Source organism: Nocardia sp. NPDC050412 (assembly GCF_044458825.1).
In the GTDB taxonomy this organism is placed as follows: domain Bacteria; phylum Actinomycetota; class Actinomycetes; order Mycobacteriales; family Mycobacteriaceae; genus Nocardia.
This window is the reverse complement of record NZ_JBITIJ010000021.1, coordinates 1-57358: the sequence shown is the minus strand read 5'-3', so window position 1 is coordinate 57358 and position 57358 is coordinate 1. Positions and strand designations below refer to the sequence as shown.

The window sequence follows — 57358 nt, the reverse complement described above, 5'->3', positions numbered from 1 at the left end:
CTTACACGAACGGCAGGGCCTCTGCCGCTGAGCTCAGCCGCGTAGCGGCTGGAATGGAGCCCCCTGTCAGGATTGAACTGACGACCTTTCGCTTACACGAACGGCAGGGCCTCTGCCGCTGAGCTCAGCCGCGTAGCGGCTGGAATGGAGCCCCCTGTCAGGATTGAACTGACGACCTTTCGCTTACAAGGCGAGTGCTCTACCACTGAGCTAAGGAGGCGGACGGTGTCTTACAAAACGGTGCCAATCATAACCGGGCACGCCAGCTGCGTGACACCGGCTATGCGGTGTCACGCAGTGACGGTTCAGCTGTGAGCCCGGCGCAGTATCGGATACCGCGCGTCAGGACTGGGCGCCCTGACGGGCCGCGTCATCGGCGGCCATGGCGTCACGCAGGCTCTTCGGACGCATGTCGGTCCAGTTCTTCTCGACGTACTCCACGCACGCGGCGCGGCTGTCCTCGCCGAAAACGACTCGCCATCCGGCCGGAACCTCCGCAAAGGCCGGCCACAGCGAATGCTGTTCCTCATCGTTGACCAGAACGAAGAAGCGGCCGTCTTCGTCATCGAAGGGGTTGGTGCTCAATTTCACCTCACTGGATACTGGCGCATGTACGGGATCGCCCTTGGCTCGTCCAACGCTGTCGAGCGCCGGAAGGTCCCCGAGCGTTGTGTCGACCCTAGCAAGGTAGACGTTACGCGTAGGCGGTTACCTCAGGCCGCGAAGAAATCGAGCAGGATCTTGTTCACCGCTTCTGGACGCTCTAGATAGCCATAGTGCCCCGCATCAGGAACTTCCAGGTAACGCGCACCAGGAATGACCTCGGCAACCTCCCTGGACAGATACGGCGGAATCATCCGATCGTCGGCGAATCCGATGGCCAGGCACGGCACCTTGATGCCGCGGTAGGCCTGCACCCGGTCGAAATCGTGGTCCATCCGGCGCTGGGCGCGGATCCCGGGCGTCACCGCACCACCGGTGAATTCGAACAGATCGAGCCAGTCGCGGGCGGCGTTCGGATCGGCCATGGTCGCGGGCGACATATTCATCACCGCGGTCACGGCGGCCTCGTACTTCGCGGGCAGGCTGACCCCGCTGGCGTCGAGTTCGTGTTCGCCGAGCGAGAGCGTCTTCTGGAACTGGTCGAGGCGGCCGTGTCCGGCCATGAATACGGCCTTGCGGACCAATTCCGGACGCGCCAGCGCGAGTTCCTGGGCCACCCGCGCGCCCATCGAAGTGCCGACCACCAGTGCCGGACCCTCGTCGAGCAGTTCGATGAGTCCGGCGGTATCCCCGACCAGTTGATCGATGGTCATCCCTTCGGCCGCCTCATAGGACGGTTTGATGCCGCGATTGTCGAAAGTGCAGACCCGATATCCCGCCTTGACCAGCGCCGGGACCTGATGCAACTCCCAGACCCGGCCTGGGCTGCCGGTGCCCATGATCATGACGACCAGCGGACCCGCGCCCTTCCCCTCCGTGCCCTTGGCTCGGTCGCCCTTGACCTGGTAGTTGAGTGAAATTCCGTTCACCGTGGCCAGCGGCATATCGACCCTTTCGTGGAGTTGGTGCTGCGTTCCAACGGTATCGGGCTCCGGTTTTCGACGAACAAGCGAAGGGTATGACGCCGAACGTGTCGGAGGTCACCCATATCCGGGTGCGACACACCTCGATGGTGGCCAGATACCATTGAATATTCGCACGTACGAGCGTACTGAGCCGGGAGGACAACAAGATGGCCGCGAAGAGCAGCGCGAACGACATCGCGGACGACGATCTGGAACCACTCGCCGACGAGACCGCCCGTCAGGCGCAGCGAGTTGTCGCGGCCTACGCGGAGGATGCCGACGAATGCCGGATGCTGCTGTCGATGCTGGGCATCGGGCCTAACTCTCGGGGCGAGTAACCACCTCGACGTCAACGGGGCCGTCGACTATCTCATAACTTCAACGGGAACAGCGACGCGCAAAGGATGCGTGAGTGGACCAGATGACCCAACAGCCGTCCGAGGACTCCGAACACGCCTTTCTAGAGCCCCCATCCGAACCCGACACCACGGTGGTCCCCTCCGCCCTCGCCGACGTGAACGGGGCCGGTTCCGGCTTCGTCGTCGTCGCCAACCGGCTGCCGGTCGACCTGGAGAAGCTGCCCGACGGTTCCACCCGCTGGAAGCGCAGTCCGGGCGGTCTGGTGACCGCGCTGGAGCCGGTACTCCGCAATAACAAGGGGTCCTGGGTCGGCTGGGCCGGCGTTCCGGATGTGGATATCGATCCGATCATCGAAGACGGCCTCGAACTGCATCCGGTGCCGCTGTCCGCGGAGGAAGTCTCCGAGTATTATGAGGGCTTCTCCAATGGCACGCTATGGCCGCTGTACCACGACGTGATCGTGCGCCCGGTCTACGATCGGGCCTGGTGGGCCGCCTATGTCACGGTGAACAGGCGTTTCGCCGAGGCCACCGCGAAGGTCGCCGCCGAAGGCGCGACCGTCTGGGTACAGGACTACCAACTGCAATTGGTGCCGAAGATGCTGCGCATGCTGCGGCCCGATCTCACCATCGGATTCTTCCTGCACATTCCGTTCCCGCCGGTCGAGTTGTTCATGCAGATGCCGTGGCGGACCGAAATCATCGAGGGTCTGCTCGGCGCCGACCTGATCGGCTTCCACCTGCCCGGCGGCGCGCAGAACTTCCTCTACCTGGCCCGCAGACTGGCCGGACAGCCCACCTCGCGCGGCACCGTCGGTGTGCGCTCCAAGCTCGGCGTGGTGCAGGTGGGCTTCCGCACGGTCCGAGTCGGCGCGTTCCCGATTTCGATCGCCTCGGCCGAACTCGACGAGCATTCGCGCCGCCGTTCGGTCCGGGAGCGCGCCGCGAAAATCCGTGCCGAACTCGGCAATCCGAAAAATATCCTGCTCGGCGTCGACCGCTTGGACTACACCAAGGGCATCGATATCCGTCTCGCCGCGCTCGAGGAGTTGCTGCTGGAGGGCAGGCTGGATCCCGCCGATACCGTCATGGTGCAGCTGGCCACCCCGAGCCGTGAGCGGGTCGAGAGCTATATCCAGATGCGCGGCGATATCGAACGCCAGGTCGGCCGGATCAACGGCGAATTCGCCAGGGTCGGATATCCGGTCGTGCACTATCTGCACCGCCCGATTGCGCGCGACGAACTCGTCGCCTTCTTCGTGGCCGCCGATGTCATGCTGGTGACGCCGCTGCGCGACGGGATGAACCTGGTCGCCAAGGAGTACGTCGCCTGTCACAGTGGTCTCAACGGCGCGTTGGTGTTGAGCGAATTCACCGGCGCCGCAGCCGAATTGCGTCAGGCGTATTTGTGCAACCCGCACGATCTGAACAGCGTGAAGGATGCCGTCATCTCCGCGCTGGAGGACGACCGCGATACGCGTCGCCGCCGAATGCGCTCCTTGCGCCGTCAGGTGCTCGCGCATGATGTGGACCGCTGGGCGCGAGCGTTCCTGGAGGCGCTGGCACAGGATCAGGTCGCGGGCAGCGCGCTACTCACCGACGACGATGTGTACCCGGAGTCGCGAGCTCCCCGTCGCTGACGCACCCACGACGGAGTGAGTCATACGAGCGGCAATTGAACACACCATTCACAGGAATCGCCCAGGTAAGGTCCAGACAGTTCCCAGTCGATTGCCGGACTATGAAGCAATGAGTGGTGCGCCTGCGGAGTCCACGCCCGAGGCCCGGGTGCTGGTGGTGGACGACGAACCCATGATCGTGGAGCTCCTGTCGGTGAGCCTGCGCTATCAGGGGTTCGCGGTCGATACTGCTATCGACGGGGCGCAGGCCCTGGACAAGGCGCGCACCTTCCGACCGCAGGCGCTGATCGTCGATGTGATGATGCCCGGCATGGACGGCTTCGGGCTGCTGCGCCGACTGCGCGCCGATGGCATCGACGCACCGGTGCTGTTCCTGACCGCGCGCGACGATGTGCAGGACAAGGTCGCCGGACTCACCCTCGGCGCCGACGACTACATCACCAAGCCGTTCAGCCTCGAGGAAGTGGTTGCCCGGCTGCGAGTTGTCTTGCGCCGCTTCGGTCATACCGCCCCGCAGCGCGAAAGTTCGCGAATTCGGTTCGAGGACATCGAACTCGACGACGATACGCACGAGGTGTGGAAGGCGGGCGTGCCGGTCGCGTTGTCGCCCACCGAATTCACCCTGCTGCGGTATTTCATGGTCAATGCCGGGACGGTGTTGAGTAAGCCCCGCATCCTGGACCATGTGTGGCGCTATGACTTCGGGGGTGAGGTCGGCGTGGTCGAAACCTATGTCTCGTATCTGCGCAAAAAGGTCGACACGGGTGATCAGCGTTTGATTCATACGCTGCGTGGTGTGGGCTATGTGATGCGCGCGCCGAATCGCACGCGCCAGTCCGAGAAATGATCACTTCCCGAATCGAACAGACCCGTCGCAGACTGGCACGTGCCTCTTCGGCGATTCCGCTGCGGGTGACGCTCGTGCTCGCGCTGGTGCTGCTTTCCGCGCTCGGCCTGTTCGCCTCCGGCACGGTCGTCACCTCGGCGCTGGAGAATTCGCTGCTGCACCGCACCGATCAGCAGCTTCGCGATGCGGTGATGGCGTGGTCGCGGCCGCGGCCGCCGACTCCGTCGAATCCGCCGCATCCGTCCAGCACCTTCTATGTGCACATCGAGCCGACCCCCGGCGGCAACGGCACCGTTTATCTCGAGACCAGGCCGTTCAATGAGGAGGCCGAGCCCGAGCTGCCGCGGTTGACCGATGCGCGGCCGAACACGGATCCGCCGGGTAGCAAGGTACTCACTAAACCGGTGACCGTCGGTTCCAAGAGCGGCTCGACGGTCAAATGGCGGACCATGACGGCGGTTTCACCCGATACGACGACGACGGTCGCGATACCGCTCACCGAGAACATCGACACCGTCAATCGGCTGATCATGTTGCAGCTCATGGTCGGCGCCGCGGTGCTCGCTGCGCTGGCGGTGCTCGCCTACTTCGTGATCCGACGCAGTCTGCGGCCGCTGCGCGCGGTCGAGAAGACCGCCGCCGCCATTGCCGCCGGTGATCTGCATCGCCGAGTTCCGGTGCGCGGCACCAACACCGAGGTCGACCGGCTGTCCCAATCGCTCAACGGCATGCTGGCCCAGATCCAGCGAGCCTTCGCCGCGACGGAAGCGTCCGAGGCGGCGGCCCGGCGCTCCGAGGCGAAGATGCGCCGCTTCGTCGCCGACGCGAGTCATGAACTGCGCACCCCACTCACCACCATCAGCGGCTTCGCTGAACTGTATCGGCAAGGTGCGACCGCGGATCCGGCCATGTTCATGGACCGCATCGAACACGAGGCCCAGCGCATGGGGCTGTTGGTCGAGGATCTGTTGATGCTGGCCCGATTGGACGCGCAGCGTCCACTGGAACTGGGTCCGGTGGACCTGCTCGCCCTCGCCAGCGATGCCGTGCACAATGCCCGCGCAGTCGCCGCGGCCAATGACGACGACGGTTCGCAACGCTCGGTCGAACTGGAAATCTGTTCGGGCACAGGAACATTGGAAGTAGTCGGCGATGAAGCGCGGCTGCGTCAGATACTGGCCAACCTGCTCAACAACGCACTCACGCACACACCTCCGGACGCCGACGTCACGGTCCGGCTGACCCCCACCGACGACGAGGTCCTGCTCGAAGTCGCCGACACCGGCCAGGGCCTACCGTCCGAGGAAGCCGAGCGCATCTTCGAACGCTTCTACCGCACCGACACCTCCCGCACGCGCGCCAGCGGCGGCACCGGCCTGGGCCTGTCCATCGTGCAAGCCCTCGTCGACGCCCACAACGGCACAGTGAGTGTCGAAAGTGCCGAGGATGAAGGCACCACCTTCACCGTCCGCCTCCCCCGCGAAAATCGCTGAGCGACGGCACTGCTATGGGGCACCCGGGTCCGGTTGTGAGCACTTGCCTTGTAGACGAAGGGTCGTCAGTTCATCGATGAGGCCACGGCATCTCCCCGGCGGTGGGGCTGAAAAACACGCTAGGCGTGCGGCTTTCGGGAACGGACCAGTTCGGTGTCCACACGCGTCTACAGCGTCTACCAGCGGACTGTGCGCGTTAGGCTGGTCTTATGGAACCCGGTGCGCTGATGCGCGCCGCTCGCGAGGCGGCGGGTATCTCGCTGCGCGCGATGGCCGAGCGGAGCTACTACAGCAGGGCATACCTGTCGCTGATCGAGACCGGCCAGCGCCCGGTACCTGCCGGTGTCGTCGCTGCCTACGAAAGGGTGCTCGACGCGGACTTGGAGCGGCTGACGGCGGTGGCGCGAGCACCAGCCAGCGTGGACATCACCGCCTTGTCCGACGTGGCGGTGATGTTGGCGGCTACGCGCCGATTCGAGGACGCGGCAGGGGCTTTGACAGTTCTGCCCGCCGTCCGGGGCATGGCCGAGATGACCGAGACATTTGCCGGTGAGGCGCGTGTGGGACGGAGTAATGCGGCGTCCCTCGCGTCGGAGATCACGCAGTATCGCGGGTGGCTGGAGCACGCGATCGGAGCTGATGCCGCTGCCCGGCGTAGCCTCGGCACCGCTGTGAGCCTGGCGGAGGAGTCTCGCGACCCGGACCGGCTTGCCCACAGCCTGGGCTTCCTCGGCTACGTGACCATGAGCGCGGGGAAATATGACGAAGTCCTCGCACTGTCGGACGCCGCGCTGGCGGTACGGGACGCGCACCCTGTCATTACGGCCTATGGGCGAATGCGGCGAGCCGAGCTATTGGCCGCGCACGGAGAGAAGGTCGAAGCACAACGCGCGCTGGCCGTGGCCGATGCGGCGGCGGAAGCGGCGGAGGGTGCTGAGCCCCCCGCGTCGATGTATTGGTGGAGCACCGGATTCGGGGCTGTGCAGCGTGGCGGTGTGCTGGCGCTGCTGGGGCATACGGCCGAAGCGATAGGCGAGGCGACAAACGGGCTGGCAGTGATGCCAGCCGAACACCGCCGGTCCGAATGGTTGGCATCAGCGCTGCGTCGCGTCGATCCAGACATGAGCGCGGGCGATTAGGTGTGACCGCGCCGACGCGCCGAATCGCTACGGCGAATATGAACCTGGGCTTAGCGGCCGACGAGCTGGATGAGGCGGCAGACGGCACGCTCACGGCCGTGGCTTCTGGCCGACTGGTCCCGTCCAACTATTGGCGCGTCGCCGAGGTGGTCTTCGGAATCGAAGGCCGACACGCGCCGGATGCGGCGACCGTCCGCGTTCCGCGACACTCATACGGCCTGGATCGACCCATCCGGCACACCGAAGCGACGCCTGATCAATCGGGAACGTTGGATCCGTAGCCCAAGTCGCGGAGGGCGGTTTTGATTTTGGTTTGGGCTTCGTCGAGGGATTCGGGGGTGGGGTGGGGGTTGGCGCCGGAGATGTCGAAGTTGCCCATGGTGAAGGCTGGGAAAACGTGGACGTGCAGGTGGGGGACTTCCAGGCCGGCGATGAGTAGGCCGGCGCGGGGTGCGTCCCAGGCGTGGCGGACCGCTCGGCCGATTTTCTGCGCGACGCCGTTGAGCCGCGCGAAGGTGTCGGCGTCGACGTCCTGCCACTGATCGATCTCCTTGCGGGGGACAACCAGTGTGTGCCCTTGCGTTACCGGGGCGATGGTGAGGAATGCGACGAATTCGTCGTCCTCCCAGACGAAACGGCCCGGCAGCTGGCCTTCGATGATCGCGCTGAAAACAGAAGCCATGTACCGCAGGCTACGCCGAGCGGTCCCGAGCGGCCGTTCCGGTGTTGACGTCGCCCCGGAATTGTGTCTATCGTACACATATCAGTTTCCGACGGACACAGTTTAGGAACGACATGATCACCATTGCCCTTGCCGCCGCAGCAGCCGCCGCCCCCGCAGGTCTGCTCACCCACCGTCAGATGCGTCGCCGCGGCAATGCTCGGGCGCTCCGGATCGACACCCCGAACGGAATCTCGGAGGCGGGCTTCGTCACCATCGGTGGCATCGAGCAGTGGGTCGAAATCCGCGGCGAGGACCGGTCCAACCCGGTGCTGCTGGAATTGCACGGCGGCCCCGGCGCCTCGAACACCTACTTCGCCCATCGAACTCGGGCTTGGGAAAAGCACTTCACGATCGTCCGGTGGGATATGCGTGGCGCGGGAAAGACTTTCGGTCGCGGCGCGCAAGGGGAGATGACCTTCGGCCAGCTCTACGCCGACGCACTCGAGGTCACCCACTACGTGCGCGACCGGCTGCACGCCGACAAGGTGGTGTTGCTGGCCGCCTCCTTCGGTTCGGTCCTGGGACTTCGCCTGGCCCGCAACCATCCCGAGCTGTACTCGGCCTATGTCGGCACTGACCAGAACATCACCGGCGGCGAGCCCGACGAGAGCGCATTCTTCGCGGTTGTGCGACGGCTGCGCGAATCCGGAAAGCGCGCCGCCGCAGCGAAATTGGAGGAAATGGGACCGGATGCCACGCGATGGACCGCCGAGCAATGGGGTCTGCACGCGAAATTGGCGACGAGCTCGGATCCCATGCTCACCGAGGTCCTGAAGAAGCTGATCATGCCCTCGATGTGGTTCTCGCCACTGCATCGGCTGCGTGATCTGAAGGTGGGTGCGGACGGTATGAAGTTCTCCGCTCAGGTCGGCGTCGAATCCGTGCACTTCGATGCCTGGCGCGACGGCACGCGATTCGAGTTGCCGTTCTTCATCTTTCAGGGCGAACACGACAGCTTGATGCCAGCGGCCAGGGCACGCCGCTACTTCGACGATGTCGAGGCGCCGTACAAGGAGTTCGCGGTGATCGCGGACGCCAACCACTTCGCGGCATTCTGGCAGCCCGAACAGTTTCTCGAACTGCTGCTGACCCGGGTCCGTCCGGTGATAACCAGCGGGCTCAGTGGTCAGGCGATGTAGTGCGACAGAATGCTCTGCACTTCGTAGATGTCGACCTGACGGTTGAATCGCTTCTGCACGGGTTCATGGGTGCCGGAGATCCAGATGCAGAGTTCGGCATCGAGGTCGAAGGTGCCCGCGGTTTCCACCGAGAAGTGGGTGATGGCGCGGTAGGGGATGCTGTGATAGCTCACCTTGCGGCCGGTGACCCCCTGCTTGTCGACCAGGATGAGACGCTTGTTGGTGAACAGAATCGCATCGCGGACAAGCAGATACGCGGCGTAAACCTGCTCACCGCCGCCCATTAGTCTCGCGTATTCCTCTTGCGCCTTACCGGGATCGATCCGTCCGGCATTGCCCATCAGTCCGTCGATCAGACCCATAGACTCCCCCGCCTCTCCGCGTATTTTGCCGGTCGTCCGGTGCCTCGATATCCACAATACGGGCCGGCGGTAACCGGGCGGTCGGCTTTTGGGCGTGCCCGACGAGTTACCCATGTGCTTACGAAATCAGTCATCGCTCGCTCGCCCACCAGTGGTTATCGGGATGGGCGGCGGCAGAAATCGGTACCGCCTGCCAGGATCGGCGGGTGCGGGGTGCACGGCCGATGAACCCCGAGTATCGGGTGCGCGGACTACTGGTCGGGGCGAGTTCGGCACACCCTAAGCTGTTGCCCGTGCGCGTACTCGTCATCGGTTCCGGAGCCCGTGAACATGCCCTCGTCCTGGCCCTGCGCCGGGACCCCGCGGTGACCGCGTTGTTCGCGGCGCCGGGCAATGCCGGTATCGCCCAGTACGCGCAGGTCAGAGCGGTTGATCCGTCCTCGGCAGAGGCGGTTGTCGCGCTGGCTACCGAGCTGGACGCGGACCTGGTGGTGATCGGACCCGAGGTGCCGCTGGTGCTCGGCGTCGCCGATGCGGTCCGGGCCGCGGGTATCGCATGCTTCGGTCCGTCGGCCGCGGCCGCGCGCATCGAAGGTTCGAAGGCGTTCGCCAAGGATGTCATGACCGCCGCCGGGGTTCGCACCGCGCACAGCGAGATTGTGGACAATCCTGCTGAACTCGATGCCGCGCTGGACCGGTTCGGCCCCACCTGGGTGGTCAAGGACGACGGCCTGGCCGCGGGCAAGGGTGTGGTGGTGACCGCCGACCGGCTTGCGGCCCGCGACCACGGTGCCGAACTGCTCGAGCAGGGCCATCCGGTGCTGTTGGAATCCTTCCTGGACGGGCCCGAGGTTTCGCTGTTCTGCCTGGTCGACGGCGAAACTGTGGTGCCGCTGCTGCCCGCGCAGGATCACAAGCGCGTCGGCGACGGCGATACCGGGCCGAATACCGGCGGTATGGGTGCGTACACGCCGCTGCCGTGGTTGCCGGAGGAGACGGTCACCGCGATCGTCGAGGATGTCGTGAAGCCCGTCGCGGCGGAGTTGGTGCGGCGTGGCTGCGGCTTCTCCGGTCTGCTGTACGCGGGGCTGGCGATCGGTGCCGCCGGACCCGCCGTCGTCGAATTCAATTGTCGCTTCGGCGATCCGGAGACCCAGGCCGTGCTCGCGCTGCTGGAGAGTCCGCTCGGCGAATTGCTGAACGCCACCGCGACCGGCACGCTCGCCGAGGTCGCCGCACCGCGTTGGCGCGTCGGTTCGGCCGTCACAGTCGTGATCGCCGCCGAGAACTACCCGGGTCATCCCCGCGTCGGTGATGTGATCACCGGAGCGGGCGAGGGCACTACCGACGACACGTCCGCCGTGCTACATGCGGGAACCGCATCGCGCGAGGACGGAGCACTGGTCTCCGCGGGCGGTCGCGTGCTGAGCGTCGTCGGCGTCGGCGCGGATCTGGCCGAGGCTCGCGCGCACGCCTACGACCGCATTGCCTCGATCAAGTTGCCGGGCAGCCACTTTCGCACCGACATCGGCCTCGCCGCGGTCGAGGATCGCATTTCGGTCTGACGGGACAAACCGGCACTAACGACCATCAGCGAGCGAGTCTTACGAGCGAGGAGTTCGCGGCCCGTCTCGCGTCTGAGCCGTTCAAACGCGTGTGACACAGTCGCAGGACTCGACCGTCCAGCACGCGCGCATCAGGTGCCGATCGCTCCCCGCCTCCGTAACCACAACGGAGCGAGTCTTACGAGCGAGGTTCGCGGCCCGTCTCGCGTCCGAGTCGTCGAAGCGCATGCGACGTAGTCGCGAGTCTCGACGGCTCGGACGCGAGACACCAGGGGGCCGCGAACACGCCGCGCCGAAGGCGCGGCCAACAACTCAGGCGAACGTGAGCCCGTGCACCGCCAACCACTGCTGCGGATCGACGTGCTGTCCGTTGACTATGACCTCGAAGTGCAGATGCGGTCCCGTGGAGTCACCACGGTTACCCATGCGGGCGATCTGCATACCCGCCGGAACACGTTCGCCGACCGAGACGAAGAAGTCGTACATATGGCCGTAGACGGTGATGCTGCCGTCATCGTGCCGGATGCGCACCCATAGCCCGAAGCCCTGCGCCGGTCCCGCATCGATGACGGTGCCGCTGGCAACGGCATAGATCGGTGTGCCGATCGGCCCCGCGATATCGATTCCGTTGTGGAAAGTGCCCCAGCGCGAACCGAATCCGGAGGTGAATGTGCCGCGCGTCGGCAAAACCATACTGGTGATGCCGGGCAGCACCGAGCCAGCGGTGACCGGCGCGCTGCCCGCCAGCCACGGCTGGTACTCGCCGGACACGGCCGCGGCCGCCTCGGCCTTGGCACGTTCCAACGTCGCGCGTGCCGCGGACGCCACGACCTCCTGCTCACGGATGCGCTCACCGTTGGCGATGGCATTCAGATAGCGCTTCACCGACGGCGGTGTCGACTGCATCTGCTGTGGATAGGCGAAGGCGACGCGTTGGGACTCGTCCGGGCCGGGCGTGCGATCGGTGATGCCCCAGTCGAACGCGGAATCCGCGGCCGCGAATACGGCGGTGACACAGACCCCGGCGATCAGGATTCGGTGCTTGCGCGATAACGCGCGGTAGTCGGGTTTGGGTCGGTCCTGCCACAGCGCGCGCAGGTCGGGCGGTGGTTGCCGACGCAGCCAGACCAGGCCTTCCCTGCACTCGCCGAACACCTCGTGCGCTCGCCGACGCAGCTCGGACTCGCGCCGCTCCCGCAACTTGGCACGCCAATCGGGGGGAATGACACCGATGCCACCCACCCCGGGTACTCGGTCCAGCCGCGCCCGGCGAGCCTTGTCAAGCATTAACGCCGACCATAACCCGTACCGCATGCCGCACACATGCCGAAACACGCGGTGGGTCGCATTTCGCTACCTGTCGACAAAAGCCGAGTATCGGCGCCCACTCGACCTGCGGGACCGTCTACCGTACGTCGGGTGTCCAGAGAATCTCGCCGGTCGACCATTCCACCTTTCTACGTGATGGATGTTTGGAAAGCCGCCGCGGAACGTGCCAGGACGCACGGCGATGTGCTGGTGCTGGCGGCCGGGCAGCCCTCGACGCCCGCACCAGCCCCGGTGCTGCGTGCGACGAAGGCGGCGATCGATGCCGAATTGCTCGGTTACACAGAGACATTCGGCATTCTGCCGCTGCGCGAGGCGATCGCCGAACACCACCGCGATACCTACGGATACGCCGTCGAACCCGATGACGTCGTGGTGACGACCGGATCCTCCGGCGCATTCACCCTAATCTTCCTGGCCGCGTTCGATGTCGGGGATACCGTCGTGGTGGCCAGGCCCGGATATCCGGCCTACCGCAACACCCTCACCGCGCTTGGTTGTCGCGTGGTCGAACTCGATTGCGGTGCGCAAACCCGATTCCAGCCGACGGTCGCCATGCTGGAAGCGCTGCCGGAACCTCCCGCCGGCCTGATCGTGGCCAGTCCGGCCAACCCGACCGGCACCATGATCGATCCCGATGAGCTCTCCGCACTGGCCCGCTGGTGCGATGCGCACGGCACTCTGCTGATCTCCGACGAGATCTACCACGGCATCACCTACCAGGGCCTCAGCGTTGGCCGAACGTCGTCGGCCTGGGAGACCTCGCGCGAATCCGTGGTCATCGGTTCGGTCTCGAAGTACTTCTCGATGACCGGCTGGCGGCTCGGCTGGATGCTGGTGCCGAGCGGTTTGCGGCCCGCGCTGCAACGGCTCGCGTCCAATATGACCGTGTGTCCGCCCGCGGTCTCGCAGTTCGCGGCGCTGCACGCGTTCGGCGCCGAGGCCAAGGAGGAGCTCGACGGTCACGTCCGCCGCTACGCGGTGAATCGGCAACTGCTGCTGGAGGGGTTGCCGAAGCTCGGCATTACCGAGCTGGCCCCGGCCGACGGCGCCTTCTACGCCTACGCCGATATCGGCCATCTCACCGATGATTCGAGGAAGTGGTGCGCCTCGGTGCTCGACCACACCGGAGTCGCGTTGGCCCCCGGAGTCGACTTCGATACCGCGGCGGGGAACCGGACGGTACGGATCTCCTTCGCCGGCGCTACCGCGGACATCGAGGCGGCACTCGTTCGGCTGGGTCACTATCTGCGTGGTTGATCATGCTGTCGGACAATGAGTTTGCACAGTTCGGCACCCTGAACGAGCAGATGCGGTAAAACAACGATGGCTGGGTTTTCACTCTCTGGGTTTCCTCTCTGATTTCGCACGGATGAACTGATGATGACTGGCACGATGGCACGGTGATAACCGCGACGACCCCGAAAGGCGAACGGCGTCGCCAGGCTTTGGTAGCGGCCGCCGCCGAGTTGTTACTCGAAGGCGGATTCGATGCGGTGCGGCATCGCTCGGTCGCGACGCGCGCCGACCTTCCGCTGGCGTCGACGACGTACTACTTCGAGTCGCTCGATGATCTGATCGCGCGAGCGGTCGAATTCAGCGGCAATGCGGAACTGGACGCGATGCGGCGTCGGGTCGGCGAGGTGAGCCACCGCAGACGCGGCTCGGAGGCGACCGTCGATCTGGTGTTGGACCTGTTGGTGGGGTCGGACGGCAGCGACGAGGGCGCACGCGGACAGCTCATCGCACGCTATGAACGTTCGGTGGCCTCGGCGCGGCATCCGGAACTGCGCGAAGTGCAGCTCCGACTAAGGGCACAGCTGGACGAGTTACTCGCCGACGTACTGCGCCGCTCCGATCGGGCGGTTCGACCGGAGCAGTTGCGCAGGATGGTCGCGGTGGTCGACGGTGCCGTGGTCGCGGCGCTGAGCGAAATGGACCCGGAGCCAAGGCGAATGGCGCGCGGTGCGTTGCTCGAGGTCATCGATATCGTCGCGCCCCCGGTGCGAGCGTCCGGCCCGGAGGTGGTAGCTCGGGTAACCACAGAGGGTCCGCTCGCGCCACATCAGATACAGACGCCGCAGCAGGTCGACAGGTTCCGGACACTAGACTGACAACACGTGAGAGAGCGCAGCGAGCGAACCAAAGACACAGCGCCCAGGCGTACGACGGAGCCGAGCGCTAGCGAGGTGCAGTCGTGAGGGAGCGCAGCGAGCGAACCGAAAACTCAGCGCCCAGGCGTACGACGGAGCCGAGCGCTAGCGAGGTGCAGTCGTGAGCCTCGTCCCGAATGTCCTTGCCACTCGATACGCCAGCCCGGAGTTGGTGCATCTCTGGTCGCCCGAGAACAAGATCGTGCTCGAGCGGCGGCTGTGGCTGGAGGTGTTGCGGGCGCAGTCCGAACTCGGCATCGGACTGCCCGCGGGCGTCATCGACGATTACGAGCGGGTCATCGATCAGGTGGATCTGGCCTCGATCGCCGAGCGTGAGCGGGTCACTCGCCATGACGTGAAGGCGCGCATCGAGGAATTCAACGCGCTGGCCGGGCACGAGCATGTGCACAAGGGCATGACCAGCCGTGATCTCACCGAGAATGTCGAGCAGTTGCAGATTCGGCTCTCGCTCGAGCATGTGCATGCGCACGGTGTCGCGGTGGCGGCGCGGCTGGCCGAGCGGGCCGCCGAGTACCACACGCTGGTGATGGCGGGTCGTTCGCACAATGTCGCAGCCCAGGCCACCACGCTGGGCAAGCGGTTCGCATCCGCCGCCGATGAGCTGCTCATCGCGCTGACCCGGCTGCGCGAGCTCATCGACCGCTACCCGCTGCGCGGTATCAAGGGCCCGATGGGCACCGCGCAGGACATGCTCGATCTGCTCGGCGGCGATTCGGCCAAGCTGGCGACGCTGGAGCAGCAGGTCGCGCGGCATCTCGGTTTCGCGAATGTGCTCACCAGTGTCGGTCAGGTGTATCCGCGCTCGCTCGATCACGATGTGCTCTCGGCGCTCGTTCAGGTCGGTGCGGGCCCGTCGTCGTTCGCCCACACCATTCGGCTGATGGCGGGCCATGAGCTGGTCACCGAGGGCTTCCAGCCCGGGCAGGTGGGCAGCTCCGCCATGCCGCACAAGATGAACACCCGCTCCTGCGAGCGCGTCAACGGTCTGCAGGTGGTGCTGCGCGGTTATGCCTCGATGGCCGCCGAACTCGCTGGTGCGCAATGGAACGAGGGCGATGTGTTCTGCTCGGTGGTGCGCCGTGTCGCGCTGCCGGATGCCTTCTTCGCCATCGACGGCATGATCGAAACCTTCCTAACCGTGCTCAGCGAATTCGGCGCCTACCCCGCCGTCATCTCCCGCGAACTCGACCGCTATCTCCCCTTCCTCGCCACCACCCGCATGCTTATCGCCGCCGTGCGCGCCGGTGTGGGCCGTGAAACCGCCCATGAGGTAATCAAGGAACACGCCGTAGCCGTCGCCCTCGCCATGCGTGAACAGGGCCGCGAACCCGACCTGCTGGACCGCTTGGCCGCCGACTCCCGCTTCCCCTTGGACCGTGCCGAATTGGAAGCCGCCCTGGCCGACAAGTCGGCCTTCATCGGCGCGGCAGAAGCTCAGGTTTCGGATGTGGTGGCCGGCGTCGAAAAGCTCGTGGACCAGTATCCGGACGCCGCTCGCTACACTCCGTCCCCGATCCTCTAGCCGACCGGCCATAGTGATCGGGTGAATCCGTACACGATCTTCGGGGACATTGTGGCCGGGCGGGCCGAGGCCAGCTGGGTGTATGAGGACGATGATGTGGTGGCGTTCATGGACATTCGGCCCATGACGCCCGGGCATTTGCTGGTGGTGCCTAAGGTTGCGGCGCGCAGTCTGGCGGAGTTGGATCCGGTGGTCGGGGGGAAGTTGTTCCAGGTGGCGCAGAAGCTGGCCGAAGCGCTGCGGGCCAGCGAGGTGGGGTGTGATGGAGTCAACTTCTTCTTGGCCGACGGGGTGACCGCGGGTCAGGAAGTGTTCCATGTGCATCTGCATGTCATTCCGCGGACGCCCGGTGACGGGTTCGGATTACGTGGGCGGCCGACCAGTCTGCGCCGCGCTGACCTGGACTATCTGGCGAGTTCGATCCGCGGCGCGCTCGATCGCTGAGCCGTCGCCGGGTTGGGCGGTGCCGGCGTGAAAGTCGGCGGGAGCTACCGCTGATCATCGACGCCGATACGACAATGGCGTCAATGCCATCGGCGGCCTGTCCATGGGCGGTAATGCGGCCTCTATCCTCGCCGCCGCATCCATTCGAACAGGCGGCTGCGCGCCCTCGGCATCCCGGCCGAGATCGAATACAGCCCAACCGGAACCCACTCCTGGCCCTACTGGCAGGACACCCTGCACGCCTCCTGGTCGACCATCGGTCCGGGCATCGGAGCCTGAGGTCAGGTCCGCAGCACCCGGACGATGGCGAAGACCACGACGATCGCGGCCAGGGATGCCGTGCCGAGGATGACGATGCCCGCGGGCACGCCGAATAGTTCAACATCCTCGGTTCGGTGGATCGTCTGGTAGACCTCCGCGTCGCTGGCATCGGCCTCGAAGGCGAAGTCGGAGCGGATATCCGCGGGGGTGTCGATCGAAACCCGCAGTTCGGTCAGGTAGTTGCGGCCATTCGTGGTCACCGCCGCGAGTTCTGGATCCGATGTGGCAACCCGGCCTGCGAAGTCGACATGCACACTTTGGGCGGCGGCATCGGGATCGCTGCGGCGCACACGATGCTCGCTCAGCGCGTAAAGGTGCACGTACTGGGCCTGTTTGGCGGCGCTCGACATGCGCATCGGATAGACGAAACGATCCGAATCGAAGCTCAGGCGCACCGGATCTATTGCGCCATCGAGTGGTTGGGCGCTGGTGAGGCGCATCGCGACGAAGGACCAGCCCTCGCGCAGATATGGTTCGACAGTGGTGACCACCTCGGGACGTATCTCGTAGCCGTTGTCGCTCAGCCACTTTCGAATGCCGTCCAGGTTGCCGCCGGACAGGGTGGTTGCTTCGAGCGGGCCGAGTTGCACGCGATCGAGGACGGTCGGGCCGCCACCGGCAGCGGTCATAGCGCCCTCGCCCGCGGCGTCGCTGGAACCGGAGCCGAACCATCGACGCTGGGTAACAACCTTGGGCGCGGTCAAGTTCGCCAGGTCGGTAAAGGTCGCCGCCGAGCCACCCGCGACGGTCGCCGGTTTCGGTGTCGGCACGATGAGCGCCGCCTGATCGGTACCGGATTTCAGCGTGAGCCGCATGAGCATCGTCTCGCGCTGTCCGTCCCAGCTGACCAGCGCCGTCTCCTCGCGCACCGACGCCGGATGCCCGGGTGGATTGGCGACTGCGCCGCACGCGCATGCGGACGCCGGTGCGAGCGTGCCGATTCCGGCGGTGGCGAATAGCATCCCCGTGACGGCCAGCAGGCGAATTGCGATTGTGGCGCGCATGGCCGCGAGCCTAGTGGGCTGCGCGGCCGTGCATCCGGACCTCAGGCGCACCGCGTTTCGCGCAACCCCCAGCGTGGATAGTCGCTGTAACCCGCCGCATCGCGCCCGTACAGCAGTTCCTCGCGGATCGAACCGAGCGGCAAATTGTAGGTAATCCGTGTCACCAGATCGGGATTGGCGATGAAGGCGCGTCCGAACGACACCAGATCGGCGAGCCCCTGCTGCAGCACCGTCTCGGCCTCGACCGCGGTGGTGGGTTCGCGGTTCTCACCGATATTCGCGATGAGCGTGCCGTGCCAACGCGGCCGCAGGTCGGCGAGAGCCGGGTAGTCGTCGTTATCGGTCAGATGCAGATAGGCAAGGTCACGGCGATCCAACTCGGCCACCAATGTGCGGTACAGCGGTGCCGGATCCGCCTCGTACATATTGAACTGCGGGTTGCCCGGCGATAGCCGAATTGCGGTCCGGTGCGGCCCGACGGCACCGACGACCGCGTCGACGATGGCCAGCGGCGCCCGCATGCGGTTCTCGATCGAACCGCCGAATTCATCGGTGCGCAGATTGGTGTTGTCGGCCAGGAACTGGTGCAGCAGATAGCTATTGGCCCCGTGGATCTCGACACCGTCGAAGCCCGCCGCGATCGCATTGGCGGCAGCGGCCGCGAAATGCTCGATCACGGCGGCGATTTCGGCACGGCTGAACGCTCCCGGCGTGATCGGATCGGCCTTGGTGCCGTCGAGCAGGTGCGGCCGATCGTCATCCACTACGGCCGACGGTCCGGTCGGCCACGAGCCGTCGACGCGCGCCAACGGATGTCCCTTCCGGCCACCGTGCATCAGCTGTGCGACGATCCGCCCGCCCGCCGCGTGCACCGCCTCGGTGACCTGCCGCCAGGCATCGACATGGCGGCCGGTCTGCAGGCCCGGCACCCAGGCCTCGCTCTGGCCGGTCGAATGCGGCCAGATGCCCTCGGTCACGATCAGTCCGGCCGTGGCCCGCTGCGCGTAGTAGTCGACCACATCGGCGGTCGGCGAACCGTCCGGATGCGAACGCAACCGGGTCATCGGTGACATGACGATGTGATTGGGCAGGGCCAGAACGTTGTTGCGATATTCGCTCAATAGCTGCATGACGGCACCATAAAACCTGACATCGATGTGAGGTCAAGTAAGCTCGACACCGCAACGGCTGATCTCGGGAGCGCATGGGTAACTCGTCGGGAACGTCCAGCAGCTCTTCGTGCGTGGCCGCCGACCCGCAGCGCGCCTTCCGTTGCACTCACTTGTCGGCAAAGGTCCGGGAAGGCGGAACAGATATGCGCATCGGTGAGCTGGCCGAGCGGACCGGGGTGAGCGTCCGGTCGCTGCGGTACTACGAGGCCAAGGGCATGCTCGGATCCGAGCGCAGCTCCGGTGGTCAGCGCGAATATCCGGAGTCGGCGGTCGCGCGGGTGCTGCGCATTCGTGAAATGTTCGCCGCGGGCATCGGCAGCGATACTGTCAGCCAGCTGCTGCCGTGTATCCACGACGAAGATGGCACGCCGAACGAACTGGCGACACCGTTCCTGGTGGACAAGCTGGCCGAGGAGCGCCGCCGCATCGACCAGGCCATGACCGATCTGCACCGGGCGGGCGCGGTACTCGACGAGATCATCCGAGCGGCGGGCGGTGTGCAGCCCGAACAGTAGGGTGGGCCCATGGCTCTCGACAGTGGAACCGGAACGCTCGCCGGTCCGGGTGATGAATCGGCCGTGGTGACGGCCCCGGTCGCCAAGCAGGTGCGCACCGAGCGGGTGCACCATGGCGACGTCTTCATCGACGAGTACGAATGGCTCCGCGATAAGGAAAATCCCGAGGTCATCGCCTATCTGGAGGCTGAGAACGCCTACACCGAGGCGCAGACGGCGCATCTGGGCGGGCTGCGGGACAAGCTCTACGACGAGATCAAGGCGCGCACCCAGGAGACCGATCTGTCGGTGCCGACCCGGATCGGCGAGTACTGGTACTACTCGCGCAGCTTCGAGGGCAAACAGTACGGCGTGCACTGCCGCTGTCCCATCGTTGCCCCGGCGGGAGCCGAGGGGATCGACGCCTGGACCCCGCCGCAACTCGAGGCCGATACCGAGATTCCCGGCGAGCAGGTGCTGCTGGACAGCAACCAGGCCGCCGAGGGCCACGACTTCTTCACGCTCGGCGCGTTCTCGGTCAGCCATGACGGCAACCTGCTCGCGTACTCGGTCGACACCAGCGGTGACGAGCGCTACCTGCTGCGCTTCAAGGATCTGCGCACCGGGGAGGAGCTCGCCGACGAGATCGCGGGCACCGCACCCGGCGCGACCTGGTCGCTGGACGGCACGCACGTCTTCTATCAGACGGTCGACGAATCCTGGCGGCCCGACACCGTGTGGCGGCACCGGCTCGGCACGGCCAAGGATGACGATGTCAAGGTCTTCCACGAGCCCGATGAGCGCTACTGGGTGAGCATCGGCTCGACGCGCTCGGAGAAGTACCTGATGATCTGGCTCGGCTCCAAGATCACCAGCGAGGCCTGGGTACTCGAATCCGATAATCCGGAAGGGGATTTCCGGGTCGTTATTCCGCGTCGCGAAGGTGTCGAGTACTCGGTGGACCATGCCGTGGTCGGCGGTGAGGACCGTTTCCTGATCCTGCACAACGACGTCGTGGACGGGGTGAAAGCGCAGAACTTCGTACTCGCCGAGGCCCCGGTATCGGATCCGTCGAATATGACGCTGCTGATCGGCCACCGCGACGACGTGCGGCTCGAGGACATCGATCCGTTCGCCGATCATCTGGTGCTGAGCTATCGGCGCGAAGCCCTTCCCCGCATTGCCATTTGGCCGCTGACCGAATCCGGCTACGGCGAGCGGCGCGAACTCGAGTTCGATCTGGAACTCTTCGCGGTCGGTTCCGGCCGCAATCCGGAGTGGGAGCAGCCGACGCTGCGGATCGGGTTGACCTCGTTCATCACACCGATGCAGGTCTTCGACTATGTCCCGGCCACCGGTGAGCTGTTGCTGCGCAAGGAGCAGCCGGTACTCGGCGGTTATGACGCGAACGACTATGAGCAGGAACGCGATTGGGCGATCGCTGCGGACGGCACCCGGATTCCGATCTCGCTGGTGCGCAAGAAGGGGCTGCCCGCGGGGCCGAAACCGCTGCTGCTGTACGGATATGGCTCCTACGAGACCCCTATTGATCCGTCCTTCTCGTTATCGCGGCTTTCGCTGCTCGACCGCGGCATGGTGTTCGCGGTGGCGCATGTGCGCGGCGGCGGTGAAATGGGGCGGCTCTGGTACGAGAACGGCAAGACGCGCACCAAGAAGAACACCTTCACCGACTTCATCTCCTGCGCAAGGCATCTCATCGATACCCGTGTCACCTCGGCGGACCGGCTGGTCGCCGATGGCGGCAGCGCGGGCGGTCTGCTGATGGGCGCGGTGGCGAATATGGCGCCCGAGCTGTTCAGGGGCATTCTGACCAACGTGCCGTTCGTCGACCCGCTCACCTCGATCCTGGACCCGTCGCTGCCGCTTACCGTCATCGAATGGGACGAGTGGGGGAATCCATTGGCGGACAAGGACGTCTACGACTACATGAAGTCCTACGCGCCCTATGAGAACATCGAAGCCAAGGACTACCCGGCCATCCTGGCGGTCACCGGCATCAACGACACCCGCGTGCTCTATGTCGAACCCGCCAAGTGGGTCGCCAAACTGCGCGCGACCAAGACCGGTGACACCCCGCTACTGCTCAAGACCGAAATGAGTGCGGGCCATGGCGGTGTCAGCGGCCGCTACGAGCAGTGGAAGGAAGTCGCCTTCGAATACGCCTGGCTGCTGAGCACTCTCGGCCTGGCCGACGCGTAGGTCGGGTGAGCGGTCGGTGCACCCCGGCCGCTCACCCGGTGGGGCCAATAGTTTGCCGAGCAGCGCCGTGAGCTGGCGGCGCCGCGGTGTGGAGCTTCATGCTCGCCGCGCGCGCTCGCGGACTCGGCACCACCTGGACCAGTGCGCAGGGGCCGCTGGAACGCGAACTAGCTGCGGCACTGGGGATTCCGTACGACACGGTGATGCTCGCGGCATTCATCCCGCTGGCCTACACCCTCGGCACCGACTTCAAACCCGCGGTCCGGGTGCCGAGGGAGCAGGTACTGCACTGGGAGCGGTGGTAAATCAGAGGCCGCAGGTGCGCATGTTGTCCAGGAACGTCGCACGATCGCTGTCGCGGTATTGCTCGATTCCCTGATATGCGCCGTTCGCATCCATGATCGCGATATAGGCGTCGGCGATCTGATCCGGCGTCGCGTCCGGCGTGCGGCTGCGCACCTGGTTGACGAACCCCTGTGTCGCAGTGCATGTTTCGTCTTGGCTGAAGATCTGGGGGGCGTCCGGATCGGCTAGGGCGGTCGCCGGTGCGATGAGCAGGAGTGGAACTGACAGAGCGCTGAGCAGGGCTGTCTTCACGCCGGAGATCTTAGGTCAGATGTGCCGCGGGTGTGACGCAGTGTTCGTCGGCGGGTCATCCGCCCTGCACGCCGAGTACATCTGCGGCTGGCACCGTGAGGTCATGAACGCTGAGCTGATCGTGTCGATTTCCGGGATCCGGGACACCACGCGGGACGCGGCTATCGAATTCGCGGCCGAAATGGATCGCCGCGATGTGCGGCTTTCGCTGCTGATCGCGCCTCGGTTGAAGGGCGGCTACCGGCTGGTGGAAGATCCGGCGACGCAGGCATGGCTGCGTGGCCGGCGGGCCCGCGGTGATGCGATCGTGCTGCACGGCTACGACCAGGCGGCGACCAAGCGGCGCCGAGCCGAATTCGCCACCCTGCCCCGGCACGAGGCGCGCCTGCGGCTGACCGCGGCGGATCGCGTGCTCGAGCAGGTGGAATTGCGCACCCGGTTGTTCGCGGCTCCGCGCTGGGATGCCTCGGCGGGCGCCATCGAGGCGCTGCCCGAGGCCGGTTTCCGGCTCGCGCTCGGGCTGACCTCGATTCTCGATCTCGAGCGCAATATCGCCCAGAAGGCGCGCGTCTACGGCATGGGCGAGGGTTTCCGCGCCGAACCGTGGTGGTGCCGCGCGCTGGTGCTCGGTGCGGCCAGGACCGCACGTCGCGGCGGTGTGCTGCGCTTGGCCGTTTCCGCTGCTCAGCTCGGCCGTTCCGGTCCGCGGCAGGCGATGCTCGATGCGGTCGATCTCGCGCTGTTCCACGGCGCGTCCAGCGAGGTGTACCGCTGGGAGCCGTTCGCCGCCGTCAAGGCGGCCTGATCAGGTCTGCCCGAAGCCGTGTGGGGGTGTGGTCGGCACCGCCTACACGAGGCGCCGCCGCCCGTAATGGCGTGATCGGGCGGCGGCGCGCGGCGAAATCGATTCTGCGCCAGCGCTATTCGGTGGCGGAGCGCTGGGGGGGTCAAGATCGGGGCCGGACGGCTTTCGCCTTCTCGCTCGGTACGGCCGCGGTCGCGTTATGCGTGAATCCGCCCGCTTCCTCTCGAGTGAGCGGTTTGGATTGTGGATGCTTCTCCAGTTGCTCCATGCCGCGCGCGATATCGGCGAGCAGTAGGTCGGCCATATCGATGCTGAACCCGTGCCGGACCAGTGCGCGCATGATCGTCTCGTGCTCGCGGTCGGCGGGCAACGGATACGCGGCGATCAGCCAACCCCTGGTCCGCAGCCGATCCGACAGTTCATAGAGATTGAACCCGACATCCTCGGTCAGCCGCCACGACACCGCCGCGATGCCACGATGCGGATCGCCGCCGTGGATCATCTCGAACGGCCCGAGTTTCAGCAGGCCATCGGCCACATGCTGGGCGACGTGGTAGAGCTGGGACTGTAGACGGGTGTATCCGGTGTGGCCGAGCCGGATGAATTCGTAGTAAGAGGTGATCACCTGCCCGCCGGGGCGGGAGAAGTTGAGATTGAAGGTGGCCATGCTGCCGCCGAGGTAATCCACATTGAAGATCAGCTCCTCGGGCAGATCGGCGGCCTCGCGCCAGATCGCCCAGCCCGAGCCGAGCGGTGCCAGCCCGGTCTTGTGGCCGGAGGCATTGATCGATTTGACCCGCGACAGCCGGAAATCCCAGATCAGATCGGGTGCGGTGAACGGCGCGAGGAATCCGCCGCTGGCGGCGTCGACATGGATCGGGATATCCAGGCCGCTGACCTCCTGCAGCCGGTCCAGTGCCCGGCTTATCCCGGCGACATCCTCGAACAAGCCGGTATAGGTCTGCCCGAAGGTCGGAACCACCATGATGGTGTTCGCGTCGCAGTAGGCGGCCACATCTTCGGGATGCATGGTCAGCCGGTCCCCGCGCAGCGGAATCTGGCGGATCTCCACATCGAAATAGCGCGCGAACTTTTCCCAGCACACCTGCACCGGGCCGCAGACGAAGTTCGGGGTTCCGGTGCCGCCGCGTTTGCGCCAGCGGAATTTGGCGGCCAGACCGCCGAGCATCGCGGCCTCACTCGAGCCGGTGGTGGAGGTGCCGTGCGTGCCCGCCGGATCCGGCGCATGCCAAAGATCGGCGACCATCCGCACGCACCGGCGCTCCAATTCGGCGGTCTGCGGGTATTCGTCCTTGTCGACGATGTTCTTGTCCAGGGCTTCGTTCATCAGTCTGCGCGCCTGGTCGTCGACCCAGGTGGTGCAGAAGGTCGCCAGATTCATCCGGGAGACGCCGTCGAGCATCAGCTCGTCGTGCACGATCTCGTAGGCGACCTGCGGGATCAACTCGTTTGTCGGGAATCCGGCCTTCGGTGCCGACCGGCGCAGGCCCGGCAGGGCGAATAGGTCGTCGGGCTCCAGTTCTTCTGTCATCGAACCGCCTCCGAACATGGCTTGCGTGATGTTTGCGAAAACAGGTGGCAACCAGCGTCGACGTTTCAGCATGTCACAGCGGCGACCGGATTTTCGGTGTTCCGATCCGGACGACACAGACCGATCGGTCGGGTGATTTCTCCGTATGCACCGAGCGGTTCATGCCAGAGTGGGCGGGCGGCGCGCGGTCGGCCGCTTCTGTGCTGGATCGGATCGGAAATGAGGTTCGCAGATGATCGACGACTCCCGCATCGCGGCGCTGCGCCAGCGGGTGGCCGCGCTGATGCCGCAGGCGAAAACCGATCTCACCCAACTGGTTTCGTTCAAGTCGGTGGCCGATCCCCGGCAGTTCCCACCGGAGGACTGCAACCGGACCGCGCAGTGGGTGGCCGACGCATTCGCCGGGGCGGGTCTGACCAAGGTGGGGCTGCACGAAACTCCCGATGGCAGCAAGGCCGTCATCGCCTCGCGTCCCGCGCTGGACGGTGCGCCCACGGTATTGCTGTACTGCCACTACGACGTGCAGCCGCCGCTCGACGACGATGCCTGGCGCACGCCGGTCTGGGAGCTGACCGAGAAGGACGGCCGCTGGTACGGGCGTGGCAGTGCGGACTGCAAGGGCAATATCGTGATGCACCTGACCGCGCTGCGGGCACTCGGCGCGGATCTGCCGCTCGGGGTGACGCTGGTCGCGGAGGGTTCCGAGGAGCAGGGCACCGGCGGACTCGAACAATTCGTCGAGGCCAATCCGGATCTTTTGCGCGCGGATGCGATTCTGATCGGCGACTGCGGCAATTTCGCGATCGGGATGCCGACCTTGACCGAGTCCTTACGCGGCAATGTCAACGTGGTCGTCACCATCGAAACCCTCGCCGGGCCAATGCATTCCGGCATGTTCGGCGGTCCCGCCCCCGATGCGCTGGCCGCGCTCATCCACCTGCTCGCCTCCTTACGCGACGAATACGGCAACACCACCGTGGCCGGTCTGCCCAATGATCAGCGTTGGACCGGTGTGCAGTACTTGGCGGACCAATTCCGCGCTGACGCAGGCGTACTCGGCGGTGTCGAACTCACCGGTAACGGCACCGTCGCCGATATGCTCTGGGCGCGACCGGCTTTGACTGTGCTCGGGATCGACGCACCGAAGGTCGTGGGCTCAGCGGCGGCAATCCAGCCCGCCGCGCGAGCCCGGCTGAACCTACGCATTCCGCCGGGCACCGATCCAGATCAGGCGCTGGAACTGCTGACCGCACACCTGCTGTCGCATACGCCGTGGAGCGCGAAAATCAGCGTGGAAACCGAGGGGACCGGCGCGCCGTTCCGCTCGGCCAGCGGCGGTCCCGCGCGCACCGCCATGGAAGCCGCACTCACCGCCTCATACGGTCGCGCGACCACTACCCAGGGTCAGGGCGGTTCGATCCCACTGTGCAATGTCTTCGCCGACACCTACCCGCACGCCGAGATCATGCTGCTGGGCGTCGAAGAGCCCAAATGCCTCATCCACGCCCCCAACGAGAGCGTCGACCCCTCTGAAATCGAACACATGGCCCTCGCCGAGGCCCTCTTCCTCGCCACCTACGCCGAACACGCCCCCTGAGGTGTTGGACGCCCGATCACCACGCATCCGTGGCGGATCCGCTCGACGTTTGCCGCCAGGGATACATGGTGATCAACAGTCCAGGTATCAGAGGTCGCGCTGGGACTCGGGGGCGATGACCGTGAATTCTGTATTGGTGGGGCCCATTTCGGCTAGGCGGCCGAAGTAGATGCCTTGGGCTTCGGGCTGGATGATGCCGAAGTGGATGGGGAAGGCGGTGCGAGGGGAGACGGCGCGCAGGTAGTCGATGGCCTCGCTGATTCGCATCCACGGGGCGGATGCGGGGATGGCGAGGACGCCGACCGGCACCGGTGGCACCCAGAGCGAGTCGCCGGGGTGCACGAGTTGGGCCGGGTCGTCCGGGGTGCCGAGTTGGAAGACCGTGTTATCGATCACCGGGATCTCCGGGTGGATCACGGCGTGTCGGCCGCCGCCTCCGGTGATCCGGAGATCGCCGAGGGTGATCACATTGCCCGCGTGCACTGCCTCCCATGGTTCGCCGCGCTGCTGTGCGGTCTGTGGATCGCTGAACAGGCGTGCGTTCGGGTTGTTGTCGAGCAGCGCCTCGATCCGGCTCGGATCGATATGGTCGGGATGCTGGTGGGTGACGGCGATGGCGTCCAGGCCGGTAATGCCCTCGAAGCCGTGCGAGAAGGTGCCCGGATCGAACAGCACCTTCTTGCCGTGCAATTCGACGAGGATGCAGGAGTGGCCGAAGTGGGCTATGCGCATGGGGCCATGCTATTTGACTCGACCCCGACCGTAGCTCGGACAAGCTGGACAACTACGCTGCTCAGGTAACCCCAACACCACCTGAGGAGCAACGCGTGGCACGAGTCGTGGTCGAGGTGATGCCGAAGGCCGAGATCCTGGATCCGCAGGGTCAGGCCATCGCCGGCGCGCTCCCGCGCCTGGGATTCGCCGGAGTGTCGGATGTACGGCAGGGCAAGCGATTCGAACTCGATGTCGACGACAGTGTCAGCGACGCGGAGCTCGAACAGATCGCCGAGGCGCTGCTCGCCAACACCGTGATCGAGGACTGGAAGGTCGTGCGGGTTTCGGCATGAGCGAGCGAATCACAAGCACGACGGCGCGGATCGGGGTCATTACTTTTCCCGGCACGCTCGACGATGTCGATGCCGCACGGGCAGTGAAGTTGGCGGGTGCCGAGGCGGTCAGCCTGTGGCATGCCGATGCCGATCTGAAGCAGGTCGACGCGGTGATCGTGCCCGGCGGCTTCTCCTATGGTGACTACCTGCGCGCCGGTGCCATCGCCCGGTTCGCCCCGGTGATGGGTGAGGTCGTCAAGGCCGCGGGTCGGGGCCTGCCGATCCTGGGCATCTGCAACGGTTTCCAGGTTTTGTGCGAGGCCGGTCTGCTGCCCGGCGCGCTGACCCGCAACGAGGGTCTGCACTTCGTCTGCCGTGACGAATGGCTGCGCGTCGAAACCGCGAATACCGCATGGACCTCGCGTTTCGAGCCCGGTGCCCAGATTCTCATCCCGGTCAAGAACGCCGAGGGCCGCTACCAGGCCTCCGATCGTGTGCTCGACGAACTCGAGGGCGAGGGTCGGGTGGTCTTCCGCTACGCCGGTGACAATCCGAACGGCTCCCAACGCGATATCGCGGGTGTCTCTTCGGCCGATGGCCGGATCGTCGGCCTGATGCCGCATCCCGAACACGCCACCGAGCCGCTGACCGGCCCGAGCGATGACGGCCTCGGCCTGTTCCTCTCGGTACTCGACACCTTGGTTTCGGCCTAGCCACCACGCCGTCGGCAAGCGCACGGCTAGGTGATCTGGGCGATGACGTCGAAATCGACGCCATTGGCCAGCGCGATGTAGCCGGGCTGCTGGGCTTGGTTTCCGAGGAAGCCCCGTGTGCCTCCGGGGGTTTCGAGTAGTACGCCCTGATCGAGTGCCGCGTGTACGTCGGGTACGTGTAGTGATCCGGCCGTCTCGCCGATCGCGCGCAGGGTGTGGATCGCCTCGTAGCTCATATTGCTGAAGCTGGTCAGTGCGGGTGCGAAGGTGCCGTGTAGTCGGCGGTAGCGGGCCAGCCGGTCACGGCCGTCGTCGGTGTGCGGGTCGACGAAGAAGCTCGATGCCACGTAGAAGTTGTGGTTGGCCTCGGCACCGGCGGTCAGCAGTACGTTCTCGTCGGCGGCCGGGCTGACGCGCGGCAGCGTGTCGGCGCGGCCGGTGGCGGCGAACTGCCGGTTGAAGCGGGAGACATCCGCGCCGACCATGAGGATCATGACGGCGTCGGCCTGGTCCAATGCGGGATGGTCGAGGAATTCCGTGAAGTCCGGTGCGCCGAGCGGTACGAATCGCTCCAGCACGATGGCGCTCGGATCGGCCAGGCTACGGCGCACCGCCTTGGCCGATTCGCGCGGCCAGATGTAGTCGTTGCCGATGATCGCCCAGCGGCGCACACCGTGTTCGCGCTGCAGCCAGTGCACCGCGGGCAAGGTCTGGTCCGCCGGATGCTCCCCGAGCATCAGCACCCCGGGTAGCTCATTGGTGAGACCCTCGTGTCCGGTGGCGAAAAGATAGGGCACCCGACTGGCATTGGCCCGCGCGACGGCCAGTCGCACCGCCGAGGTGTGCCAGCCGGTGATCGCGTGCACCATTCCGGTGGCGAGCAGCGCGGAAACCTCATCGGCGACCTCGCGCGGATTCCGGCCGCCATCGATATTCGTAGTACGAATTTCGCGGCCCAGAAAACCCGTCCCAGCATTGATTTCGTTGACCGCGAGGGAAATCGCCGCATCGCATGACGCCGCAACGATACCGCCCGGTCCCTGCATCGGGACTATGTTCAGTATCTCGATCGTGCCGTCTGGGCCCTCGCCGAACGCTGACATTCGGTACTCTTCTTCTCGTTCGAGCGAAATTCATGGCAGGCAGGAAATAATGACGACCATTGTAAGCGGATATTCCACGCTGCATGGTGCGCTGCGTGCCGCACAACGGCGTTGGCTGGATCACCTCGACGCCGCCCTGTGCGCCAGGCAACTGACGGCCGATCAATGGTCGATGCTGTCGAATCTGTCCACCGGGTTCGGGGTCACCATGAGTGAGCTCGCGGCCAGGTCGCAGCTAGCGCCGTCCTCGGCGACCAGGCATGCCGACGCACTCGCCGAACGTGGCCTCATCTTCCGGATTGCCGCGGAGGACGACCGCCGCCGCATCCTGATCGGGCTGAGCCGGCTCGGTTCGGATCTGGTCGACGCGGTGCGCGCCGAGGAGGAGCACGCGGAGCAGGAGTTGCGTTCGCGTATCGGTGTGCGGCGTTATGCCGAGCTGATGCGTTTGCTCGAGCTCGTTTCCGCAGAGTAGTTCAAATTGGTAAGACTTTCATCGGATGAATTAGTCCGATGAATGTCCGGTTGCGCTGATCGCGCGGAATTTACCATTACTCGGGTTATGTTCCGAGGCCTCATTGTGCTGCCCGAATATTTGACCATCGGCGTACGACGAGACCGAGTTGTACTGCACCGCGACGGTGATTTTCGGCGATGAGACCGCGTATTCGCCGAGGCCTGCCGCCGCAACACGGTCGGTGGCGTGTTCTCGGTGGTGCAGCGGCACTTCGACGGCGCCTGCTTCGGTCCCTGCGGGCTGTTGAACCGCAGCGGCGGCCGAGCGCTGGGTGCGCGGGTCAGGCGGACTGCCCGGTCTGCATAGGATCGCAGGCATGCCCGTTTCCACTACCGCTGCCACGGCCGCCGGGTTGTGCGCCTTCATCGACGCTTCACCGTCGCCGTTCCACGTGTGCCGGACGGTCGCGCGGGAGCTGGACTCCCACGGCTTCACCCCGCTCGCGGAATCGCAGCCGTGGCCCTCGGATGGGCCGAGTCGCCATTACGTTGTGCGCGGCGGTTCGCTGGTCGCGTGGGCGACGGCCGATTCCGCCGGTGTGACGCCGTTTCGGGTGGTCGGTGCGCACACCGACAGTCCGAACCTGCGGGTGAAGCAGTATCCGGATCTGGCCGCGGTGGGCTGGCAGCTGGTCGGTTTGGAGCCCTATGGCGGAGCCTGGCTGAATTCGTGGCTGGACCGGGAACTCGGCATCTCCGGGCGGCTCAGCGTGCGCGACGGAAATGCGGTGCGAGACCAGCTGGTTCGCATCGATGAACCGATTCTGCGGGTGCCGCAGTTGGCCATCCACCTATCGGAGGATCGCCGCGGTGTCACGCTGGATCCGCAGCGGCATGTCAATGCGATCTGGGGTCTGGGTGCGCAGCCGCGCTCATTCCTCGAATTCGTCGCCGAATATGCCGAGGTCGATCCGCGGTCTGTGCTCGGCTGGGAGCTGATGACCCATGATCTGGCACCGAGCCGGTTGGTCGGCCGGGACCGCGATCTGGTGAGCGCGCCGCGCCTGGACAATCAGGGCACCTGCTATGCCGGATTGAATGCCTTCCTCGCGGCGATCGAGGAGCCCGGTGCGAACATTCCGGTGCTGGCGATGTTCGATCACGAGGAGGTCGGCAGTCAGTCCGATCGCGGCGCGCAGTCGGATCTGCTGCCGACGGTGCTCGAGCGCATCGTGCTCGCACGTGGCGGCGGCCGCGCCGAATACTTGGCCGCGCTGGCCGGATCCGTCTGCGCCTCCGGCGATATGGCACACGCGACGCACCCCAACTACCCGGACCGCCATGAGCCCGCCCATCGCATCGAGGTCAACGGCGGCCCGGTACTCAAGGTCAACCAGAACCTGCGCTACGCAACCGACGCGGCGGGTGCGGGTGCCTTCGCCCTGGCCTGCGCCCAAGCCGAGGTCCCCCTGCAGCGCTACGTGCACCGCGCCGATCTCCCCTGCGGCTCCACCATCGGCCCGATGACCGCGGCCCGCACCGGCATGCCCACCGTCGATGTAGGCGCAGCCCAGCTGGCTATGCACTCGGCCCGTGAAATCATGGGCGCAGAAGATGTTTCGGCCTACGCCGCCGCACTAGCCGCCTTCCTGACCCCCGCACCGTAGCTTCGCCGACGCGTGGCGCTACGCAGTTGCGGATTTTTCCCGAGTTGCCGGGTGGTAGGTGATGACGGCGACAACGAATACCGCCAGCGTGACGAGAACGTAACTGCTGCCGATGAGCTGTTGCCACCAGGCCCAGCCGAGTTCCAGGTCCTTCGAGTGCGGCAGGAGCCATTGGGGGCCGATCATGAACAGGACGGTGCAGGCGGCGACGGAGCCGATGAACCAGCGGTTGCGGGTGCCGCGGGCGATGGCGTCGGCGGCGACCAGGATGGCGGGGGCGATCCAAACCCAGTGGTGCGACCAGGAAACCGGGGACACCAGCAGTACCGCGGCAGCGTTCACCATCAGTGCGGCGACCTGCTGCCCCGCTGCGAGCAGCCGGTGCATCCACACCGCGGCCAGGGCAATCGCGATGAGCGACAGTGTGATCCAGATCATGGTGGCCAGCGAGTCGGAGACGCCGATGCGAAAGGCCATGCCCTTGATCGACTGATTGCCCGCGAAGTACGGCGGGCCGATGCGGCCGGTATCGGCAAGGGTGTGGAACCAGTATTCGGCCGAATCACTCGGGAACAGCAGGAATCCGAGTCCGACCGCGACGATCGCGGAGACGATCAGCGTGCCCGCCGCCTTCCAATCCCGGCGTAGCAGGAAGTACAGCAGATATCCGGCCGGAATCAATTTCACCGAAACCGCGATGCCGATCAGCATGCCGCGCGGCCAGACGGGTTTGCGGACAAGGCAATCCATGGTGACCGCGGCCATCAGCACCAGATTGATCTGACCGAAGCCGAAGGTCTGCCGGATCGGTTCGGACATCTGTGCCACTGCGACCACACCGATGACCAGCGCGAGCATGGTCCGCCGCTCGAGGCTCGGGCGCAGTCGCGCGAGCACCAACCACAGTGTGATGCCAAGACTGAGCACCGAGGTGGCGGTCACCAGCACCTCGGCCAGCGGCAGCGGCATCAGCGCGAGCGGTGCGAAGAACAGGGCGGCCAGCGGGGGATAGGTGAAGGGCAGCCCGATCCCCTCGACCGGGGGCATCGGTCCGTACAACTCGCCGTCGTCGAGCCAGACGCGCGCACCGTTGCGATAGACCTGGAGATCGATGTATCCGTTCCACCAGTGCACCACCAGCGAGACGATGGCCGATACGGCGAACATCGCGACGGCGATCAACAGCCAGCGCACCTGCGGGTTCGACAATGAGAATCGCGGCGAGACAGCCGAGTCGAGTTCGAGCCGAGTGTTCTGCGTGGTGACGGGCTGCTCGGCCGGATCCGCAACCCCCGATCGATCGTTCACGGCCAAAGCGTAGCGGTTGCGAGCTCGCGCGATGTGTGCCGACCCGAGGCATCCGCGGCCGAAAAACCGGCGATCCGGACGACCGGTCGATGCGACCGGCCGCCCATCGAGGGCCAGGGCTAAACTTCATGGCGAATCCCCAGCTTCGCGCTCCGGCCCGAAAGGACCCTGGTACTCCGTGACTCCGCAGGTCGACACCGTCAGCGCAGCCGCAGCAACTCCCGACGCCCCGCAGCCCTACAAGGAGCTCGGTCTCAAGGACGACGAGTACGCGCGGATCAAGGAAATCCTCGGCCGTCGGCCGACCGACGCCGAATTGGCGATGTATTCGGTGATGTGGAGCGAGCACTGCTCCTACAAGTCCTCGAAGGTGCATCTGCGCTACTTCGGCGAGACCACCACCGACGAAATGAAGTCAGCGATGCTCGCGGGCATAGGTGAGAACGCGGGCGTCGTCGATATCGGCGAGGGCTGGGCGGTCACCTTCAAGGTGGAAAGCCACAACCACCCGTCCTACGTGGAGCCGTATCAGGGTGCGGCCACCGGCGTCGGCGGCATTGTGCGCGACATCATGGCCATGGGCGCACGGCCCATCGCGGTGATGGATCAACTGCGCTTCGGTGCGGCGGAGGCACCCGATACCCGGCGCGTGGTCGACGGTGTGGTGCGCGGTGTCGGCGGCTACGGCAACTCGCTCGGCCTGCCGAATGTCGGCGGCGAGACCGTTTTCGATGCCTCCTACCAGGGCAACCCGTTGGTTAACGCGCTGTGCGCCGGTGTCATGCGGGTCGAGGATCTGCATCTGGCCTTCGCCTCCGGCGCAGGCAACAAGATCATTCTGTTCGGCGCGCGCACCGGTCTCGACGGCATCGGCGGCGTTTCGGTGTTGGCCTCGGACACCTTCTCCGGTGATGAATCCGGTACCGGCCGCAAGAAGCTGCCGAGCGTCCAGGTCGGCGACCCGTTCGCCGAGAAGGTGCTCATCGAATGCTGTCTCGAGCTGTACGCGGCCAAGCTGGTGGTCGGCATCCAGGACCTCGGTGGCGCCGGATTGTCCTGCGCCACTTCCGAACTCGCGGCCGCGGGCGACGGCGGCATGCATATCGACCTGACCAAGGTGCCGCTGCGCGCCAAGGGCATGACCCCGGCCGAGGTGCTCTCCAGCGAATCGCAGGAGCGCATGTGCGCGGTGGTCACGCCGGAGAACGTGGACGCGTTCATGGCCGTCTGCCACAAGTGGGATGTGCTGGCCACGGTCATCGGTGAGGTCACCGAGGGCGACCGGCTGGTGATCAGCTGGCACGGCGAGACCGTTGTCGATGTGCCGCCGCGCACCGTCGCGCATCAGGGCCCGGTGTACGAGCGCCCGGTGCAGCGACCGGATTTCCAGGACGCGCTCATCGCCGACACCCCGGACACGCTGCCCCGCCCGAAGACTCCGGACGAATTGCGCGCCACCGTACTGCAGATGGTCGCCAGCCCGCAGCTGTGCAGCCGCCGGTGGATCACCGAGCAGTACGACCGTTACGTCCGCGGCAATACCGTGCTCGCCGAACATGCCGACGCGGGTGTGATTCGGATCGATGAAGAGACCGGCCGCGGCATCGCCCTGGCCACCGACGCATCGGGCCGATACACCAAGCTCGACCCCTACACCGGCGCGCAGCTCGCGTTGGCCGAGGCCTACCGCAATGTGGCCACCACCGGCGCGACGCCGAAGGCGGTCACCAACTGCCTCAACTTCGGCTCGCCGGAGGATCCGGGCGTCATGTGGCAGTTCCAGCAGGCGGTGCGTGGTCTCGCGGACGGCTGTGTGGCCCTGGGCATTCCGGTCACCGGCGGCAACGTCAGCTTCTACAACCAGACCGGTCAGGACGCCATCCTGCCCACCCCGGTGGTCGGTGTGCTCGGCGTCATCGACGATGTGCACCGACGCATCCCGACCGGTCTCGGCCTGGAGCCGGGCGAGACACTGATCCTGCTCGGCGAGACCGCCGACGAATTCGGCGGCTCGATCTGGTCGCAGGTCGCGCACGACCATCTCGGCGGTGTGCCGCCCAAGGTCGACTTCGCCCGCGAGCAGCTGCTCGCCGAGGTGCTGACCTCGGGTTCACGCGACGGCATGATCAGTGCGGCGCACGACCTTTCCGAGGGCGGTCTGATCCAGACCGTGGTCGAGGCCGCGCTGGCCGGCGAAACCGGTTGCCGCATCCTGCTGCCCGAAGGTTCGGATCCGTTCGTGCAGTTGTTCGCCGAATCGGCGGGCCGGGTGCTCGTCGCGGTGCCGCGCTCAGAGGAGACCCGCTTCACCAAGATGTGCACCGCGCGCGAATTGCCGTGGGTGCGTATCGGTGTGGTCGATCAGGGTTCGGATTCCGTTGAGGTGCAGGGCCAGTTCTCGATCACCCTGGACGATCTGCGCGAGGCGCACGAGGGCACGCTGCCGAAGCTGTTCGGGGCCAGTGCCGTTTGAGCGCGCCGGAGGCTGATGAAGTCTCGGCAGTCCTACGCGGAGGTGGACTAGCGGCGTTCGCGGTCCCCTCCGTGGTCACGCTCCGCTACCGCCTCCGGGGCCTGAGCTCACGCTGCGGGGGCGTCGGCAAAATCGTCGGCGCCGTCGAGCGTTTCTTCCACCCGAATTACGTCGGCCTCATCGTCGCCACGGTGTTCTTCGGCTGGTCGCTGACCCCCTCACTGCTGCCACGGGATTGGCTGTTCGAGGGACTGGTCAGCGGGATCAATGCGGCCATCGGCTACGGCGTCGGCTGTCTGTTCGAATGGGTGTACCGCAAGTGGTTGCGGAAACCGATACGCCGCAAGGTCGCACAATTGCCAACCGCGGTCACGCGGGTATGGGCGAAACGACCCGCGTGGCTTTCCGGCGCGGTCAAGACCGCGATTGTGTTCGCCTGTCTCGCTGTCGCCGTATTCCTACTGGTCGAATCGTCCTGCTGGCAGCGGGAAATCACCGCGCTCATGGGCATGGAACCCACGACTACCTCTGGATTCATGCGCACCGGCGCACTGAGCGCACTGGTCGGTGCGATCGTCATCGCGGTATTCCGGATACTGCGGCGGCTCGTCCGTTCGGTCGCGTTCGAGCTGATCAAGCGCGCCCACTTTCCGCGCCAATTGGCCGTCCCGACCGGCGTGCTCGTGGTGGTGGTCGCGGCGATGCTGCTGTTCAACGGCGTGCTCACCAAAGTCTTTTTCGACGTGGCGAACTCGGCGTTCAGCGCGCGCAACGGCAACACCTCGCCGAATGCCGTACAGCCGCAGCTGCCGGAGCGCTCCGGCAGTCCGAATTCATTGGCAGCCTGGGACACTCTGGGGTCCGAGGGCCGCTGGTTCGTCTCGTTCGTGCCGCGCGCGGCCGATATCAGCCAGGTCACCGGAAGCCCCGCGCGCGAACCGATTCGGGTCTACGCCGGATTGGAATCGGCCGACGGACCCGAGGCACAGGCCGAATTGGTCGCGGCGGAGTTGGAGCGCACCAAGGCTTTCGAGCGCAAGGTGCTGGTGGTCGTCACGACGACGGGCACCGGCTGGGTCGACTCGTCCAGCGCCGAATCCATCGAGCTGATGTACAACGGCGACACCGCGATCGCCGCGACCCAGTATTCCTATCTGCCGAGTGTGCTGTCGTTCCTGTCCGATAAGGACAAGGCCACCCAGATGGGAAAGCTGGTCTTCGACAAGGTTTATGAGCACTGGTCGGCCCGGCCGGAGCAGGAGCGGCCCAAGCTGCTCGTCTACGGCGAGAGCCTGGGATCCCAAGGCGCCGAAGGTGCTTTCACCGGCCTGGCCGATATCCGGTCGAAGACCGACGGCGTGCTGTGGGTCGGACCGCCGAATTCCAACCGGCTATGGAGTGAATTCACCGCCCGCCGTGATCCCGGCACGCCGGAAATCTTGCCGACCTATGCCGACGGACTGGTGGTGCGCTTCTCCGACAGCCGCGCCGACCTGTGGAAGCCTGGGGACAACTGGCTGTCGCCGCGCATTGCCTATCTGCAGCACGCCTCCGATCCGGTGGTCTGGTGGTCGGCGGATCTGCTGTTCAGCGAACCGGATTGGCTGCGCGAATCGCGCGGCCCCGATGTTTCCTCGCGCATGGCGTGGTATCCGATTGTCACGTTCTGGCAGGTCGCCGCGGATCTGCCCAGGGCGCAGAGCGTCAGCGACGGACACGGACACAACTACGGCAACCTGGTATTGGATGCGTGGGCCGCGATCGCGCAGCCGCCGGATTGGTCGGCTGATCTGGCGGATCGGATCCGGGATTATCTGGCGGTCTCCGCCGCCCGTGAGCACCAGCTGAAATAGCGCACACATACTGAGCGGGCTCGAACCCCTCGTTCGCCGGACCCGTCCAGGTGCGCACCATCAGGTGACGGATTTGAACGGATCGTGCTCCGCGATCAGTTTTTCCATCCGCGCCTCGTCCAAGCGGCGGCTGATGCTCGCCGATTCCTGTTGGTCGCGAACCACCTTTGCCAGCGTGAACGCGCTCGACACCAGGAACAGCACGGACATGCCGAGAAAGCCCCGCTGTGCGATATCCAGTGGCAGGTAGAAGATGCCGACGCCGGTCCCGAAGAAGCTGACGCCGAATGCGATCGCGGCTTGCGCGAGGAAGGCCGAAGAGGTTTTCGGCCGGGCGTTGGGATTGCTCATGCCTGCCCCTCGCTGACGCTCGACTCCGGCATGCGCAAAGCGCGCTGGCACATTATTCGTTCGCTTCGCTCACTCATAGGTACCGAGTCTGCTGATTCAGGGCGCTGCGCAACCGCGTACAACTACTCGAGCGCGTTGGGTAGTTGCCGGAAGTCGCGGTAAGTGACACTGCCGCTGGATGATTCGCGAATCGAGTCGGTTGTGGCGGGCCGAGTGGCGGTGTGATCTGCGTCGGCAATACCGCGCGCCGCTGCGGGCGACACACCCGTTGACCCGAGCGCACCCGCATACTGTTCGGGTGATGATCGCTACGGACCTGTCGACGCCCGTGCCCGATCCGAACCGCCACGATCCGGGCATCGCGCCGTCGCGCTGACCGATGCTCGAAACCACGACCACCCTGACGAAGCTGCGTGCGCGCGGCGTCGTGGTCGTGCGGCGTGCCGAGGACATCATCGACCTGAACTATGTCGGTCTGGTCTTCGCGACGATCTTCTTCGCACTTTCGGTGACGCCGTCGCTGGTGCCGCGCGACTGGCTGTTCCAGGGCCTGATCAGCGGCATCAATGCCGCGCTCGGCTACGGCCTCGGCTGCCTGTTGGAGTGGCTGTTCCGGCTCTGGGGACGGCCGCGGCTGGCCAAGCTACTGCGCGACCGGATTTCGCCGCCGCCGACCTGGGTGCGCTATGCGGTGAAGTCCGCGATCCTGCTCAGCGCCGCTGTCACCGCGGCCTTCATGCTGGTGCAGTCGGCCCGCTGGCAGCGCGAGATCACCGCGCTGATGGGTATGGAGGGCACCACCACCCCCGCATATCTGCGCACGGGATTGCTCAGTATCGCGGTGGGGACCGGGGTGGTCGCGGTGTATCGAACGCTGCGCGAGATCATCCGATTCCTGGCCCGCCAGCTCAACCGCTGGGTGCGGGTGCCGCGCGAGCTGGCGCCATCGGCCGGATTCCTGGTTCTGGTGGTGCTGACCGTCACGTTGTTCAACGGCGTCGCCTCACGTGCCTTCTTCGCGGTAGCCAACTCGGCGTTCAGCGTGCAGAACGATCACACCTCGCCGAATGCGGTTCAGCCGCTGCAGCCGGAGCGCTCGGGCAGTCCGGCCTCGCTGGCGAAATGGGATTCGCTCGGATTCGAGGGCCGCTGGTTCGTCTCGCACGGTCCCTCTGCGGCCCGGATCACCTCGATCACCGGGAAGCCCGCGCGCGAGCCGATACGCGCCTATGTGGGTCTGGAGTCTGCGCAGAGCGGTGAGGCGCGGGCTGAGCTCGCGGTCTCCGAACTGGAGCGCACCGGCGCCTTCGACCGGAAGGTGCTGGTGGTGATAACCACGACCGGGACCGGATGGGTGAATTCCATGGCGGCCAGCGCAATCGAGTACATGTACGGCGGCGATTCCGCCATGGTGGCCTCGCAGTATTCGTATTTGCCCAGTGTGCTGTCCTTCCTCGCGGACCGCGGCAAGGCATCGGATGCGGGTAAGCAGCTGTTCGATGCGGTCTACCAGCATTGGTCGGCGCGCCCCGAGGGGGCGCGGCCGAAGCTGCTCGTGTACGGCGAGAGTCTGGGGTCGCAGGGCTCGGAGGCGGCCTTCGACGGACTCGCCGATCTGCGCTCCAAGGTCGACGGTGCGCTGTGGGTCGGGCCGCCGAATTCGAATCGACTGTGGGAGCAGTTCGTTTCGCGGCGCGATCCCGGATCGCGCGAGGTCGAACCGGTGTACGCCGATGGTCTGGTGGTCCGGTTCGCCTCCGACAGTGCCGATCTCGTGCGTCCGACGACCGAATGGCGTGCGCCACGCATCGCCTATCTGCAGCACGCCTCCGACCCGATCGTCTGGTGGTCCTCGGACCTGATCTTCTCCCAACCGGATTGGTTGTCCGAACCACGCGGCTCCGATGTGTCATCGCAGATGCGCTGGTGGCCGTTCGTCACGTTCTGGCAGGTCTCGTGTGACCTGTCCAATGCACAGGGCGTCACCGACGGGCACGGGCACCGGTACGGCAGTCTGGTATTGGACGGCTGGATCGCCGTCGCGGCGCCGCCGGATTGGACCGTGGAACAGTCCGACAAGATCCGGGCCCAGATCGAGGCCGCCGAGGACTACGAGCGCGAGATCAAATGACGTTTATCGGGCGCGTTGCGAAAACTGCTGTCGCCGTTGGCATTCCATTGGCATGGAGCAATTGGCTGTTGCCGCGCTCGAGGCTGGATCTGCGCGGCCGCACCGCAGCCAATGCCGGATTCGCGACTGGCTACGCACTGGCATTTCGGGGCCGACCGAACTGGTTGTCTGTGCGGGGGCTCGGTTACGGACTCGCCTCGGCGAGCGTGGTCGCCGCCGGTTATGGTGCGGCCGTCGCTATTCCGGCGCTGCGTGATCGTCTCGGTGGGTTCGCCGACCGGGCTCCGGACGGCCCGCTCGTTGAGTGGGTCGCGGTACATATCCCGATCGGCACCGTCTACAGCGAGGAACTCATCTTCCGTGCGACCCTGAACCCATTGCTGGACAAAGAGTTCGGGCCAAGCGGCGGTGCGTTGATCGGAGCAGCTACCTTCGGCCTCTGGCACATCTATCCCGCACGCGCTGCGGGCGACAGCGTTCCGGCATCGATTGCCGCGACCGCTGCCAGTGGCCTCCTATTCGACCTGCTGCGCCGCCGCACCGACAGTGCCACAGCCCCCGCTCTGCTGCACTTCGCCGTGAACGCCGGAGGTGCGCTTGCGCCGCGCCTCGCCGCGGCTGGTTCGCCGAGCAGTTGACCGGCTTCAGCCGCTGTCACGTTGCGGCTCCGAGCTTGTGGCCGAGCCATCCATCCCGGCGCGAACGAGCCTGAACGTGCATACCTGACCGTGACGACCGAACTCTTTGCCGCCATTGACAATTGAACGGTGTTCTATAAGCATGGCTGCGATACTCAGTGCTCGGGACACACTCACACAGACGCGAGGTTTTCGTCAGCCACGGCAAAGGAGACGAGGCAAATCATGGGGGACGACCAGCACGACGAGGACTCTCGGAACTCGAGCCGACCCCAGCAGGAAGTCCCTCCCGGGCGGCGCAGCTGGGCCAGTCGCCACCCCGTTCTCGCCGCGATACTCTTGCCGGTCATTCCCGGTTTGATCGTCGGCTTGATCATCCTCGTACCGGACAAGTTCTTCGATGCCAAGCAGGACGGAAACTCCTCCTCCCAGTCCCCTCCACCGACCCAGCAGGCTTCCCGGACCGAGCCGGCCGACCGACCGCCCACTGTCTCCGCGCCCGCTACTTCCTCGACATCGATCTCGTCGGAGGACGTTCGGTGGTCCGGCACGGTCAACCTGACCTACCTCGACCTGGACTCCGTCCCGCCCAGGGTGGTATCCGGCAACAAGGGCGCCAGCACGTGGGCCAGCTACAACTACTCTTCGTCCAAAAAATTCTCCGAAGCCACGCTCTACGGCCAGCCAGGCGACTTCTTTACCGTGCAGCCCACCATCGCGTCCTGGAGCAATCCGGCCAAGCCGACCCGGCAACAGTGCGCAGACCTCATCGTTACCCAGGGCGTCGAATCCCTACCTCTCAGCAAGAACAGCAGCTACTGCGTCAAGACCGCGGCCAATCGCGTCGCCTTCATTACCGAACTTTCGCTCAGCGACGCCATCCACGCCTACACGGCCGTGGTGACCGTCTGGTCCGCCACCAGCTGATGGGCCTCGCCCACACCACCCCACATTCTCGCCTGGTTGTCATCAGCGACACCCCGTTGATGATCAACGAGGTGCCACACGTGATAGCCGACACCAGCGTCATCCTCGATGGCGCACAACCACTCTCGTATCGAGGGCAGCGCACCAGCGTGCCGCCGGTCGTCTGATGGCTTCTCGGGTATGCAGCTGGTCCGGCTCTGGTCTTCACCCCCGGCTGCCTTCACGACGAGCGTGCAAAACGGCGACTTCAACCGGCCCGAAGCGTCGACGCCATCCGCAGAGCGACCGACGCGCACTCGTCTGGCCGTAGCGCCCATTCTCGCTCGATCCGGCGGGAATCCCCGGATACGGGGCAAGAGCACGGCCGCTGCGGCCAGTCGCCTCCCAGTATTCTCGGCATCGTGGCAGGACGAGCAAAGGTGGATCCAACGGAACTACGAGCGGCCGTCGCGGCGGTCAGCGCGTGGCTGCGCGACGATTCGACGCCCGCACCCGCCCGGCCCGAACTCGCCGCCGCGGTCCGCGCCACCGTTCGCACCCTCGCCGCCGCCGCACCCGGCCACTCCGTCGAGGTCCGCGTCCCACCTTTCGTGGCCGTGCAGTGCATCGAGGGCCCGCGGCATACCAGGGGCACACCGCCGAATGTCGTCGAAACCGACCCGCGCACTTGGCTTTTGCTTGCCACCGGCCTCCTCGAATTCGACGTTGCGGTGGTATCGGGCGCGGTCAGCGCTTCCGGCAGCCGAGCTGGCGAAGTGGCCCACTGGCTGCCCATCACGCGTGCCACCGCAGACTGACGATCGTCCTGGCCAGTGCCCGCGAGAACTCCATTGGCTGAATGTGTCTGCTCGACGCGCCCCTGCTGGACTCCATCCTGGACGGCGACGAGGACGAGGGAACCAATGTCTTCGATCGAATCCTGGAAGTCATCATCACCAGTTGAAAGACTTCCCGCCCGAGAGGTCTTCCGCAGGGTAAGGGGATGCCCGGGATAGCCGTTCTCACAACAGGTTCCGGGATCCAGCCATCCCCACTGTGCCCACATTTTGCTCAGAGGAGGCGTGAATCCCGGTGAGGGATGCGAGGATTCGCAGGCTAAGGGTAGACGGTGTCGGCGGCCTGGGTCAGGCGGTCCAGCAGCGCGGTCCTGATGGCCGGGCGGGAGCCGAAGACCAGCGTGAAGGTCGCCTCACGCAGTGAGCGCTCGGCGAGGTTGCCGCGCGTGACGGCCGCGCTGCCGACTGCGGTCACCAGAGCCGACGCCGCGCGGACCGCGAGTTCGGAGGCGCGGGCGCGAGCCAGGTAGACATCCGACTGGCCGGTGAGCGCATCGTCGAGTTCGGTTCGGATGCGGGCGGCTTCGGCAGCCGAAGCGGTGGTGTCGATGCCGAGCCGCGTGAGTTCGCCGAGACAGCGCCGCACGATGCCGAGGGCCAGCGCGCCGTTGCGCCAGGCGGCCAGGATGAAGGAGGCGTTGAAACTGCGCAGCGAAATCCGGTTGTCCACAGCGGAATCGGGCACCTGGACGCCGTCGAAAGTGAGTGTCACGGTCTTGCTCGCGTCGGCGGCGATGAGCGGGAGCGGGGTGGCATGTACCGCGGGGCTCGGTTCGGCGGGCACCAGCACGCTGATCAGCGATCCCTCGTCGTCCGCATCGCGCGCCATCACGCCGAGGATGTCCACCAGACCCCACCCGGTGACGAACGGGGCGGTGCCGTCGAGGACATACCCACCGTCGACGCGACGCGCGATCAAGCCGGGTTGGTCGTTCGCGCCCGCGTAGCTCACACCCGCGCGTACCCGTCCGTGCCGCAGGTCCTCGGTAAGTCGTTCGCGCAGTTCGAGATTCGGTGAGGTGGCGACCCGGCGCGCGACCCCGAGATGCTGCGCCCAGACGAAGGTGGTCGTCAGGCATCCGGCGACCAGGATCTCACCGGCCTGGGTGAAGGTGGCGATATCCATATCGGCCCGCCTCGTCACCCGGCCACCATCCCTCATCGAATCGCTGCGGGATGCTGGATCCATGGTCGCGCCGTAGAACCCGTATTCGGCGAGCAGGTCGAAATGGGTGCCGGGAATTTCGCCGGTGCGGTCGACCGCGTCGGCCTGTGGTGCGAATATCTCATCGGCCAGATAGCGCGCGTGTTCGATCCACGAATTCACACCACCCATCTTGGTGCATGCCGCGAATCCGGTCGCAGTCGCCATGAGGCTCGCCTCAGCCGCGGGACAGATCGCGCCGATGCAGGCCCTTGTAGTCGTAGTACCGGGTGATGAAGGTGCCGAGCACCAGCCCGATCACGAGCCCGAGCACCGCCATCCACACCCCGCGTGCCAACCCCGCCGGGAAGTTCGCATCGAAGTAGAGAATGGCGCGCACACCGACGAACACCTGGTGCATCGGCTCGAATTTCGCCAGCCAGCCCAGATATTTCGGCGTCGCCTCGATCGGCACGGTGCCGCCCGAGGAGGGCAGCCCGAGAATGATGAACAGGATCAGGTTGATCAGCAAACCCGCCGAACCGACCGCTGCGAGGATGGACAACCCGGTGATCCCGACCGCCATGATGGCCAACGCGCTATAGAGAAACAGCGTGAGCGGATGATCGATCGGCATATCGAGCAGGCCGGCCACAGCGAGGAATACGCCCGCGACGATATTCGCGGTGATCACCATCACGCCCCATTTGATCAGCAGCGTATTGAACCGCGAGATCGGTGTGTACGGAAAATGCACGTACCACGGCCCGTATTCGGTGGGCACGAATCCGAGTGCGGCATCGATCATGGTGTGGATGGTCATCGAGCCGACCAGCCCGGCGAGCAGGAGTAGCAGCGCGTAGAAAAACGCCGTCAAACCCTGTCCGGTGCCGGATGGCAGCGGGCGGAACGGTGCGATGACGATGTGCAGCGGATCCGCGAGCGCCACCCGAGTCGCACCCGTCAACTCCGGCGCCGCCCCGCCACCAGGCGGCCTCAACTGCGCGTTCACCTGATCGGTCAGCTGCTTACCGACCTGCTCGTTCACTTGGGTCAGCGCCTGGGTGCCGATGGTCGTGACGATATTTGTGACGAACGCCCCACTGCGCGGATTCGTCTGCAACGTCAGCGTCGGGCGCTGGATATCACCGGGCACTACACTGCCCGCCCCGAGAATGCCGAGGCGCTTACTGAAATCGCTGGGAATCAGGATCGTGCCGTACACCGCACCGGACTGCATCTTCAGCTCGGCCTCGTTGATGCCGAACACCTGCAGATCGACCTTGTCCGCCGGAATGCCATGGCGCAGCGCATCGGTGATCTGTGTGCCGAAATTCACCTGCTGCCCGCCGACCGTATCGCCGACATCCTGATTGACCAAGGCGATCGGGAAGTCGTGCAGGTTCTTCTCCGGGTCGACGACGTAATCCAGATACATTGTGCCCAGCAGCGCCATGAACAGGGTCAATACGGCGATCGGGGCCAACCACATACGCGCGGTCAACCGTGTATCCGACCCACGGGTGCGTGCACGGTCCGAAGTCGTCACGGCTGGCACGGTAGCACCGTGCCGCACGGAAAAACGGCAGCGTCGCTCGGCGATTGCTGCGCCTCCCCGGTGGCGGTGATCGCGGCGCGTCATTCACCCGTAGAATGGCGATTGCCCCCAGCCCGCCCGAACAGGGAGCAAACGGTGACCAACGCCGAAATGCCGGTCGAAACTACCTCCGATCAGGTCGAGAACGAACCACGCGAAGAGTGTGGTGTGTTCGGAGTCTGGGCGCCGAGCGAGGACGTGGCCAAGCTCACGTACTACGGCTTGTATGCGCTGCAACACCGTGGCCAGGAAGCCGCGGGCATCGCCGTCTCCGACGGCTCACAAATTCTGGTCTTCAAGGATCTGGGACTGGTCAGCCAGGTATTCGACGAGCAGACGCTGGCTGCGATGCCGGGTCATATCGCCATCGGCCACTGTCGCTACTCCACCACCGGCTCCACCACCTGGGAGAATGCGCAGCCGATCTTCCGCACCACCTCGGTCGGTTCCGGACTTGCGTTGGGCCACAACGGAAATCTGGTCAACACCGCCGAATTGAGCGCGCGCGCACGCGAACTCGGGCTGATCGGTATGCCGCCGGTCTCCGGTGGTCGCCCCGCGCAGATCACCGCCACCTCCGACTCGGATGTGATGACCGCACTGCTCGCGCACGCCGCCGCGGATTCGAGCATCGAACAGGCCGCGATGAAACTGCTGCCGACGCTGAAGGGCGCGTTCTGCCTGACCTTCATGGACGAGCACACTCTCTACGCCGCGCGCGATCCGCACGGTGTTCGTCCGCTGTGCCTCGGTCGGCTCGAGCGTGGCTGGGTCGTAGCCAGTGAGACCGCCGCATTGGATATCGTCGGCGCCGCCTTCGTCCGGGAGATCGAGCCGGGCGAACTGCTGGCGATTGACGCCGATGGCGTGCGGTCCATGCGCTTCGCCAATCCCGAACCCAAGGGCTGTGTGTTCGAATACGTCTACCTGGCCCGGCCCGACAGCACCATTGCCGGTCGCTCGGTGCACGCTACCCGGGTGGAGATCGGCCGTCGCCTGGCCAAGGAACATCCGGTCGAGGCCGATCTGGTGATTCCGGTGCCGGAGTCCGGCACCCCCGCCGCGGTCGGTTACGCACAAGGTTCGGGTGTGCCCTACGGGCAGGGCCTGATGAAGAACGCCTACGTCGGGCGCACCTTCATCCAGCCGAGTCAGACCATCCGTCAGCTCGGTATCCGACTCAAGCTGAATCCGCTGCGCGAGGTGATCCGCGGTAAGCGGCTCATTGTGGTGGACGACTCCATCGTGCGCGGCAATACTCAGCGCGCGTTGATCCGGATGCTGCGCGAGGCGGGGGCGCTGGAGATCCACGTGCGGATCGCTTCGCCGCCGGTGAAGTGGCCGTGCTTCTATGGCATCGATTTCGCCTCGCGCGCGGAGTTGATCGCCAATGGCGCGGGCGCCGATGACAGTTACGACGACATGGTGGAAGCGGTGCGCCGCTCGATCGGCGCCGACACCCTCGGCTATATCTCGACCGAGGGCATGATCGCCGCCACCGAGCAGCCGCGCTCGCGGCTGTGTTGTGCCTGCTTCGACGGCGATTACCCGATTCCGCTGCCCACCGAGGCGGCCATCGGCAAGAACGTGCTCGAGGGCATGCTCACCGGCCAGTCCGAGGCAATGTTGTTGAGCGAGAACGCGAATGCGAGCGCGTTGAGCCGTCCCTGACGAAAGACGATCGACGAACCCCTCGGCAGCAGCCGAGGGGTTCGATCGTGTTCGGACCTAGTCCCGAGTCTATGTCCGCCGGTGTGCTGTGGCCTACTCGAGACGCCTTCGGGCCGATTTCGGAGTGAACCTGGTCATTCGTCCGGTGATCCGGCCTTACCCGTGCACCATGCGCAACGTCGGCTAACACCCTCGTGATTTTTTCTTTGAAAACGCAACATCCCAGAAATGGATCGTGGGTACGGTGCCCGACATATCGGAAGTTCACCGTGCCCGCCGCGGTCCTGTGATCCAGCACATGCGGTGTGGCGCGCTCGAGAAGTGGGGCCTGATGATGAGGGTTTCGAAGAAGCCTGGGCGAGGGAACCGGACGCGACGAATCGCGGCGGTCGGGATGGCGGCGCTGGCCGTGTCCGCGATCGCGGGATGCGGTTCGGGGCGTACCGGTGGGGGTGGTGACGGGGCAGGTTTGGTGGCGGGCACCACAGACAAGATCTTCTCGCTCGACCCGGCGGCCGCCTACGACAACGGTTCGCTGCTGGTCGAAACCCAGATCTATTCGTATCTGCTGAATTTCGCGCCCGGCGATGCCACCCCTAAGCCGGACGCCGCGGACAAGTGTGACTTCAGCTCTCCGACGGTATACACCTGCAAGCTGAAGTCGGGGCTGAAGTTCGCCAACGGCAACCCGTTGACCGCCAAGAGCGTCAAGTTCTCCTTCGATCGGATGCAGGGCATCAACGACCCGAACGGTCCCGCCTCGCTGCTCGGCAATCTCGAGAAAACCGAGGCCGTCGACGACCTGACGGTGAACTTCACATTGAAGGTCGCCAACGATCAGACCTTCCCCGCGATCCTGCCGACCCAGGCCGGTCCGATCGTGGACGAGAAGGTCTTCCCGGCCGACAAGGTGCTGCCGGATGAGGACGTAGTGAAGAACAAGGGCTACTCGGGCCCGTATACGATCGCCAGCTACGACAAGAACAAGCTGGTCGAGTACCAGGCGTACCCGGACTACAAGGGCATCCTCGGCACACCGAAAACCGCGCAGGTCTCCACCAAGTACTACGCGACCTCCGACAATATGAAGCTCGATCTGCAGAGCGGTGCGCTCGATGTCGCGTACCGATCCTTCACGCCGACCGATATCGAATCGCTGCGCAAGGACAGCAAGGTCACGGTGGCGGACGGGCCCGGCGGCGAGCTGCGCTACATCGTCTTCAATTTGAACACCATGCCGGGTGGTACCCCGGAGCAGAAGCTGGCGGTGCGCAAGGCCATCGCCTCGTCGATCGACCGGCCCGCGCTGGCCGAAGGTGTCTACAAGAACACCTATCAGCCCGCGTACGGCTATGTGCCGCAAGGCATGCCGGGTGCGGCCGAGCCGCTGAAAGATCTCTATGGTGCCAAGCCCAATAAGGACGCGGCGGCGAAATTCCTCTCCGGCGCCGGCGTCGCGGCACCGGTGGAACTGAACCTGCAGTACAACCCCGATCACTACGGTTCGAGCAGCTCCGAGGAGTATGCGGCGATCAAATCGCAACTGGAGTCGACCGGGCTGTTCAAGGTGAATCTGCAATCCACCGAATGGGTTACCTACCAGAAGGAACGGGCCCGCGACGGTTACCCGCTCTATCACTTCGGCTGGTTCCCGGACTACCCGGACGCCGATGACTACCTGACCCCGTTCTTCGCGCCCAACAACTTCCTGCAGTCGCACTTCGAGGATCCGAAGATCACCGCGCAGCTCACCGCGGAGACGACCGAGCAGGACAAGACCAAGCGCATCAAGCTGATCGAGGACGTGCAGAAGGATCTCGCGCAGAACTACCTGCCGACCCTGCCGCTGCTGTCCGGTAAGCAGATCGCGGTGTCGAATCCGAGCGTCAAGGGTGTTTCGGACACACTCGACGCGTCGTTCAAGTTCCGATACACGGTGCTGAGCAAGTGACATCCGGCGAAGCCGGGCCCGAAGCTGTTGCCACCGCTGACAAGCGGGGACCGGTTCGGGCCCGGCGCTTCGGGCTGCCTAGGGTTGGGAAGTCGAGTGGGGATTCCCGACAGCTGGCGTTGTTGCGGTACTTGGTGATTCGACTGTTGTTGATTCTGCCGACGGCGTGGATCCTGGTCACCGTCGTGTTCTTCCTGATGCGGGTGATCGGCGATCCGATCAGCGCCGCGATGGGCGGACGGATGACCCAGGAACAGATCGAAGTGCGCAAGGAGGCGGCCGGTTTGAACCGGCCGATCCTGACCCAGTATTGGGAGTACATCTCCGGGCTGATGCACGGGGATTTCGGTCACTCCCAGGACAATCGGCAGATCAGCGAGGTGGTGACCACCTACGGCGCGGCCACCCTGGAACTGGTGTTCTGGGCGCTGCTCGTCGCCTTCGCGGTCGGCGTGCCGCTCGGCAGATACGCTGCGACACATCGTGATTCGACGGCCGACGCCGGGCTGCGGTTATTCGCCATCCTGGCCTACGCGGCGCCGGTCTTCTTCGTCGGTCTGCTGCTGAAGCTGATCTTCGCGGTGAAACTGGAGTGGCTACCGGTCGCCGGCCGGGCGAGCACTCCCGTCGAACTGCAACTGCAGCATGTCTCACCGAAGACCAACATCATGGTGGTCGACGCAATCCTGTACGGGGACAACAGTTATCTGATCGATGTGCTGAAGCACGCGATATTGCCCGCGGTGGCGCTCGGTCTGTTGACGGCGGGCATCTTCTTGCGCCTGGTGCGCGTCAATCTGATCCAGACACTGCGCAGCGAGTTCGTGGACGCCGCACGGGCCCGCGGACTTTCGGCACGGGTGGTGACGGGACGACATGCCGTGCGCAACGCGATGATTCCGATCATCACGGTGATGGGCATGTATATCGCGACGATGCTCGGCGGCGCGGTGCTCACCGAGACCACCTTCGAATGGAAGGGGTTGGGTTATCAACTCGCGGAATACCTGCATCAGCGCGATTTCATCGCGGTGCAGGGGATTGTCGCGTTCCTGGCGCTGGCCGTCGCGGTCATCAGCTTCCTGGTGGATGTTGTTGTCGCGCTGATCGATCCGAGGGTGAGGTTCTGATGACCGCTCCGGAATTGGCGAACGAACCACTGGTGATGCCGCCGGTGCCGCCGACCAGGCGCAGGCGGATTCCCGGATTGCGGCTGTTCACCATGACCGCTGGATTGCAGCGGGTGACGTTGATCGTCGGACTCGGCCTCGTCGCGGTATTCGTATTCGTGGCGATCTTCGCTCCGCTGATCGCACCGTACGGGCTGGCCCAGAACTCTTCGGACGGTGTCGGCTTCGTCGCACAGCAACCGCCATCGGGTCAGCATTGGTTCGGCACATCGGTGCGCAGCGAGGATGTACTGTCCCGGGTGATCTTCGGTGCCCGTACCGCGCTGCTGGTGATCGCGATCTCGCTGGTGATGTCGCTGGTCGTCGGGGTACCGCTGGGTTTGGTGTCCGGGTACATCGGACGCGCCCTGGACCGGGTGCTCGTACTGTTCATGGACGCCATCTACGCGTTCCCGACTCTGCTGCTCGCGATCGTCGTCTCCATCGTGGTCGCGGGTGGGCAGTCGAGCAGTTTCGGCGGCGTGCTGTCGGCCGCCGTCGCGATCACGGCGATCTATGTGCCGCAATACTTTCGGGTGGTTCGCAATGCGACCGTCGCGGTGAAGAACGAACCGTATGTGGACGCGGCCAGGGTCACCGGTGCCTCCACCACGCGAATCATGTTCCGGCACATCCTCGCCAACGTCACCCAGTCGCTGCCGGTGATCGTCACCCTCAATGCCGGCGATGCGATCCTGACGCTGGCCGCGCTCGGCTTCCTCGGTTTCGGTATCGAACCGACCCAGGCCGCCGAATGGGGTTACGACCTCAATAAGGCGCTTTCCGATGTGTCCAATGGCATTTGGTGGACGGGCATCTTCCCCGGTACGGCCATTGTGCTGGTGGTGCTCGGACTGACGCTGGTCGGCGAGAGCCTGAACGAGGTGCTCAATCCATTGCTGCGCACGCGCCGTGCCCTGAGCCCGGCCACCGTCACCGGCGACACGCTGAGCGCCGCAGGTGCCGACCTCGAAAATGGCCCTCCCGCAGCGGAACTCACCGCAGCGGAACTCGACCTCGTCATTGGGGCCGAAGAGGAGAGCAACGAAAAGGGCAGCGCCGAAAAGGGCAGCGTCGAAAAGGGCAGCGTCGAAAAGGGCAGCGTCGAAATGGACGGCATCCCAGAGGACAGCGCCGAACAGGACGTCACTCCAGAAAGTTGCGCCGGAAAGGGCAGTGCCGCAGAGGGCGGCGCCGAAAAGGGCAGCGCCGAAAAGGGCAGCGGCCCAGTCGAAAACACGGAGGGACCAGCGCGATGACGCAAACGTCAACCGAGACCAAGCGCCCGGCACTGTCCATCGAGTCGCTGTCGGTCACCTTCGCCACCGACGCCGGTCCCGTATACGCGGTCAGCAATGTCTCCTACGAGGTATTCCCCGGCGAGGTGCTGGCCATCGTCGGGGAATCCGGCTCGGGCAAATCGGTGAGTTCGCGCACCGCGATCGGGCTGCTGCCGAATACCGCGCGGGTCGAGGGACTGGTCACCCTCGGTGCGGACAAAGTCACCTCGATGAGCGAGCGGCAGCTCACCGCACTGCGCGGCGGCGCGATCTCGATGATCTTCCAGGAGCCGGGACGAGCACTCGACCCGCTGTTCACGGTGGGCTATCAGATCGCCGAGGCACTGCGGGCGCATAGCGATATGAGCCGCAAGGCCGCCAAGACCAGAGCGATCGAATTGCTGCGCATGGTCGGCCTGCCCGATCCGGAGCATCGGGTGGACTACTACCCGCATCAGCTCTCCGGTGGTCAGAAGCAGCGCGTGATGATCGCGATCGCGATTTCCTGTGAGCCGAAGGTGATCATCGCCGACGAACCGACCACCGCACTCGATGTCACCGTGCAGGCCGAAATCCTGGAGCTGCTGCGCGATCTGCGCGATCGCATCGGTAGCGCCATCGTGCTGATCACACACAACATGGGCGTGGTCGCCGATATCGCCGACCGGGTGGTGGTCATGCGCGACGGCAAGGTGGTCGAGCAGGCGCCGGTGGACGAGCTGTTCACGGCTCCGAAGCAGGAGTACACCCGCAAACTCCTCGCCGCCGTACCACATTTGGGCACCGAGCAGTTGGAACACGGTGCCGTCGAGGATGTCGCCGCCGCCGAGCCGGTGCTCGAGGTAACCGATCTGGTGGTGCAATTTCCCGGACCGTTCGGCCGACCGCCGTTCCGCGCGGTGGACAACGTGAGTCTGTCCATTCGGCCCGGCGAAACGCTTGGCTTGGTCGGCGAATCCGGTTCCGGGAAGTCGACCATCGGCCGCTGCGTCGCCGCCTTGCAGCGCCCGACCTCGGGACTGGTCAAAGTGCGTGGACAAAACATCGCGGATCTGTCCCAGCGGCAGCTGCGGCCGATTCGCCGCCGCTTCGGATTCGTCTTCCAGGATCCGGCAAGTTCGCTGAATCCGCGGCTCACCGTCGGCGACTGCGTGGCGGAACCGCTGATCGTGCACAAGGCGGGCAGTTCCGCGGAGATCCGGGCGCGGGTCCGCAAACTCCTCGATGACGTGCAGCTGCCCGCGGGCACCGAACGCCGCTATCCGCACGAACTGTCCGGTGGTCAACGTCAGCGCGCCAGCCTGGCCAGAGCGCTGGTCCTCGACCCGGACCTGCTGGTCGCCGACGAGCCGACCAGCGCACTGGACGTCTCGGTGCAGGCGGCGGTGCTGGAGCTGTTCGGACAGCTGCAGCAGGAGTGCGGCTGGGCCTGCCTGTTCATCAGCCACGATCTGGCGGTCGTCGACCAGCTGGCCGATCGGATCGTGGTCCTGCGCAATGGCGCGGTGGTCGAGCAGGGTGATCGTGATCGCATTCTGCGCCGACCGGAGCAGGAGTACACCCAGCGGCTGGTCGCCGCGGTCCCGGTGCCCGATCCGGTAGAGCAGCGACGGCGTCGCGCGCAATCCGCTGCTCTGTTCGCCACCGGACACGCCGAGTAATCGGCATCGGGGGAGCCGTTCGGCGCTATGTCCGCTGCAAGCTTGTTATCCGACTCCGGTAGCGTGAGCTGGCATCTATCCGCCGATTCGGTTTGGAGCTTTCCCCGAAAATGACTGAACAGAGCCCCAGTGGTGCCGGTGCCTCGTACGCCGCAGCCGGCGTGGACATCGAGGCAGGTGACCGCGCAGTCGAGTTGTTCGGGCCATTGGCGAAGAAGGCCAGCCGACCCGAGGTGCAGGGTGGGCTCGGCGGCTTCGCCGGTCTGTTCGCACTGAAGGGTGGCTACCGCGAGCCATTGCTCGCGGCCTCCACCGACGGGGTCGGCACCAAGATCGCGATCGCCCAGGCGATGGACAAGCACGACACCGTCGGCCTCGACCTGGTCGCCATGGTGGTGGACGATCTGGTGGTCTGTGGCGCCGAGCCGCTGTTCCTGCAGGACTACATTGCCATCGGCAAGGTCGTCCCGGAGAAGGTGGCCGAACTGGTCTCCGGTATCGCGGAGGGCTGCGTGCGGGCGGGCTGCGCACTGCTCGGCGGTGAGACCGCCGAACATCCCGGCCTGATGGATCCCGACGACTACGACCTGTCCGCGACCGGTGTCGGCGTTGTCGAGGCTGATTCGGTGCTCGGTCCCGACCGGGTGCGTCCCGGCGATGTGGTGATCGCCATGGGCTCTTCGGGACTGCACTCCAACGGCTACAGCCTGGCCCGCAAGGTGCTGCTCGATATCGACCGGATGTCGCTGACCGGCCATATCGAGGAGTTCGGCCGCACCCTCGGTGAGGAGCTGCTCGAGCCGACGGTCATCTACGCCAAGGACTGCCTGGCACTGATCGCCGAAACCGATGTGCGCACCTTCGCACACGTCACCGGCGGTGGCTTGGCGGCGAATCTGGGCCGGGTGATCCCCGCGGGCATGGTCGCCGAGCTGGATCGTGGCACCTGGAATCCAGCGCCGGTATTCAAGATGATCGCCCAGCGCGGCCGGGTCGATCGGGTCGAGATGGAGAAGACCTTCAATATGGGCGTCGGCATGGTTGCTGTGGTGGCGCCCGAGGACGTCGACCGGGCCCTGGCTGTGCTGACGGCACGCCACATCGCCTGCTGGACCCTCGGCACCGTCAAGAAGGCCAAGGATGCCGACGCGCTCCGCGCCGTATTGGTCGGCGAGCACCCGCGCTTCTGAGTCTGATTTGCAGCGCCTGCGGCGCTGTGTGTGCTCTGTCTAATGGCCGCGCCTGCGGCGCGGCGTGTTCGCGGCCCCCTGGTGTCTCGCGTCCGAGTCGTCGAGACTCGCGACTTCGTCGCATGCGCTTCGACGACTCGGACGCGAGACGGGCCGCGAACGGGTCGCTCGTAAGACTCGCTCCGTGGTGGTCGCTGATGGCGGGGCGTTCGGCGCCTGATGGACACGCGCCAGGCGAGCGGGCCCCGTGCCTGTGTCGCATGCGCTTCGACGGCTCGGACGCGAGACGGGCCGCGAACGGGTCGCTCGTAAGACTCGCGCATTGTGGTTCCGTTCGTCGCGCACGGAAATTCACAACAGCGTCCCGCATCGTCGGATGCGGGACGCTGTTGTTGTGCAAGCCTCGAATGGTTAGTCCGGTCACGCGGCGTCAACGGGTGAAGGGGGAGGCCCGTCGGCCTCCCCCTTCGTCGTCTACCGAGTCAGCGGCGCCAGTCTTTGTAGTCGTCGTCCTCGTCCCAGCGGGATGAGGATTCGTCCGCGTCGTGCTCATCGGACAGCACACCACTCCGATGGGAGGTGGGGCTACCCGAAAGCTCGCGCTGAAGGCTCGCGAAGTCAGTCGGCGCGGAGCTGTACTTGAGCTCGCGTGCGACTTTGGTCTGCTTTGCCTTAGCCCGGCCACGGCCCATGGCTGACCCCCTCGCGTCACTGCGGGGCGGCCTGGGGTTTGTTGGCGGCCCCGTTCGAATTAATACTCTTCCTGACAGACACTTTAGCGTGTGTCCGGCAGTCGCGCTTCCAGGAGTGGGGGAACAACTCCGGAAGTGGTGCCGTTTGCCCGGTTGTCGCCGTCGGGCCGCGCCCTCAGATGACCCCGGGAATCGCTCGGATGACCCCGACCCTGGTGCCGCCGCCGAGCACCGGCGGCGCCGCGAGTTCGGCGTGCGCGGTGGTCCATTCGATGCCCATGCGATGCAGAATGGCCAGCGTCAGGGGGATTCGCGCGCGGTCGTGACCATCGGCGATCTTGTACGCGAAGGCCGTTCCGTCCGGTAGCGCGCCCGCGTGCACACCGTCCGCGCCGATCTTGCAGACCAGGTCGGGGGTGGCCTGCATGGTCAATAAATCGGGTGCGTTCGTGCCGGAAATCACTCGCGGGTTGGCGCGAATCGCATCGGCGACGCGCCGCTGCGGTGAGCCGGGCGCGGCGGTAGCCATGGCCGCGAAGGCCCGGGCCAGATTCACCAGTGAGACCGGGATGATCGGCAGTCCGCAGCCATCGATGCCGAGGTCCGTTTCGGGTTCGCCGGTGAGGTCGGTAATGGTGGCGATCACCGCCTGTTGCAGCGGATGTGCCTGGTCCAGGTAGCCCTCGGTGGGCCAGCCGTTGACGGCGCAGGTGGCGAGCATGGCCGCGTGCTTACCGGAACAGTTCATGTACACGCGGCGGGATTCGGGCGCCTCGGTCCGTGCGCGCTCATCCTGCGGCAGGTCGGGCGGGCATTCCAGGGCCTTCTCGTCGAAGCCGAAACGGTCGAGCAGACGCTCGACCAAGGCGACGTGATCGGGTTCGCCGTAGTGCGAGGCGGTCGCGATGGCCAACTCGGCATCGTCGAGTGGTTCGAAGCCGTTGCGCAGCAGGGTGATTGCCTGCATGGGCTTATTGGTGGAGCGCGGGAAGATCGGGACGTGCACCTCGCCGAGCGCAAGGGTCGGTTCACCGTCGGCGCCGAGGATCACCACCGAACCGCTGTGCACGCATTCGCGGAAGCCGGAGCGGACCACCTCGACCAGTTCGACGGTCATAGCTCGGCTCCTGTCGGTTCGACGTGCTGCTCGCGGGCGCTCGTCACACGGCCCCGGTGCTCGCCCGCGGTTGCCGCGTCGACCTGATGCCGGCGGGTGCCTGCCGCATCGAGCTGCTGGGAGGTGCCTGCGGCGTTGGCCCGGTGCTCGCGCGCGTTCGCCACATCGATCCGCCGCTCGCGGGCGCGGGTGGCATTGGTGTGGCGGCGGCCATGGCGCTCGATCTGCATGCGCACATCATCGGAGATGGTCGGTTCGTTCGCGAGCAGAATGGCCAGGAGATCGGGATCGTCGCCGGTGAACAGGTCGCGGACAGTGATGCCGTGCTCGGGCGTGTGCACAATGCGAACTTCGTCGCCTGCGCCGATCGTGCCCTCGGTGAGAACGCGCAGGTAGGCGCCGGTATCGCTGCGCAGCGTGAATCGCTTGACCCATTGGGACTCACCGGACCAGTGCTGGAAGGTCGAGCACGGCACGCGGGGTGCGCTCACCTCGAGCAGGGTGTCACCGATGGTCCAGCGCGCACCGATCACCGCATCGCTGACCGGCAGCCCGCAGATGCGCAGATTCTCGCCGAACCAACCCGCGGGCAGTTCGCGGCCGAGTTCCTCGCCCCAGCGCCGAGCGTCCTCCTCGGCGTAGGCGTAGACGGCCTGATGTACGCCGCCGTGATTCTTGGTGTCGCATACGTAATCGCCGTCGAGACCGTGGGCACGCGCGGCGACGCGATGGGGAATGGGTCGCTTGTCGATGGCCGTGCGGCCGACGCGGGTCGGCACCTCCGACTCGGCATGGACGACGCACACGGCAAGCACCCGAGCGCTATCGGACTGCATCAACGGCCACGCAACCGGTCGACGGCGATCCGACCCGCCTGGGGCGCCTCGTCGGATGGGACCGAATCCGGATCGATGGCGGCAGCGGTCGGGCCCGCTATCAGTTCGGTGTCGGTCGGGATGGTCCGTTTGATCAAAGCCAGTGCGATGGGACCGAATTCGTAGTGATCGATGACGGTGCCGAGTCGCCCGACGGCGCGACCGCCTGCGGTTACGTCCGTGCCGGTGGTCGGGCGCTCGTCGGCGGAACCGTCGAGGTGCAGCAGCACCAGGTGGCGCGGCGGCTTGCCCAGGTTGTGCACTCGGGCCACGGTTTCCTGCCCCCGGTAGCAGCCCTTGTCCAGGTGCACCGCACCGTGTTCGGCGATGCCGCCGATCCAGCGGGCCTCGTGCGGGATGGTCCGTTCGTCGGTGTCGAGTCCGATCCTGGGGCGCACCGACGCGACGCGCAGTGCCTCGAAGGCCCACATGCCCGCGGGTTCGGCGCCCGCCGCGGTGAGGCGGGCCCAGCGGTCGGCGAGTTGGTCGCGCGGGATGACCAGATCGAAGGAGTCCGCGGTCGGCCACGGCATGCGGCGCAGGAACCCACCGTCCGGCAGTGGCACCGCGTCGTAGGTCTCCGGGAGAGTGGAAATGCCGAGCGCTTCGGTCAATTCGGTAGTGCGCGGGCCGAGCAGGCTCAGCACCGCGTGATCGGCGGCCTCGACCGGTTTGGCATCGGCCCAGAAGACCATCTTCGTCAGGAACTCCAGCAGCGCAGATCCGTGCTCGCCCTCGGTGTCGATCCACACGGTGCCGTCGAGTTCGGTCAGCACGAAGTGGTGCAGCACCCGGCCGTTGAGATCGAGGTCCAGGTTCTCGGCGGACCGACCGTCGCCGAGGCTCGCGATGTGCTGGCTGCTGATGGTGTGCAACCAGGTCAGCCGCTCGGCCCCGGTAATTTTCAGGACGAAGCGATGCGACCTGTCGACGATCGCCACCCGCTCCGCGGCGGCGCGTTGCTCTCGGAAGGGATCCCCGTAATGCCAAGCGACAGCGGCATCCGGCGAACCGGCCGCGCCCGCGACGGCGCCCGGGACAGCGAGGATAGGACTGGGTGTGACGAGCACGGACACGTAAACCACTCTAAGCGCGAACCTTATTGCTCGCTTTCAGCGGCCTGTCCAGTCGTGCACGCCGTCTACTTCTCCGCGACCACCGGAGCGAGTCTTACGAGCGAGGAGTTCGTGGTCTGTCTCGCTTCTGAGTTGTCGAAGCGCAGGCAACGAAGTCGCGAGTCTCGCCTTCCGGCACGCGTGCATCAGGTGCCGAACGCCCTGCCATCACCGACCCCAACGGAGCGAGTCTTACGAGCGACCCGTTCGCGGCCCGTCTCGCGTCCGAGCCGTCGAAGCGCAGGCAACGAAGTCGCGAGTCTCGCCTTCCGGCACGCGTGCATCAGGTGCCGAACGCCCTGCCATCACCGACCCCAACGGAGCGAG

Annotated in this window: 49 protein-coding genes, 1 tRNA gene and 3 pseudogenes; 33 read left to right on the top strand and 20 right to left on the bottom strand. The window is 65.7% G+C overall.

The window, feature by feature from the left end:
- Window positions 1-145: 145 nt before the first annotated feature.
- From ACIBI6_RS37035 to ACIBI6_RS37025, 3 genes are all read right to left on the bottom strand, one after another.
- Window positions 146-220 (bottom strand) — tRNA-Thr (locus tag ACIBI6_RS37035).
- A gap of 122 nt (window positions 221-342) precedes the next feature.
- Window positions 343-585, bottom strand: coding sequence for an MbtH family protein (locus ACIBI6_RS37030; protein ID WP_011207082.1), 243 nt, complete (start codon window positions 583-585; stop codon window positions 343-345).
- Between the two features lie 128 nt (window positions 586-713).
- On the bottom strand, window positions 714-1547 hold the full coding sequence (locus ACIBI6_RS37025; protein ID WP_364357270.1) for an alpha/beta hydrolase: 834 nt from the start codon (window positions 1545-1547) through the stop codon (window positions 714-716).
- A 188-nt stretch (window positions 1548-1735) separates the two neighbouring features.
- Between ACIBI6_RS37025 and ACIBI6_RS37020 the strand changes: the two genes are divergently transcribed.
- The 5 genes from ACIBI6_RS37020 to ACIBI6_RS37000 all read left to right on the top strand — a co-directional run bounded on the left by ACIBI6_RS37020 (window position 1736) and on the right by ACIBI6_RS37000 (window position 7046).
- Window positions 1736-1906, top strand: coding sequence for a hypothetical protein (locus ACIBI6_RS37020; RefSeq protein ID WP_169338030.1), 171 nt, complete (start codon window positions 1736-1738; stop codon window positions 1904-1906).
- A gap of 83 nt (window positions 1907-1989) precedes the next feature.
- Window positions 1990-3567, top strand: coding sequence for a trehalose-6-phosphate synthase (locus ACIBI6_RS37015; RefSeq protein WP_396959668.1), 1578 nt, complete (start codon window positions 1990-1992; stop codon window positions 3565-3567).
- Between the two features lie 109 nt (window positions 3568-3676).
- Window positions 3677-4414: a response regulator transcription factor gene (locus tag ACIBI6_RS37010; protein ID WP_364357263.1), complete on the top strand. Its 738-nt coding sequence runs from the start codon at window positions 3677-3679 to the stop codon at window positions 4412-4414.
- Window positions 4411-5907: a HAMP domain-containing sensor histidine kinase gene (locus ACIBI6_RS37005; RefSeq protein WP_364357260.1), complete on the top strand. Its 1497-nt coding sequence runs from the start codon at window positions 4411-4413 to the stop codon at window positions 5905-5907. The genes ACIBI6_RS37010 and ACIBI6_RS37005 overlap by 4 nt, the downstream gene beginning before the upstream one ends.
- Before the next feature lie 209 nt (window positions 5908-6116).
- Window positions 6117-7046, top strand: coding sequence for a helix-turn-helix domain-containing protein (locus ACIBI6_RS37000; protein ID WP_396959609.1), 930 nt, complete (start codon window positions 6117-6119; stop codon window positions 7044-7046).
- A 256-nt stretch (window positions 7047-7302) separates the two neighbouring features.
- On the opposite strand, the gene ACIBI6_RS36995 is transcribed toward ACIBI6_RS37000, so the two are convergent.
- Window positions 7303-7728 (bottom strand): HIT family protein, encoded by a 426-nt coding sequence (locus ACIBI6_RS36995; RefSeq protein ID WP_364357254.1) that lies wholly within the window; start codon window positions 7726-7728, stop codon window positions 7303-7305.
- 113 nt (window positions 7729-7841) lie between these two features.
- On the opposite strand from ACIBI6_RS36995, the gene ACIBI6_RS36990 reads away from it, so the two are divergent.
- Window positions 7842-8909, top strand: a complete 1068-nt coding sequence (locus ACIBI6_RS36990; protein ID WP_364357251.1) for an alpha/beta hydrolase — start codon at window positions 7842-7844, stop codon at window positions 8907-8909.
- On the opposite strand, the gene ACIBI6_RS36985 is transcribed toward ACIBI6_RS36990, so the two are convergent.
- Window positions 8897-9271 carry a PH domain-containing protein gene (locus ACIBI6_RS36985; RefSeq protein ID WP_364357248.1) on the bottom strand — a complete coding sequence of 125 codons (375 nt, stop codon included), beginning with the start codon at window positions 9269-9271 and terminating at the stop codon, window positions 8897-8899. The two genes, ACIBI6_RS36990 and ACIBI6_RS36985, sit on opposite strands and share 13 nt — an antisense overlap.
- A 293-nt stretch (window positions 9272-9564) precedes the next feature.
- Here ACIBI6_RS36985 and purD point away from each other — a divergent pair, with 293 nt between their 5' ends.
- A complete protein-coding gene (purD, locus tag ACIBI6_RS36980; protein WP_364357415.1) occupies window positions 9565-10836 on the top strand; it encodes a phosphoribosylamine--glycine ligase in 1272 nt (423 codons plus the stop codon).
- 312 nt (window positions 10837-11148) lie between these two features.
- Here purD and ACIBI6_RS36975 read toward each other — a convergent pair whose 3' ends face one another.
- Window positions 11149-12123, bottom strand: a complete 975-nt coding sequence (locus ACIBI6_RS36975) for a M23 family metallopeptidase (protein ID WP_396959606.1) — start codon at window positions 12121-12123, stop codon at window positions 11149-11151.
- 132 nt (window positions 12124-12255) lie between these two features.
- On the opposite strand from ACIBI6_RS36975, the gene ACIBI6_RS36970 reads away from it, so the two are divergent.
- From ACIBI6_RS36970 to ACIBI6_RS36950, 5 genes and pseudogenes are all read left to right on the top strand, one after another.
- Window positions 12256-13422 carry a pyridoxal phosphate-dependent aminotransferase gene (locus ACIBI6_RS36970; protein WP_364358528.1) on the top strand — a complete coding sequence of 389 codons (1167 nt, stop codon included), beginning with the start codon at window positions 12256-12258 and terminating at the stop codon, window positions 13420-13422.
- A 143-nt stretch (window positions 13423-13565) separates the two neighbouring features.
- A complete protein-coding gene (locus tag ACIBI6_RS36965) occupies window positions 13566-14276 on the top strand; it encodes a TetR family transcriptional regulator (protein ID WP_364358525.1) in 711 nt (236 codons plus the stop codon).
- A 160-nt stretch (window positions 14277-14436) separates the two neighbouring features.
- Window positions 14437-15858 carry an adenylosuccinate lyase gene (gene purB, locus ACIBI6_RS36960; RefSeq protein WP_364358522.1) on the top strand — a complete coding sequence of 474 codons (1422 nt, stop codon included), beginning with the start codon at window positions 14437-14439 and terminating at the stop codon, window positions 15856-15858.
- 21 nt (window positions 15859-15879) lie between these two features.
- Complete coding sequence (locus ACIBI6_RS36955) at window positions 15880-16302, top strand: HIT family protein (protein ID WP_396959603.1); 423 nt, start codon at window positions 15880-15882, stop codon at window positions 16300-16302.
- Between the two features lie 150 nt (window positions 16303-16452).
- Window positions 16453-16581: pseudogene (locus tag ACIBI6_RS36950) on the top strand (esterase family protein); the annotation flags it as partial.
- A gap of 2 nt (window positions 16582-16583) precedes the next feature.
- On the opposite strand, the gene ACIBI6_RS36945 reads toward ACIBI6_RS36950, so the two are convergent.
- Both ACIBI6_RS36945 and ACIBI6_RS36940 read right to left on the bottom strand, forming a co-directional pair.
- Window positions 16584-17627 (bottom strand): DUF2330 domain-containing protein, encoded by a 1044-nt coding sequence (locus ACIBI6_RS36945; RefSeq protein WP_364358516.1) that lies wholly within the window; start codon window positions 17625-17627, stop codon window positions 16584-16586.
- A 41-nt stretch (window positions 17628-17668) separates the two neighbouring features.
- Window positions 17669-18757, bottom strand: a complete 1089-nt coding sequence (locus ACIBI6_RS36940; RefSeq protein ID WP_396959601.1) for an alkene reductase — start codon at window positions 18755-18757, stop codon at window positions 17669-17671.
- A 185-nt stretch (window positions 18758-18942) separates the two neighbouring features.
- Here ACIBI6_RS36940 and ACIBI6_RS36935 point away from each other — a divergent pair, with 185 nt between their 5' ends.
- The 3 genes from ACIBI6_RS36935 to ACIBI6_RS36925 all read left to right on the top strand — a co-directional run bounded on the left by ACIBI6_RS36935 (window position 18943) and on the right by ACIBI6_RS36925 (window position 21818).
- Window positions 18943-19314 (top strand): MerR family transcriptional regulator, encoded by a 372-nt coding sequence (locus ACIBI6_RS36935; protein WP_364358510.1) that lies wholly within the window; start codon window positions 18943-18945, stop codon window positions 19312-19314.
- A gap of 9 nt (window positions 19315-19323) precedes the next feature.
- Window positions 19324-21513: a S9 family peptidase gene (locus ACIBI6_RS36930; protein ID WP_364358507.1), complete on the top strand. Its 2190-nt coding sequence runs from the start codon at window positions 19324-19326 to the stop codon at window positions 21511-21513.
- Window positions 21514-21599: 86 nt separating this feature from the next.
- Window positions 21600-21818, top strand: a complete 219-nt coding sequence (locus ACIBI6_RS36925) for a nitroreductase family protein (protein WP_364358505.1) — start codon at window positions 21600-21602, stop codon at window positions 21816-21818.
- Window position 21819: 1 nt separating this feature from the next.
- Here the strand turns inward: ACIBI6_RS36925 and ACIBI6_RS36920 are convergent, their stop codons facing one another.
- Window positions 21820-22110: a hypothetical protein gene (locus ACIBI6_RS36920; protein ID WP_364358502.1), complete on the bottom strand. Its 291-nt coding sequence runs from the start codon at window positions 22108-22110 to the stop codon at window positions 21820-21822.
- A gap of 103 nt (window positions 22111-22213) precedes the next feature.
- On the opposite strand from ACIBI6_RS36920, the gene ACIBI6_RS36915 reads away from it, so the two are divergent.
- On the top strand, window positions 22214-22915 hold the full coding sequence (locus ACIBI6_RS36915; protein WP_396959597.1) for a DUF2334 domain-containing protein: 702 nt from the start codon (window positions 22214-22216) through the stop codon (window positions 22913-22915).
- 142 nt (window positions 22916-23057) lie between these two features.
- On the opposite strand, the gene ACIBI6_RS36910 is transcribed toward ACIBI6_RS36915, so the two are convergent.
- Entirely contained in the window at window positions 23058-24467 is a 1410-nt protein-coding gene (locus ACIBI6_RS36910; protein ID WP_396959595.1) for a glutamate decarboxylase, read from the bottom strand.
- A 232-nt stretch (window positions 24468-24699) separates the two neighbouring features.
- On the opposite strand from ACIBI6_RS36910, the gene ACIBI6_RS36905 reads away from it, so the two are divergent.
- Window positions 24700-26064 (top strand): dipeptidase, encoded by a 1365-nt coding sequence (locus tag ACIBI6_RS36905; RefSeq protein ID WP_396959593.1) that lies wholly within the window; start codon window positions 24700-24702, stop codon window positions 26062-26064.
- A gap of 87 nt (window positions 26065-26151) precedes the next feature.
- Here the strand turns inward: ACIBI6_RS36905 and ACIBI6_RS36900 are convergent, their stop codons facing one another.
- Window positions 26152-26796, bottom strand: a complete 645-nt coding sequence (locus ACIBI6_RS36900; protein ID WP_364358490.1) for an MBL fold metallo-hydrolase — start codon at window positions 26794-26796, stop codon at window positions 26152-26154.
- Between the two features lie 95 nt (window positions 26797-26891).
- On the opposite strand from ACIBI6_RS36900, the gene purS reads away from it, so the two are divergent.
- Together purS and purQ are read left to right on the top strand one after the other, a co-directional pair.
- A complete protein-coding gene (gene purS / locus ACIBI6_RS36895) occupies window positions 26892-27131 on the top strand; it encodes a phosphoribosylformylglycinamidine synthase subunit PurS (protein ID WP_040686358.1) in 240 nt (79 codons plus the stop codon).
- Entirely contained in the window at window positions 27128-27826 is a 699-nt protein-coding gene (purQ, locus tag ACIBI6_RS36890; protein WP_364358486.1) for a phosphoribosylformylglycinamidine synthase subunit PurQ, read from the top strand. The genes purS and purQ overlap by 4 nt, the downstream gene beginning before the upstream one ends.
- Window positions 27827-27852: 26 nt before the next feature.
- Here purQ and ACIBI6_RS36885 read toward each other — a convergent pair whose 3' ends face one another.
- Window positions 27853-28929: a substrate-binding domain-containing protein gene (locus ACIBI6_RS36885; protein WP_364358483.1), complete on the bottom strand. Its 1077-nt coding sequence runs from the start codon at window positions 28927-28929 to the stop codon at window positions 27853-27855.
- Window positions 28930-28978: 49 nt separating this feature from the next.
- Between ACIBI6_RS36885 and ACIBI6_RS36880 the strand changes: the two genes are divergently transcribed.
- Window positions 28979-29404, top strand: a complete 426-nt coding sequence (locus ACIBI6_RS36880) for a MarR family winged helix-turn-helix transcriptional regulator (RefSeq protein ID WP_396959589.1) — start codon at window positions 28979-28981, stop codon at window positions 29402-29404.
- A gap of 358 nt (window positions 29405-29762) precedes the next feature.
- Entirely contained in the window at window positions 29763-31052 is a 1290-nt protein-coding gene (locus ACIBI6_RS36875; protein ID WP_396959587.1) for a M18 family aminopeptidase, read from the top strand.
- 18 nt (window positions 31053-31070) lie between these two features.
- Here ACIBI6_RS36875 and ACIBI6_RS36870 read toward each other — a convergent pair whose 3' ends face one another.
- Window positions 31071-32360: a glycosyltransferase 87 family protein gene (locus ACIBI6_RS36870; protein WP_364358471.1), complete on the bottom strand. Its 1290-nt coding sequence runs from the start codon at window positions 32358-32360 to the stop codon at window positions 31071-31073.
- A 178-nt stretch (window positions 32361-32538) separates the two neighbouring features.
- On the opposite strand from ACIBI6_RS36870, the gene purL reads away from it, so the two are divergent.
- Together purL and ACIBI6_RS36860 are read left to right on the top strand one after the other, a co-directional pair.
- A complete protein-coding gene (purL, locus tag ACIBI6_RS36865) occupies window positions 32539-34833 on the top strand; it encodes a phosphoribosylformylglycinamidine synthase subunit PurL (RefSeq protein ID WP_364358468.1) in 2295 nt (764 codons plus the stop codon).
- 71 nt (window positions 34834-34904) lie between these two features.
- Window positions 34905-36686 carry an alpha/beta hydrolase gene (locus ACIBI6_RS36860; RefSeq protein ID WP_396959584.1) on the top strand — a complete coding sequence of 594 codons (1782 nt, stop codon included), beginning with the start codon at window positions 34905-34907 and terminating at the stop codon, window positions 36684-36686.
- 60 nt (window positions 36687-36746) lie between these two features.
- Here ACIBI6_RS36860 and ACIBI6_RS36855 read toward each other — a convergent pair whose 3' ends face one another.
- The gene (locus ACIBI6_RS36855; RefSeq protein WP_364358462.1) at window positions 36747-37037 is read right to left on the bottom strand and encodes a YiaA/YiaB family inner membrane protein; all 291 of its coding nucleotides are present in this window, start codon (window positions 37035-37037) and stop codon (window positions 36747-36749) included.
- A 379-nt stretch (window positions 37038-37416) separates the two neighbouring features.
- Here ACIBI6_RS36855 and ACIBI6_RS36850 point away from each other — a divergent pair, with 379 nt between their 5' ends.
- From ACIBI6_RS36850 to ACIBI6_RS36835, 4 genes are all read left to right on the top strand, one after another.
- Window positions 37417-39168, top strand: a complete 1752-nt coding sequence (locus ACIBI6_RS36850; protein WP_396959582.1) for an alpha/beta hydrolase — start codon at window positions 37417-37419, stop codon at window positions 39166-39168.
- 68 nt (window positions 39169-39236) lie between these two features.
- A complete protein-coding gene (locus ACIBI6_RS36845; RefSeq protein WP_364358456.1) occupies window positions 39237-39806 on the top strand; it encodes a CPBP family intramembrane glutamic endopeptidase in 570 nt (189 codons plus the stop codon).
- Window positions 39807-40031: 225 nt separating this feature from the next.
- Entirely contained in the window at window positions 40032-40733 is a 702-nt protein-coding gene (locus tag ACIBI6_RS36840; RefSeq protein ID WP_364358454.1) for a hypothetical protein, read from the top strand.
- Between the two features lie 401 nt (window positions 40734-41134).
- Window positions 41135-41530: a sterol carrier family protein gene (locus ACIBI6_RS36835; RefSeq protein ID WP_396959579.1), complete on the top strand. Its 396-nt coding sequence runs from the start codon at window positions 41135-41137 to the stop codon at window positions 41528-41530.
- 298 nt (window positions 41531-41828) lie between these two features.
- Here ACIBI6_RS36835 and ACIBI6_RS36830 read toward each other — a convergent pair whose 3' ends face one another.
- A complete protein-coding gene (locus ACIBI6_RS36830; protein WP_364358446.1) occupies window positions 41829-42941 on the bottom strand; it encodes an acyl-CoA dehydrogenase family protein in 1113 nt (370 codons plus the stop codon).
- A gap of 10 nt (window positions 42942-42951) precedes the next feature.
- Window positions 42952-44205, bottom strand: coding sequence for an ABC transporter permease (locus tag ACIBI6_RS36825; protein WP_364358540.1), 1254 nt, complete (start codon window positions 44203-44205; stop codon window positions 42952-42954).
- Between the two features lie 216 nt (window positions 44206-44421).
- Here ACIBI6_RS36825 and purF point away from each other — a divergent pair, with 216 nt between their 5' ends.
- The 6 genes and pseudogenes from purF to purM all read left to right on the top strand — a co-directional run bounded on the left by purF (window position 44422) and on the right by purM (window position 53232).
- A complete protein-coding gene (purF, locus tag ACIBI6_RS36820) occupies window positions 44422-45981 on the top strand; it encodes an amidophosphoribosyltransferase (protein WP_364358537.1) in 1560 nt (519 codons plus the stop codon).
- A 394-nt stretch (window positions 45982-46375) separates the two neighbouring features.
- Window positions 46376-47932, top strand: a complete 1557-nt coding sequence (locus tag ACIBI6_RS36815; RefSeq protein ID WP_364358443.1) for an ABC transporter substrate-binding protein — start codon at window positions 46376-46378, stop codon at window positions 47930-47932.
- A gap of 119 nt (window positions 47933-48051) precedes the next feature.
- Window positions 48052-49062: an ABC transporter permease gene (locus tag ACIBI6_RS36810; protein WP_364358534.1), complete on the top strand. Its 1011-nt coding sequence runs from the start codon at window positions 48052-48054 to the stop codon at window positions 49060-49062.
- A gap of 35 nt (window positions 49063-49097) precedes the next feature.
- Window positions 49098-50015 (top strand): annotated as a pseudogene (locus tag ACIBI6_RS36805) (ABC transporter permease); the annotation flags it as partial.
- A 341-nt stretch (window positions 50016-50356) separates the two neighbouring features.
- Window positions 50357-52042, top strand: a complete 1686-nt coding sequence (locus ACIBI6_RS36800; RefSeq protein WP_364358440.1) for an ABC transporter ATP-binding protein — start codon at window positions 50357-50359, stop codon at window positions 52040-52042.
- A 110-nt stretch (window positions 52043-52152) separates the two neighbouring features.
- Window positions 52153-53232 (top strand): phosphoribosylformylglycinamidine cyclo-ligase, encoded by a 1080-nt coding sequence (purM, locus tag ACIBI6_RS36795; RefSeq protein WP_364358437.1) that lies wholly within the window; start codon window positions 52153-52155, stop codon window positions 53230-53232.
- A 482-nt stretch (window positions 53233-53714) separates the two neighbouring features.
- Here the strand turns inward: purM and ACIBI6_RS36790 are convergent, their stop codons facing one another.
- The 4 genes and pseudogenes from ACIBI6_RS36790 to ACIBI6_RS36775 form a co-directional block, all read right to left on the bottom strand.
- The gene (locus tag ACIBI6_RS36790; RefSeq protein ID WP_062988356.1) at window positions 53715-53924 is read right to left on the bottom strand and encodes a DUF3073 domain-containing protein; all 210 of its coding nucleotides are present in this window, start codon (window positions 53922-53924) and stop codon (window positions 53715-53717) included.
- A gap of 175 nt (window positions 53925-54099) precedes the next feature.
- Window positions 54100-55041, bottom strand: a complete 942-nt coding sequence (locus ACIBI6_RS36785; protein ID WP_396959575.1) for an asparaginase — start codon at window positions 55039-55041, stop codon at window positions 54100-54102.
- A 200-nt stretch (window positions 55042-55241) separates the two neighbouring features.
- Window positions 55242-55877 (bottom strand): annotated as a pseudogene (locus tag ACIBI6_RS36780) (MOSC domain-containing protein); the annotation flags it as partial.
- Window positions 55877-56992: a YgfZ/GcvT domain-containing protein gene (locus ACIBI6_RS36775; protein ID WP_396959573.1), complete on the bottom strand. Its 1116-nt coding sequence runs from the start codon at window positions 56990-56992 to the stop codon at window positions 55877-55879. The gene ACIBI6_RS36775 and the pseudogene ACIBI6_RS36780, both read right to left, overlap by 1 nt.
- Window positions 56993-57358 lie beyond the last annotated feature (366 nt).

What these genes read in the sequence shown, in the direction of transcription:
- ACIBI6_RS37025 (WP_364357270.1), bottom strand. Translation starts at nt 1,547, where the DNA reads ATGCCGCTGGCCACGGTGAACGGAATTTCACTCAACTACCAGGTCAAG.
- ACIBI6_RS37020 (WP_169338030.1), top strand. Translation starts at nt 1,736, where the DNA reads ATGGCCGCGAAGAGCAGCGCGAACGACATCGCGGACGACGATCTGGAA.
- ACIBI6_RS37015 (WP_396959668.1), top strand. Translation starts at nt 1,990, where the DNA reads ATGACCCAACAGCCGTCCGAGGACTCCGAACACGCCTTTCTAGAGCCC.
- ACIBI6_RS37010 (WP_364357263.1), top strand. Translation starts at nt 3,677, where the DNA reads ATGAGTGGTGCGCCTGCGGAGTCCACGCCCGAGGCCCGGGTGCTGGTG.
- ACIBI6_RS37005 (WP_364357260.1), top strand. Translation starts at nt 4,411, where the DNA reads ATGATCACTTCCCGAATCGAACAGACCCGTCGCAGACTGGCACGTGCC.
- ACIBI6_RS37000 (WP_396959609.1), top strand. Translation starts at nt 6,117, where the DNA reads ATGGAACCCGGTGCGCTGATGCGCGCCGCTCGCGAGGCGGCGGGTATC.
- ACIBI6_RS36995 (WP_364357254.1), bottom strand. Translation starts at nt 7,728, where the DNA reads ATGGCTTCTGTTTTCAGCGCGATCATCGAAGGCCAGCTGCCGGGCCGT.
- ACIBI6_RS36990 (WP_364357251.1), top strand. Translation starts at nt 7,842, where the DNA reads ATGATCACCATTGCCCTTGCCGCCGCAGCAGCCGCCGCCCCCGCAGGT.
- ACIBI6_RS36985 (WP_364357248.1), bottom strand. Translation starts at nt 9,271, where the DNA reads ATGGGTCTGATCGACGGACTGATGGGCAATGCCGGACGGATCGATCCC.
- ACIBI6_RS36975 (WP_396959606.1), bottom strand. Translation starts at nt 12,123, where the DNA reads ATGCTTGACAAGGCTCGCCGGGCGCGGCTGGACCGAGTACCCGGGGTG.
- ACIBI6_RS36945 (WP_364358516.1), bottom strand. Translation starts at nt 17,627, where the DNA reads ATGCGCGCCACAATCGCAATTCGCCTGCTGGCCGTCACGGGGATGCTA.
- ACIBI6_RS36940 (WP_396959601.1), bottom strand. Translation starts at nt 18,757, where the DNA reads ATGCAGCTATTGAGCGAATATCGCAACAACGTTCTGGCCCTGCCCAAT.
- ACIBI6_RS36935 (WP_364358510.1), top strand. Translation starts at nt 18,943, where the DNA reads ATGCGCATCGGTGAGCTGGCCGAGCGGACCGGGGTGAGCGTCCGGTCG.
- ACIBI6_RS36930 (WP_364358507.1), top strand. Translation starts at nt 19,324, where the DNA reads ATGGCTCTCGACAGTGGAACCGGAACGCTCGCCGGTCCGGGTGATGAA.
- ACIBI6_RS36915 (WP_396959597.1), top strand. Translation starts at nt 22,214, where the DNA reads ATGAACGCTGAGCTGATCGTGTCGATTTCCGGGATCCGGGACACCACG.
- ACIBI6_RS36910 (WP_396959595.1), bottom strand. Translation starts at nt 24,467, where the DNA reads ATGACAGAAGAACTGGAGCCCGACGACCTATTCGCCCTGCCGGGCCTG.
- ACIBI6_RS36905 (WP_396959593.1), top strand. Translation starts at nt 24,700, where the DNA reads ATGATCGACGACTCCCGCATCGCGGCGCTGCGCCAGCGGGTGGCCGCG.
- ACIBI6_RS36900 (WP_364358490.1), bottom strand. Translation starts at nt 26,796, where the DNA reads ATGCGCATAGCCCACTTCGGCCACTCCTGCATCCTCGTCGAATTGCAC.
- purQ (WP_364358486.1), top strand. Translation starts at nt 27,128, where the DNA reads ATGAGCGAGCGAATCACAAGCACGACGGCGCGGATCGGGGTCATTACT.
- ACIBI6_RS36885 (WP_364358483.1), bottom strand. Translation starts at nt 28,929, where the DNA reads ATGTCAGCGTTCGGCGAGGGCCCAGACGGCACGATCGAGATACTGAAC.
- ACIBI6_RS36880 (WP_396959589.1), top strand. Translation starts at nt 28,979, where the DNA reads ATGACGACCATTGTAAGCGGATATTCCACGCTGCATGGTGCGCTGCGT.
- ACIBI6_RS36875 (WP_396959587.1), top strand. Translation starts at nt 29,763, where the DNA reads ATGCCCGTTTCCACTACCGCTGCCACGGCCGCCGGGTTGTGCGCCTTC.
- ACIBI6_RS36855 (WP_364358462.1), bottom strand. Translation starts at nt 37,037, where the DNA reads ATGAGCAATCCCAACGCCCGGCCGAAAACCTCTTCGGCCTTCCTCGCG.
- ACIBI6_RS36850 (WP_396959582.1), top strand. Translation starts at nt 37,417, where the DNA reads ATGCTCGAAACCACGACCACCCTGACGAAGCTGCGTGCGCGCGGCGTC.
- ACIBI6_RS36840 (WP_364358454.1), top strand. Translation starts at nt 40,032, where the DNA reads ATGGGGGACGACCAGCACGACGAGGACTCTCGGAACTCGAGCCGACCC.
- ACIBI6_RS36830 (WP_364358446.1), bottom strand. Translation starts at nt 42,941, where the DNA reads ATGGCGACTGCGACCGGATTCGCGGCATGCACCAAGATGGGTGGTGTG.
- ACIBI6_RS36825 (WP_364358540.1), bottom strand. Translation starts at nt 44,205, where the DNA reads ATGTGGTTGGCCCCGATCGCCGTATTGACCCTGTTCATGGCGCTGCTG.
- purF (WP_364358537.1), top strand. Translation starts at nt 44,422, where the DNA reads ATGCCGGTCGAAACTACCTCCGATCAGGTCGAGAACGAACCACGCGAA.
- ACIBI6_RS36815 (WP_364358443.1), top strand. Translation starts at nt 46,376, where the DNA reads ATGGCGGCGCTGGCCGTGTCCGCGATCGCGGGATGCGGTTCGGGGCGT.
- ACIBI6_RS36800 (WP_364358440.1), top strand. Translation starts at nt 50,357, where the DNA reads ATGACGCAAACGTCAACCGAGACCAAGCGCCCGGCACTGTCCATCGAG.
- purM (WP_364358437.1), top strand. Translation starts at nt 52,153, where the DNA reads ATGACTGAACAGAGCCCCAGTGGTGCCGGTGCCTCGTACGCCGCAGCC.
- ACIBI6_RS36790 (WP_062988356.1), bottom strand. Translation starts at nt 53,924, where the DNA reads ATGGGCCGTGGCCGGGCTAAGGCAAAGCAGACCAAAGTCGCACGCGAG.
- ACIBI6_RS36785 (WP_396959575.1), bottom strand. Translation starts at nt 55,041, where the DNA reads ATGACCGTCGAACTGGTCGAGGTGGTCCGCTCCGGCTTCCGCGAATGC.